Genomic DNA, 42,552 nt, shown 5'->3' with positions numbered 1-42,552 from the left:
CCAGCAAGCATAATCCTTTGTGTGCCGTCACTCATTCACCGCCACTTGCATAATAAGTCTTTCATAGACATCAGTATATCAGAGCAATTCCATGAAATCGGCGAAAAAAGCCGCAAGTGATTCGTAAAATTACACAAAAGACTTGCTCGCAACACAGCTGCCAGTATAATTCGGGGTCTGCACTGCAGGGGTGTAGTTCCAATTGGTAGAACAGCGGTCTCCAAAACCGACGGTTGGGGGTTCGAATCCCTCCACCCCTGCCACTTTCCAACATGCATCGAATTGGTTAAGCTTGGCTTATGAAACAAGCATCACCAGATAATTCAGCCGCCCTCTGGGATACTGAGCAAGAGCAGGCACTGCAGGCACTTGGCCTAACGGTGTGGCAAGCTGTGGGCACTGAAAACACAAGTCATAGTGTTGAAAAGGTGTACACCTATTACCAATTGGGACAGTGGTTGCTGCAAACTCAAGAACAGCTTCCAGTACAACCCAGTCGTTGGACTCAAGATGTTTTTCGCGCGCTCGAGCCCAATCAATTGCATCCCAAGCCGGTCGAGGTCGCTGCTGCAACGGCAAAAACGTGGGCGGCAGAATGCCGTTTAAATGGCACAGAAATTCTTGCACAACCCCTAGCCGCAGCGCAAAAACGTCAACTTTGGGCCAAGCTTTGTGGCGCCTCGAATCGTTGAGTTAGTTTCCTATCCGAGTGACATGCTCGAAATCGAGCAAGCATGCCATTTCAGCCCATGGTCAGAGACCACGCTGCGCGATTGTTTTCGCCAAAGTTATTTGATCTACGGTGCCCTCACCGAGCATAACGAATTGCTTGGCTATTGCATCGTTCAAGTGATAGCAGATGAATTCAATTTGATGAATATTGCAGTGCGACCCAGTCATCAAGGGCAGGGTATAGGTGCGCAATTGTTGGCGCGTTTGCAGGAATCAGCTGCTGCCGCGAAGGCGAAAATATGGTTAGAAGTGCGTGTTTCAAATGCGCAAGCCATTCGGCTTTATGAGAGCTTCGGATTTAAGGTAATAGGCAAACGCCCCCATTACTATAGATGCGCGACTGGCTATGAAGATGCGTTGGTGATGGGGTGGCATGGGGAGCATGCCACCGCTTAAAAATCAGGACAGAACTTTGCTTTTAGCAACTGCATAAACTGCAGAGTGTCTTGATCTTGAATTGAGTAATAGATGGTCTGCGCTTCTTTTCGAAATTTGACCAAGCCTTGTTGACGTAACACAGCAAGATGTTGCGAAAAGGCCGAAGGGCTTAATGGGAAATGCTTGTTTAACTCACCAACACTTTGTTCACCGTTTGCAAGGTGGCAAAGGATCTGAAGCCGGTGCTCATTTGCAATTGAACGCAGGAATATTGCCGCGTTTTGCGCTTCATCCTGCTGCATTTCTTCGATTGTCAGCGTAGACATAATCAGTACCTATGATTTTTGGGCCAATTCCCGCTCAGTTTTCAAACCGAAAACTTTTCGCATCGCGATACTTGCAGGACAGAACCCTGTAAACGATTGTTGGAATAGATTAGCCCCAACAAAGACCGTAAGCCAAATAAAATTAGGATGCACCCAGACTGTTAGTGCGACCGATAATAGTACCATGAAACCTGCAAAAGCAGATAGTGCTCTTTCAACACTCATATACCACCTCTTTTTGAATTTATCTAATTTAGATATTTCTAAATAATAATTCTAGCGCGAAGGAATGTCCAATTTTTTCTTTGACAGAGGTCACTCAATTGTTGACTTCAGTTGCTTGGCTTCATTTGTTGAAAAGAGTAAGCTGTTAGCCCATAAATTCAAAATGAAGAGCTATGACAGAACCAACACTTCCTATCGAGCTGTTGCAGCAAAAAGCGCAACAAGCAAGCCAAAAAGCCTATGCACCTTATAGCAATTTCCCAGTGGGAGCTGCGTTGTTAATGAAAAACGGCGAAGTGGTGACAGGCTGTAATGTCGAAAATGTCTCCTTTGGACTCTCTAATTGTGCCGAGCGCACCGCCATCTTCAGTGCACTCGCCCAAGGCTTTCAACCCGCAGACTTTCAGCAACTTGTGGTGTTTACGCCGGGCGACAAAGCCTATGCGCCGTGTGGCGCGTGTCGACAAGTTATTGCTGAATTCTTTGCTGCAACAGCAACCGTCGCATCGACCAGTGAGCGTCAGTTGCGGCAATGGACAGTTGCAGAACTGCTGCCCGACGCCTTTAGTTTCGATAGTGAAAAATATCGTAAGGAAAGCTGATGCGAGAGATTAAAGAAACTGCGCGTCTAGCGCTGCAGTTAATGGACCTTACGTCGCTCAATCATACCGATACGGCGGCGAGCACCACGCAACTGTGTCAGGCGGCAAAAACCTTATATGGTTCTCCTGCTGCATTGTGTGTTTACCCGGAGCACATTATTTGGGCAAAAAGTGAGCTTCAGCGCCTCGGTCTGACTGGTGTCAAAGTGGCGACGGTAACTAATTTCCCCGGTGGTTACACAGATATCGAGCGGGCCATGAGCGAAACAGCCCGTGCGGTTGCCGCTGGTGCCGACGAAGTTGATGTGGTGTTTCCGTATGCGGCATTTTTGCAAGGCGATGAGCAGTTGGCGGCCGAGCTCGTCGCGAGTTGCAAGCAAGCTTGCGGCGCTACCGCACGACTTAAAGTTATTTTAGAAACAGGCATTCTTGAAACACCACGCAGTATTCAGCGCGCGAGTGAAATTGCGATTGAGAATCAAGCGGATTTTATTAAAACCTCAACGGGTAAAGTAGCGGTAAACGCCACCGTAACTGCGGCAGAAGTAATGCTCGATGTGATTAAAGCGAATAACCCCCAATGCGGGTTTAAAGCAGCAGGAGGCGTGCGTACCGCCGCTGATGCTGAGCACTATCTGAGCCTCGCTGAACAAAAACTCGGCGCTGATTATTTAGCACCTGCAACATTTCGCTTTGGAGCTAGCGGACTGCTAACCAACCTAATTGCTGTATTAGCTGGCGATGAATCAGCGGATACTAAAGGAACTTCGTACTAATGTTTTTACCTCAAGAAATAATTCGCAAGAAACGTGACGGCGGCACCTTATCAAATGCTGAAATCGGCTTTTTCGTTAATGGCATCACTGATAACAGTATTGCCGAAAGTCAAATATCAGCGCTAGCAATGGCAGTGTTTTTTCAAGGCATGAGTATGGCTGAGCGGATTGCGCTTACCGAAGCGATGCGTGATTCGGGGCAAGTGCTGCATTGGCAAGACTTACACTTGGATGGGCCCGTTTTAGATAAACACTCAACCGGTGGGGTTGGTGACGTAGTCAGTCTGATGCTTGGCCCGATTATTGCTGCTTGCGGTGGTTATGTACCTATGATTTCTGGGCGTGGACTTGGGCACACCGGCGGCACCTTGGATAAAATGTTTGCCATTCCTAATTATCAAGCCCTGCCAGATGATGACCTGTTTCGCAAAGTTGTGAAACAGGTGGGTGTTGCTATCATCGGTCAGACGGGGAGTTTAGCTCCTGCTGATAAACGTTTTTACGCGACGCGTGATATTACCGCAACGGTCGAATCTATTCCGCTGATTACCGCTTCTATTTTATCGAAAAAGCTTGCTGCCGGTCTCGATGGTCTGGTGCTTGATGTGAAAACCGGCAACGGTGCAATCATGGACACCCTCGAGCGTTCAGAAGAATTAGCTGAAAGTTTGGTGCAAGTTGCTGTCGGCGCAGGTGTACCTACGACCGCACTGATCACTGATATGAACGAAGTGTTGGCACAATCAGCCGGTAACGCGGTTGAGGTGCGCGAAGCGATTCGGTATTTGCGTGGCGACCAGCGCACGCCAAAATTACATGAGGTTACCGTCGCTTTGTGTGCCGAAATGTTGGTCATTGGTAAGCTCGCGTCGGATTTAAACGCGGCCCGTGAGCAAGTCGAAAAGGTACTTGCGAATGGTGCAGCGGCCGAGCGTTTCGCACAGATGGTAGCGGCGCTTGGTGGACCGCACGATATTATTGACAACTATACACGACATCTTCCGCTCGCAGCGGTCGCTAAACCAGTGTTTGCAACCGCCGAGCAACTAGCCTCGGGTGCTCGCGTAAGTGCAATTGCGACTCGTCAGCTTGGCGTGGCAGTGGTAGCGCTTGGCGGTGGGCGACGTCGTAGTTCCGATAGCCTCGATTACAGTGTGGGCTTAGATGAACTAGCAATGATCGGCCAACGTATTGATCAGCAGACACCTTTAGCTATGGTCTACGCGGCTGATGAGCAAGCATGGCAAGAAGCGGCGGAACAGGTACGCTCAGCTTATCAATTTGCGGCATCAGCGGAGCGTCCACCGGCGGTTCATAAACGTATTGGAGGCTAAGTATGGCACGTGCAATCATCATGGTTCTGGATTCATTCGGCGTGGGTGCCGCGGATGACGCGGCCGCCTTCGGCGATGAAGGTGCCGACACTTTTGGCCACATCGCAGAATTGTGTGCGGCAGGCAAAGCCGATGAAGGGCGACAGGGCCCGTTGCACGTACCGAATCTGAACCGCCTGGGACTTGCGGAAGTTAGTCGCGGTGCCACTGGACGCTATCCCGCAGGAATGGGGCCAGTTGACGGTATTGTCGGACGCTACGGTTGGGCAAAAGAACTCTCGTCAGGCAAAGATACGCCTTCCGGCCATTGGGAAATAGCTGGTGTGCCGGTACTTTTCGATTGGGGCTATTTTGCCGATAAAACCGACTCGTTCCCAGCAGACTTATTGCAGCAAATGGTGCAACGTTTTGATTTGCCAGGCTACCTTGGTAATTGCCACGCTTCAGGTACTGAGATTATTGAGCGACTCGGCGCTGAGCATTGTCAGTCTGGCAAGCCCATCGTCTACACCTCAGCCGACTCGGTTTTTCAAATTGCCTGTCACGAAGAGACGTTCGGGCTTGAACGTCTCTATCAGCTGTGCGAACTGGTGCGAGAGCTCGTTGACCCGTACAACATTGGGCGCGTTATCGCACGACCTTTTATCGGTAATGCAGAAAACGGTTTTGCGCGTACGGGCAATCGTCGCGATTATGCGACGCCACCGCCGGCGCCGACGGTTCTAGATACGCTTAAAGATGCCGGACATGAAGTCATCAGCATTGGCAAAATAGCTGATATTTTTGCCCATCGAGGCATCACGCAAAAATACAAAGCTGATGGTCTCGAGGCACTGGTTGATAAGACGCTTGAGCAGTTAAAAACAGCGCCTGATGGTGCACTCATTTTTACCAACTTAGTCGACTTTGACATGCTTTATGGGCATCGTCGTGATGTGGCAGGTTACGCGCGAGCACTTGAGACCTTTGATACATTGTTGCCGGAGGTCATGGCGACGATGGCACCAGAAGACTTACTGATTTTAACAGCTGATCATGGTTGCGATCCAACGTGGCCCGGCACCGACCATACCCGCGAGTTTATTCCCGTGTTGCTCTATGGCGCACAGTTACCTACTTACAATCTCGGAAAACGAGAGACTTTTGCTGATATAGCGCAAACCCTTGCTGAATTTTATGGCTTACCCGCTATGCAATATGGGTCATCATTACTGCCGTCTGCTGACTCGAAGTAAGAAGAAGGAATATTGGTGTGAGTACTCCACATATCAACGCGAAGCTAGGTGATTTCACGGAAACTTGCTTGTTCCCCGGTGATCCATTACGGGCAAAATTTATTGCTGAGCAGTATTTAGAAGGCGCTGAATGTGTCACCAACGTACGCAATATGTTGGGATACACAGGTAACTATAAAGGTCAGCGGATATCGGTGATGGGCTCCGGAATGGGCATGCCCTCATGCGCGATATATGCCACCGAGTTACTGCAACATTACCAGGTGAAAAGATTAGTGCGGGTTGGTAGTTGTGGCGTGTTCGATGAACGCCTCGACTTAAACGATGTCATCATTGCACATGCGGCGGCCACCGATTCGAGCTTTAATCGCCAACAATTTGCCGGACTTGATTTTCCCGCAGTTGCTGATCCGCGTTTGTTACAGCAGTTTTTAAACTATGCCGATAAAAGCGGCAGTTCAGTTGCGCTCGGACTTATTTTCTCGACTGATAATTTTTACGGTGGTGACACTGCATTGTGGCCACTGTTCCGAAAATTTGGAGTGCTGGGCTTTGATATGGAAGCCGCAGCGCTTTATTCAGTCGCAGCCCAGTTCAACGCGCAGGCATTGACGGTGTTGTCAGTGTCCGACAATCTGTTATCGGGCACGAAGTTATCTGCAGCAGATCGACAAAGTGGCTTTGCAACCATGATTGAGTTTGCACTCAACGCGCTTACCCCAAGCGCTTAAGTCGACAATGAATTACCGCCGCGCCACCCATTTGGGTGGCGTTTTTGTACTGGATCAGCGAAAATGCGCGGGTTAGTTCAAAAGGAAAGTATGAATGTCGCAATCAGCACTCGCAAAAGAAGTCGCCAAACGCCGTACGTTTGCCATTATCTCGCACCCTGACGCCGGTAAAACAACAATTACCGAAAAAGTCTTGTTGCACGGACAACGGATCCAAAAGGCCGGTACCGTCAAAGGCAAAAAGTCTGGCCAGCACGCGAAATCGGACTGGATGGAAATGGAAAAGGAGCGGGGCATCTCGGTGACCACGTCGGTGATGCAGTTCCCCTATGCGAACGCATTGGTGAACCTTCTTGATACCCCAGGGCACGAAGACTTTTCGGAAGATACCTACCGTACCTTAACCGCCGTCGATTCATGTCTTATGGTTATCGATGGCGCTAAGGGGGTTGAGGATCGCACCATTAAGTTGATGGAAGTGACCCGCTTACGTGACACCCCAATCATCACCTTTATGAACAAGTTAGACCGTGATATTCGCGACCCATTGGAGCTACTCGATGAAGTCGAAAGTGTGTTGAATATCATGTGTGCGCCAATCACTTGGCCAATTGGCTCTGGAAAGAACTTCAAGGGCGTCTACAACCTCATCGATGATGAAGTGATTCTCTACAAAACCGGCCAAGGGCATCGCATTCAGGAGCGTGATGTCATTAAAGGGTTGAATAATCCTGAGCTTGATGCACGCATCGGTGATTACGCGCAAGATTTGCGCGATCAGATTGAGTTGGTGCAGGGCGCATCCAACGCCTTTGACCTAGAAATGTTTTTGGCTGGAGAATTAACGCCGGTTTACTTTGGTACCGCACTTGGCAACTTTGGCGTTGATCACATGTTGGACGGCCTAGTGCAATGGGCGCCGACGCCGTTACCACGGGAAACCGATGGAGCAACAGTCGTGGCCGCAACAGCGCCCAGCTTTTCAGGCTTTGTGTTTAAAATCCAAGCGAATATGGATCCTAAACACCGTGACCGAGTCGCCTTCATGCGTATTGTTTCCGGAAAATACGAAAAGGGCATGAAGATGCATCAAGTCCGCACGGGTAAAGATGTGCGTATTTCTGACGCGTTAACCTTTTTAGCCGGTGATCGAGAGCAAGTTGAAGAAGCTTACCCTGGCGATATTATTGGTTTGCATAACCACGGTACCATTCAGATCGGAGATACTTTTACCGCTGGTGAAAAATTCAAATTCAGCGGTATTCCGAACTTCGCGCCGGAAATGTTCCGTCGTATTCGCTTAAAAGATCCACTGAAACAAAAGCAGCTGTTGAAAGGCTTGGTTCAGCTTTCGGAAGAGGGCGCGGTGCAGGTGTTTCGGCCGCTCAGCAACAACGATTTGATCGTTGGTGCAGTAGGTGTGCTGCAGTTCGATGTGGTGGTGCATCGCTTAAAATCAGAATACAACGTTGACGCTATCTACGAATCAGTCAATGTTGCCACTGCCCGTTGGGTGACTTGCAAAGATGAGCGCAAACTTGATGAGTTTCGACGTAAAGCAGAGCAAAACCTAGCCCTTGATGGCGGCGATAGCCTAACCTATATCGCCCCCACTATGGTGAATCTGAGTTTGGCTACGGAACGTTATCCCGATATCGAGTTCCATCAAACGCGCGAGCATTAAGCATGACCGACTTGCTATTCGACACCCATTGCCATCTTGATTTTGAGGTGTTTGATGCGGATCGAGAGCAAGTCTTGCAACGCGCCTACAGCAAAGGTATTCGGCATGTCTGGGTACCTGGCACCAGCATCAACACACCCCGGTTGCAGCTTGAGCAGTGCGCGGGTGTACAGTTGCATTACGCGGTCGGCTTGCATCCTTATTTTATTGCCGAGCACCAGCCAAAGCACCTGACTTGGGTCGAGCAGCAATTGGCGGCCAACAGCAACTTGTGGGTGGGGGAGATAGGCTTAGATCGCACCTGTGAACATTGGCAAAAGCAATGCGAATTCTTTGTCGAGCAAGTACAACTCGCCGTTCGCTATCAACGTCCGTTGATTTTACATCATCGTAAAAGCCAAAGTGATTTGTTGGGTTACCTGAATCAGTATCTTGAGCGACGACCAGTCCAAGGCATTGTGCATGCTTTCAGCGGCAGTTACGAACAAGCCTGTAGCTGGATCGATAAAGGTTTCAAGTTGGGTGTCGGTGGCACTATAACCTACGAACGCGCCCGTAAAACTCGCGATGCTATTAGCCGTGTGCCTCTAACCGCTTTGGTGCTCGAAACGGATGCACCGGATATGCCGTTGGCAGGTCGCCAAGGTCAACGCAACGAACCGGCCTATTGCGCTGAAGTATTGCGGGCGCTGCAAGAGCTGCGCGCCGAGCCTGCCGCTACTGTTGCGAAGCAGCTTTGGCAGACGAGTTGTCAGTTGGCGCAGCTAACCGTAGGCGACGATAACGCCACTTGTTAAAGGTAATAGCGATCAGAATCCCAGCTAAAACGGCAAACACCAATAAAAATTGTCCGTAGTAAGACAAATAACTATGCGTCGCTAATGGCTCGGCCAGCAATAGGTCTTGATTGATGGTGATGTGTAAGTAACCATGAATGAGTTGGCCTTCACGAATTTCTTTCACAATGACGAAAGCTTGTTCTGGACTTTCTGTAATGGCATCGGCGCTCACCACCTCTTGCCCATAGTTGTTATAGATAGCTGCGTATTCAATCAACTTCTGTTGGGTCAGTTGTTGTACCAGTTGCTGTAAGTTATCTTGTTCATTCGCTATCAACCAATGGCGTGCCTCATGGGCAGCTTGCTCGGCGGTTAACTCAATCAACTGCTGACTGTGCGTCTGCAAGTCGGACAAACTAGTGTCCTGCATATTGCTCCAGAAGTTCTCAATGAGAATGATCAGTAGCAACGCAGCCAACAATCGTCGACCACGGCGATAGACAAGCTTGATGATATTGATAACATGTTGTGCAGTCGTCATAGCAAAACTATACGCTGAGGGCGGTCATTAGAGCAACCACAGAAGAGCAGTAAACATGGTAAATTTATCACAACCTGGACTGGTTGTTTTTGATATGGACTCAACCTTAATCACGATTGAGTGCATTGATGAGTTGGCCGCGTTGGTCGATCGTAAAGCTGAAGTCGCTGCCATCACCGCCGCTGCAATGCGCGGCGACCTCGATTTTGCGGGAAGTTTACGACAGCGCGTGGCGGTGTTAGCTGGATTGGAGCGCGACAAACTAGCGCAGTTATTTCAGCCGATTCCGCTGACCCCCGGAGCCGCAGAACTCATCTCTTGGTTTCGGCAAAACGGTTGGCGCACTGCGGTAGTATCTGGAGGTTTTTCTTGGTTTACCGAGCAATTAGCCAGTGCTATTGGCTTAGATCAACACTGCGCAAACACCTTGTTATGGGACGCCGATAAGCTTACAGGCAAGGTCGCGGAGCCTGTCGTAGATGCACAACGCAAAGCGTCGCAACTCAAAGTGTGGGCTGAGCATTATCAAATTCCCCTAACGCAAACTATTGCTGTGGGTGACGGCGCCAATGACCAAGCCATGTTAGAAGCTGCTGCGGTGGGTGTTGCCTTTTGTGCGAAACCGGCACTCCAAGCAGTCGCCGATATTGTCATCAATGAACCGAATTTAATGGCGCTAGCGCATCACTTACAGAACAACGAGAAGCAATAATATGGCGAAAGCAAAGACAGCTTATGTCTGCAATGACTGCGGGGCTGACTTTCCGCGTTGGTTGGGACAATGCACCGAGTGCAAAGCGTGGAACACGATTACCGAAGTTCGCTTAGCCAGCGCAAAAACCGTTGCGGTTGAACGTCGCGGCTTTGCGGGCGCAACTCAAGCCCAAGTGCAAACCCTCAGCGAGGTCAATCTTGAGGAGCTTCCGCGTTTCAGTAGCACCTTTCAAGAATTTGATCGGGTTTTAGGCGGTGGCGTTGTGCCTGGATCCGCAGTATTGATCGGCGGCTCACCGGGCGCTGGTAAAAGTACCTTGTTATTGCAAACCATGTGCAACCTCGCAACACATATGCCAGTACTTTACGTAACCGGTGAGGAGTCGTTACAGCAAGTCGCAATGCGGGCGAAACGTTTGCAATTACCGACCGATAAACTGCGCATGTTGGCGGAAACCTCAGTTGAAACTATTTGTGATCTTGCCGATAAAGAACAACCCAAAGTAATGGTGATTGACTCGATTCAAGTGATGCATCTGGCCGATATTCAATCGGCTCCCGGCAGTGTGTCGCAGGTACGGGAATCGGCCGCTTATCTAACTCGTTATGCGAAACGTAAAGGTGTGGCGATAATCATGGTCGGCCACGTTACCAAAGACGGCTCTCTAGCCGGACCTAAGGTGCTCGAGCACTGCATTGATGCATCGTTGTTGTTAGAGGGTGATGCTGATGTACGCTTTCGCACATTGCGCGGGCATAAAAATCGCTTTGGTCCAGCCAATGAACTTGGCGTATTCGCCATGACGGAGCAGGGACTGAAAGAGGTCACTAACCCTTCCGCAATCTTCTTACAACGCGGCGAGGACCATGGCAATGGTTCGGTGGTGATGGTGATTTGGGAGGGGACACGACCGTTGTTGGTCGAGTTACAAGCGTTAGTGGATGCTAGTCAATTAGCCAATCCCCGCCGCGTTGCGGTGGGAATGGAAGCAACTCGATTAGCGATGCTGCTCGCGGTATTGCATCGTCATGGCGGTTTGCACATGTCGGATCAAGACGTTTTCGTTAACGTGGTTGGCGGCGTGAGAGTCACCGAAACGGCTGCAGACCTTGCGCTGTTACTGGCGATTGTTTCGAGCTTCCGCGAGCAACCGTTGCCCCGTGATCTCATTGTGTTTGGCGAAGTTGGCTTAGCTGGTGAAATCCGTCCGGTGCAAAATGGTCAAACACGCCTGCAAGAAGCTGCCAAACATGGCTTCAAACGGGCTATAGTGCCGGCTGGTAACAAGCCCAAAGCGGCGATTGCAGGGATGGAAGTAATTGCCGTTAAAAACTTACAGCAAGCGTTAGAGGCAGTTTAATGAGAATGACCATAGTGGTGCTTGCCGCACTGTGGTCTACCGCGGTGAACGCCAAGACCATCGCCAGCATCAATCCGTGCTTAGACGATTGGCTTCCACAATGGTTGCCATCGACTTGGCAAGTGCTGCCGACTACGGAGCATCAACAGCGTCTTGAAGCCATCGTGTTGAGTGAGCCTGACGTGATTGTCGCTGGCAGCTTTGTCAATCAGCAGTTGTTATTAGCATTGCAAGATCACGCAGAAATATTGACCTTACCCTATGTCAGTTCCATGTCTGATTGGCGTAACGCCGTACGACGACTCGCCACTGAATTGCAAGCGGCGTCGGCGGCCGAACAATGGTTGTGGCAGCAACAACAGGAATTACAAAGCTATCGCCTCGATGACCTTGGTGAACTCCTCGTGTTGATGCCTAATTCATACACTTGGGGTGCTAACAGCTGGGTGGGACAACTTCTGCATACGCACGGTGCGCGACTGAGCCCAATTGCTGGCAATGGCGAGTTAGTGCGTCTGCAACTTGAACAATTGCTGGCAAGCGAACCTGACACCGTGATTTTGGAAGGGTTCTCGCAATCCTATGGGCGTTCACAAGATTGGTTGTGGCATGACGCCGTGCAGCATTGGTTAGCACAACGCCACGTGGTTGAGGTTGACGGTGACATTGCTGGCTGTGCCGACTATCGTGCTGTGGATTATTTGCACAGTATCACACGCGGCGGTGATTGATATGCAACTGCGCTATTTGCTATCAGCATTGGTCATTTTATTGCTACTAAGCTTTTTGCATCTGGCGCTTGGCCCGTCAAGTTTCGGTTTTGCGCATTTAGGTGACAACAGCAACGTTATTCTATTGGATCTAAGGTTACCACGCGCTTTATTAGCAATGTTAAACGGCGCCGCACTCGGCATGGCTGGCGCCGTGCTACAAGTTGTTTTTCGCAATCCACTGGCCGAACCCGGCATTACCGGTATTGCTGGCGGAAGTGCGTTGGCCGTGGTGTTGGTACTCTACACCGGAGTTCTATTGCCGGTGAATTGGCTACTGCCGTTAGTCGGCATGTTGGGCGGTTTCTTGAGTCTACTTTTATTGTGGGCGATTGTTGGGCGTTACACTGATAATTTACGTTTGATTCTCGCGGGTGTAGCAGTAGCCGCTTTTGCCGCAGCATTGCTCGCTTTAGTCTTGAATTTGGCGCCAAATCCATTTGCTTATCTAGAGTGGAGCCTATGGTTATTGGGCTCGGTCGCGAACCGCGGTTGGGAGCAGGTCTATCTATTATTTCCAGCAGTTGTCATCGGTGCTTTGTTGATTGCCTCGCAGCAGCGCTACTTAAGTGCGCATATTTTTGATGCAGCAACCCTGGCAACACTCGGGTTTCGCCAACGTTGGGCGCTATGGTGGTTGCTGCTCGCCATTACTTTACTGATTTCAGCGTCAGTGGTGACCGCTGGTGTGATTGGCTTCATTGGCCTCCTAGCGCCACACCTCGCGCGGCTACTTGGCGAACATCGTCCACCGCAACTGGTCGCTTATAGCGCACTTAGTGGGGCGGCATTGCTGTTGTTGATCGACAGCCTAGTTAAAGTCATCCCAACCCCAGTGGAGATGCAATTGGGCGTAATAGCAGCGTTTGTGGGTGCGCCCTGGTTGATTGTGCTGTTATGGCGGCAACAGGTGCGCGTATGATAACAATTGAAAACTTAGGCTTAGCCCCACGCTTGCACCCGATTTCTTGCCAACTTAACGGCTCGCAACTGGTAGGCATTATTGGCCCAAATGGTGCCGGTAAAAGCACTTTGCTGAGTCTATTGGCTGGGCAATTATCCGCCACACAGGGGCGAGTGGCGTTCGGCGGTGATAACTGGCTCGAAGCTTCCGCGTTACGGCGCCGGCAATCTTTAAGCTTCATGCCGCAACAGCCGCACGCCGACGGCGCGCTTACAGTTGCCGCAGTTTTACAGGTGGGACTCGTCAATTTAAGCTTAAGCACCGCGGTGACTGCAGAGATAGCACGAGTGACCGAGCTTCTAGCGCTACAACCGCTGTTGCAACGCACCATGGCAAGCTTGTCTGGAGGCGAGCAGCGGCGCGTGCATTTGGCGCGCGCATTGCTTGGCGATTTGCCTTGGTTAGTGTTGGACGAACCTATTGCCAGTCTCGATATCCATTATCAGTTACAGATGATGGAGTTGTTACGAGCGCAAGCGCGCACCGGTAAGCTAGTTATGGTGGCTTTACACGATTTAAGCTTAGCTGCGCGTTTTTGTGATACTTTGTTGCTGCTCGACCAAGGGGTGCTGCGTGCTGTTGGTGAGCCTGCTCAGGTACTTAGTGATGAGAACCTTGCTGCGGCATTTCGAATACAAGCGCGCTGGTTATGCACTGAGCAGGGGGTAGGTTGGCTACCCCAACTGCTCCAAGACACAGATTAAAACTCGTTTGCCCATTGCTCAAGCAGCGGATGCCGGCGGCCTTGTTCGGTGTTTTCCTTAACTACGGAAGACGCCGCGCTGACTGCACTGCAACTACTATTGAGCATATAAAAGCGCGCCTCATCAAGTAATGGATCGCCGTTTTGTCCCCAGTCAGCGACCAAGTTGTCATTCGCTTGGCAGGTGGGGGCGATACCATCAAAGTAACGACCTTCTCCCTCTGCATTCACGGTTTCAAAGTTGATAACAAAGCTGCGCTTATCACAGAAAGGTTGTGGCGATTGCCCCACTGGCTTGCCGCAAGTGGGTTGACCTATGACTACCACTTCGATGAAGGGTTTAAGACTGTTAATCAGTAATTCTGAAGAAGAACAACTTGCCCCTGTGGTCAGCACGAATACTCGATCAAGATCGAGCTGGCGCACACCGTCAATAAGCTCAAACTGTGAGGTGTAATTATTGGTTGTATTTTTGTCGTTAAATAATAGCGTGACAAAATCAAAACCAAGCACATTATTGCCTGCCGCCTGACTACTTGCTTGGTTCGCGTAACGGATCAGGCCTCCGCCGTTGTAACGTACATCAATGACCAACTCGTCAACGCCCATCAGAGCATCATAAGCATTGTTTAAATCGGCTCCTGTGCGGTCAATAAAGCTATTGAGGACATAGTAGCCAACATCGCGTTCGCCTACTGTGAAGCGCTCGATAGCCAGCACTGTGTTCGTTTCAACTTCGGTTTTACTGACCAGTTCAGTAAATTCAGTGCCGTCAGGACGTTGCCAAGTGAATTCCACGGTGACCCCAACATTTTTGGCACCCAAAGCTTGGTTTAAGCTACCGTTGGCGATAAGGGTGGCCACTGAGGTGCCATCGATTGCGGTGATCTCATCGGCACGTTGCATTCCTGCTTGCGCGGCCGGTGAGTCTGGGTACACGTAATTCAGCAACAAGCGATTACCTAAGGTGCGAGTGGCGAAGCCAAAACCGATGTATTCAGCATCCACAAAGCGTGATTGGTATTCGGCTTCAGTCAACACATAGCTAAAGCGATCGATCGGGCTGCGAATTGCATCTAGCAGTTCGAACACCGAGTTATAGTCACTTGGGTCGATATTATTTGGAATGTCGTTGTACCAAAAGTAGTCATCGCGCATGTAATCCAAAAAATATTCATTCTGCCCAACGACTGAGCAATTATCTGCATTCGCTGAGCCACCGCCTGTTGGGGAAGAGCTTCCATCGCCGCCTCCGCCACATGCCACGAGTAGTGTCAGCGCACTAGCGCTTAGAATGAATTTAGCTGCAGTTGTCGTAATGCCATTCATAACCATCAACCTCTTGCTGCACATCAATTATTTATACGATGCTCTTAGTTGTACGTCTAGAGTTAGAAAATTGCTTAGTGACGCTGGCAGGAATTTTTGGCACACTGCGGTCACATTTATGTAGTAAACGAGCATCTTCCATGACAGCAGTAATGATCGACCTGCAGGGCACTGAAGTTAGCGCAACGGAACGTGAACTGTTAGCTCACCCCGCCGTGGGGGGCGTTATTTATTTTTCGCGCAATTTTACCGACCCTGAACAGTTGCATGAGCTGGTTCGGCAAACGCGTGCTGCCGCCAGTAACCCTTTGCTGATTGCTGTCGATCACGAGGGCGGACGCGTGCAGCGTTTTCGCAATGGCTTTTCTGAGCTGCCGGCGATGGGCGACATTCTGACCGTCGCGAACGACTTAGCTGATGCCCAACAGATTGCCCAAGAACTTGGCTGGTTGATGGCGAGTGAGCTACTTGCGCGCGATCTTGATCTAAGCTTTGCACCAGTGCTTGATGTAAACGGTATCAGTGAAGTCATCGGTAAACGTGCCTTTGCGGATAATGCTGAACAGGTTATTCATTTGGGCCGTTGCTTTATCAAAGGTATGCACCAAGCAGGTATGAAAGCAACAGGGAAACACTTCCCTGGGCATGGTTCGGTGCAGGCTGATTCCCACATTGCTGAACCGATTGATAATCGTAGCTGGGAAGAGATCCTTAAAACCGATTTACCACCTTTTATTGAGTTGGCGCCGTGCTTGGACGCTATTATGCCAGCGCATGTTGTTTATCCCGCGGTTGATGACCGACCAGCTGGTTTTTCACCTTACTGGATTCAGCAAATTTTGCGAGGACAACTCGATTTTAAAGGGGTGATTTTTAGTGATGACCTTGCCATGGCAGCCGCCAAAATAGCTGGCGGCATGCCAGAACGTGCACATGCCGCGCTAGATGCGGGCTGCGACATGGTGCTTGCTTGTAACGACCGAAAAGGCGCTGAAGCGGTGCTTGATAGCGTTCTTAGTCGCGTCGAGCAACAGTCTAAACAGCAGCAATCTGCATGTTATGAGCGTTTAGGTAAAGGTGCTGCGCTGGCGTTACCGATCTTACATAATCATCCACGCTGGCACCAAGCACAGCAGTTGCTGAAACGTTTTAGCGATTAGTCCTTAGGTTGTTGACTCGTAAGCGAGCGGGTCAACACAATTATTGCTCGCAAAAGCCTCTAATCTCTCAACGCAGGCGCCGCACTTGCCACAAGCTCGCTCACGACCGTTATAACACGTCCACGTGTGACCGTAATCGAGCCCCATAGCGAGTCCATCTGCAAGAATCTCGCCTTTATTGCAGTGTAAGTAAGGCACGGCAATTTCAATCGGTTCATAGTTGGCAATACGACTAACATCATTCATTTTCTGCACAAATTCAGGTCGGCAATCGGGGTAGATTGCATGATCACCTGAATGCGCACCGTAATAGACTGCTTCTGCGCCGATGGAAACGGCATAACCTATCGCTAATGATAACAAAATCATGTTGCGGTTCGGTACCACGGTCGATTGCATCGAGGCTTCTTCGTAATGCCCTTCTGGAATAGCTGCGGCGTCTGACGTCAGTGAACTATTAGCGATTAACTCATTGATGGCGCTAATATCGACGATTTTGTGCGGCACTCCTAGTTGATTGGTCACTTGCCGCGCAACATCGAGTTCTTTGACATGCCGTTGACCGTAATTAAATGACAGCGCATAAACTTCGTGGCCGTCTTTGATTGCGCGATGCAAGACCGTGAACGAATCCATGCCGCCAGAATAAATTACGACTACCTTGGCCATCTGAAATCTCCTCGTGAACTACTCACATGTATGAACTTTGCGGTACAATAGCGGCATAGTTTACCGCAAATCAGGATGAATCCCATTACTACCAGCTATCCCGTAAACGAAATCTTCGAAACTATTCAAGGTGAAGGCTTTTATACTGGAACGCCAGCGATTTTCTTGCGCTTGCAAGGTTGTCCAGTAGGATGCCCATGGTGTGACACGCAACATACTTGGGAGCAACGCGCTGAGGACCAAGTGCCGGTTGCTCAGGTGGTGGGGAAACCCAGCGCCAGTCCACTGTGGGCGGCGCTTGATGCCGAGGCCATTCTGGCGACCTTTCAAGCGCAGGGATTTAACGCCAAGCATGTGGTCATCACTGGTGGTGAGCCAGCCATGTTCGATTTACGCGAGCTAGGTGAAACACTCGAGGCGGCGGGCTATCAATTACAAATCGAAACCAGTGGCACCTTTGCGCTGCAGGTTACCGCGCAAACATGGGTGACCGTATCGCCGAAGTTAGATATGCCTGGTGGCTATTTGGTGCGTCCAGACTGTCTGCAAAGAGCGGACGAAATCAAGCATCCCGTGGCAATGGAAAAACATATTGAGGCATTAGATAAACTCTTAAAAAGTTGTCCGCCGAACCCAGCGGCAATCATCTGTTTGCAACCGATATCACAGCGTCCACGCGCTACAGAACTAGCCATAAAAACCTGTATTGAACGCAACTGGCGACTCTCAGTACAACTCCACAAGTATCTTCATATCGAGTAAGCAGATACCGTATTTAACGCCTCGCAGTGCGCGCTTGCATTATAGTTGTTTTACGACAACTTAGCGCACGGAGGCATCATGCAACACGGACGTTCACTCTCTTCTCAACGCGGTCAAGGTATGACCGAATACATTATTATCGTGGCACTTATTGCCGTGGCGGCGATAGGGGTTTACTCATTACTTGGTAAAACTGTTCGTAACCAAGTGGCAGGCATCGCACATGAGGTCAGTGGGCAAAACGCCTCACAACAACTTAACCAAGCACGATCGGCTGCGCGGCGCTCAGGGACGGTCGCACGACAAAATGTGACGCTTGGGAACTACGACGAAGCTACTGAGTCTGGCGACAACTAATGTCACAACGCGGTGCTATTAGCGTCTGGATGTTACCAGTGATCGCGCTCCTACTAGCTGCAACCCTCGGTGTTGTAACGATGGGAGAACGGGTCCGCGATCATTGGTATCAGCAAAATGTCGCCGACAACATGGCAATATCTGCGGCGACATTGCTGGCGCGGGAGATGAACCTGCTCGCTTTACTCAATCGTGCATTGATTGCTAATCAACTTAGCCTCGCACAAGTCGCAGGTATTGCGAGTTGGTACGAAATGATGCAGGACGTTAGTGAACGCAGTGCATTAGCCGCAAGTTGGGTGCCCTATTTAAATGCCATCACACAAAATATTGCGCGCGTCATTCGCTCAATCGAGCAGCCTTTATTGCAATCACTCCGCGCCATTCTGCAATTTCAGCGTATGGTCACTACGGCGATTCATGCTACGCAATGGTTAGCTCGGGCAAGCTTTGCGCTGGAGATCCCGCGTACTTTGACAGACATCTATGCTTTGCATGACCAGGCGAACGACAGTGACTGGCAAGTCCTCCACGCCCCAGGTTTGGTACCGGTGCCTTGGTTGTGGTGGCAATCGATTGCGCCGCATACCAGTGGCGGTGATGCCGGACATGCGCGTGAAATTATGTTGAGTAGCTTCGATCCTTTTTCGGCGGAGCGTAGTTATCGCTGGGTTCACGTTCTGCACATAACGGTCGATAAAGCCGGGGGAGCGAAATTACATGAAGAGAAATCAGGGCAATGGCATTGGCAGAGTATGGACACTGTTTCCATTCATTTGCATGGACTCCTCGATAGCGAGGAGCTTCCTTGGGGCGATGGTGCTGCCTATCTAGGTCAATCGATCCAACGTCCAGTCGCTGCCAACGACTTTGGAGCGAGTGCTCACATCAATAGTCGCGCTACTTCTTTAGCGCTCGCCAAACAAGCTCGGTTAGCCAATTCCGGTGCTATGTTTCGCTATTTCAATACAGCTGCTCTCGAACCGCAAGAATGGCCACAGGTCATTGTAAAGACGGCTGCAGCAACGGCCAAGGCAGGAGTTTACTTTTCGCGTCCCCAGAGCCTCATACCACGCCAAGATGGCGCAGTAGAAAGCGCAAATTTATGGAATGGCTTGTGGCAACCCCAACTGCAGAGCTTGAACACGCGCGACAAAACAGTGCTCGGCTTGTTGCTAGAGCAGGAGCAACAGTAATGAACCTAATGCGGCAGCACGGACAGGTGCTGATTGAAAGTCTCGTCATTATGGCATTGCTGGCTCTGATATTGGTCGTCATCGCGCGTGTCGTTGTGCCATTGCAGTGGCAACAGCAACAGCGTATCGATAAAGCGCGCAGCATTTTGTGGCGCTTTTCACAGGCAAGTGAGGTGCAAGCTAGTGACGCGTATGCATTTGCCAATACCAGCAAGCGCGTATTGGCACCGTTGCAATTAATGACACCATTGAGTTTTGCAACCAACAACCTGAACTTTTTGAGCGGCTCAGAAGAGTTTCGAGCGATGGCGCGCCTGACCGATGCGTGGTTACCGAGCGAATCGACAGATCTAACCGTGCGGCCAGCACAGTTGACACCGTTTTCTTATGCAAACGACTTTGGTCTGCAGCATTTTCAACAAGTCATTAGCTGGTTGTACTTCACCGATGAATTTGCGCCAGAGCAACTTCGACTCGGTTACGTGAATAGCGATGCAGCACCACTTGTGACAATTGATGCCGCTGGAACAGGTGACTAGCATGGAGATCCCGGTGGATTGGCAAGTAAGCGAATTAATTAGCAGCCATCAGCAGCAGGTTTGGCAGGTCCATCAACCGTCACAACCAAGCTTGCGCGATATGCGATGTGAGCCAGAAGTTTTACCTAATGTCGGGGAGTGGTGCGATCGTGCCGAAAATCGCTGGCTCTTACAAAACTTTGCTGGCAGTTACTGGTTGACGCGCTTGCAACCCGATGCGGCAAAAGGAATGACAAGCACGCAAAGCTGGCTTGGGACGTTGTTACAGGAGGTCACAAATGAACCGTATCAATTGCAAGTTTATGAAACGCGGCATCACCCGAAACAGTTACTTAATCATCTCCGTCTGCGGCACAGCAACCGCAATGCACAGTTGGTGCGCTTGTCCGCGGGTCGATACTATCTCATGCTGCACCAACCGCTGGAATGGCTGTTTCTTCATCAAACATCGGGTGGCTTCTTATCGCTACGCTTGCAAGCAACAGGGGCAGGCAACGATTGAGATACTCCTACTAGCGCTGGCATTGCTACTGATGATCACCGTTCCAGTCGTTGACGGAGCTACGTTATTGGCTTTTCTAGAGCTGCTGACACAGCAGTGGATGGCGGTCTATCTGCACGTGTGGCACCACTTTACGCTGATGCTTTGGGTGTCATGAAGATGTTTAGCCTGCGCGCAAAAACTTGGTGGTTAGTGCTCAATGCTGTACTGGCTTTAAGTCTGGCAGTGGCATTCTACTGGACATTGCAAAACTATGTGGCTGAACAATCAGCCTCAGCTGAACAGCGGCGTGATGCCCAGATGATTTGGTTGTTGGTATACAGCCGTGACATAGAAGCTGGCCAGCAGGTCGCGATTGAAGATTTTCAGCAGCGTAAATTTCCGCCGGATTATGTGACTGATGACTGGTTATTGCCGCAGGACGTGAGCGTAGTTGTTGGCAGTCACACGCAACAATTTGTTGCCGCTGGTGAACCGGTATCGCTGGCACACCTCGGTACCTTGCAGCCAACCAGTTTTAGCGATGTGCTGGCGCCGGGCGAGTTTGCCGTGACCGCTACCGTTTCAATTGAGCAACTTCATCATGGTCTCGTTGAAGTTGGCAACTTTGTGACGCTAGTCGGGCAGGATTTCCGCTCTGAGCAATCGAGATTGACTGCAATACCTAATGTCGAGGTATTGGCGCTCGATAGCTTTACCGACGTCGGTTGGCAAGAAGGGCTTGCAAGTACACTCACATTTCGTTTTTCAGCTGAACAGGCCTATCAGTTTGAACAGTTGCGGCAGAGTCAATTTTCGATTTGGTTGCAGCGGTCCGAGCACTTCGCGGATTTATGGCTAGATTCACCGAACCCGATTATTTATTTAATGGAACGCGAGGGAGGCTAGGATGCTAACAATGCTTTGGTTGCTTACACTGGGGCTTACGAGCCCCGCACCAATCAGCGATCACCAGCTATTTGTCGACGAGACGCTGGTGATACCGATGAAAGATGCCGATGAGGTGGTGTTAACCAAACCTGAAGTGTTAAGTCATCAAGCACTGCCAAGTGGGCAACTGGTGCTGACTGGTAAGGTCGCCGGCAGCAGTCAAATCTTACTGTTTCAACAAGGCGTTGAAAGCCGACGTATTACGGTAACGGTAATAGAGCCGCCCAATGAACAATTGCGGCATCTACTGTTGGCGTTGCAACGGCGATTTCCAAACCTGCAAATAGTCGAGGTGGGTGAGCTTATTCAGTTATCTGGGGCGATAAGTGACGCTCACAAAGCCGAATTTGCCGCGTTATTTGCTGCCCAGCCAAAGCTGGTTAACCACTTGGTCTGGCAGCCGGCATTGCAACCACCAATGCTGGAGCTAGAGGTATTGATCGCCGAAGTGAAGCGTTCTTATTCCGAGCATCTTGGGGTGCGCTGGCCGGCACACTTGAATGGACCTCTAGTCGAAGATCTAGGCAGTTGGATCCACTTGCCAGTGAGTGCGCAAGCAACCCTAGATTTGTTGGAGCGGGAGGGGCATGCAGAGCTATTAGCAAATCCAGTTTTGTCAGTTTTAAGCGGTAGTTCAGCGAACTTTCTTGTCGGCGGTGAGTTTCCGATACCGCAGGTGTTAGCTCAAGGGATGCAGGACGTTAGCTTTCGTGACTATGGAATTAAACTACAGATGCGGGCTGAACGGCTCACGGATGGACAAATCCATACCGACCTCACGGCCGAATTGAGTTCGATTGATCCCGCTACTGCAGTGAATGGCATTCCCGGTCTATTGAGTCGTAAAGTTGCTTCTTCATTTGTCATACCCGATGGTGAAACCCTGGTGTTGTCAGGGCTGTTGCAAAGTGAACAGTCGGCACAGGCCGATCGTTTCCCGTGGTTACATCAGTTGCCAATTCTGGGGCAGTTGTTCGCGTCGCAGCAATTTCGTAATGCCGAAACAGAGTTGATGATTCTGGTGACACCACGCACGGCGAAGCTACCCGCAGAAGAGCAGGAGCTTATGCATCGACAGCGCTTGAGCCGACAAAGCTTTCACCAGCAAGTCGGGTGCTCTGGTTTGGTTAACCCTTTTACGGAGCATTTTTGAGCATGGATAAAGCGATTCTGACGGCGCATTTAAAGAATGAACTACAAAGAGAAGCTTTAAAACGAAGCTTTGCGGATGAAGCCTGCTTGCAAGACTTTGCGCAGCAAGTGTTAGTTAGGTTTGTTCAAGCGCAGATGGAGCGAGAGCCAAACACAATTGAGCTGGCACTCATTGGCGATGTGATTGATGTCTGTGTCGGTTTTGGGCCTTTAGCAGGTTTGCTAGCTGATGAAAGTATTACTGAAATTATGGTGAATCGATTCGATTCAATTTTCATCGAGCGTGCTGGCAAACTCTCGCGGTCCGACTTGAGATTTACCGATGAAGCGGCGTTGCATCAGGTTATAGAGCGCATCGTCACGCCGCTTGGTCGGCGTATAGACAGCGCACAACCTATGGTCGATGCGCGTTTACCTGATGGCTCTCGAGTCAATGCGGTATTGGCGCCCTTGGCTCTGCAGGGAAGTTGTTTGACCATTCGAAAGTTTGCGCGGCGTGGCTTTCGTTTTGCCGACTTGGTCGATAGTGGTTTAATCACTACCGCAGCCAGTGATTATCTAATCCAAATGGTGCAACTGCGGCGCAATATCCTGGTGATCGGCGGTACTGGCACCGGTAAAACTACCTTTCTCAATATCCTAGCGGATCATATTCCGGCATCGCAGCGCGTGATCACAATTGAGGATGCAGCCGAGCTTCGCATTGAGCATGACAATCTGATTGGATTGGAGGCGCGAACCGCAAATGCTGAGGGCAGAGGGCAGATCACCATTCGCGAGTTACTTATTAACGCGCTACGGATGCGTCCAGATCGTATCATTATTGGCGAATGTCGTGGCGCCGAAGCACTCGACATGTTGCAAGCCATGAACACCGGTCATGAGGGATCATTTACCACCTTGCATGCCAATAGCCCGCGCGAGGCATTGCAACGTTTGGAAGTGATGGTTATGTTGACCGGTCTCGAGCTGCCGTTACTGGCGGTTAGACAGCAAATAAGTAGTGCGGTCAATGTGATTGTTCAGGTCATTCGCGATGTCAGTGGGCATCGCCGAGTTGCTGCAATCAGTGAGCTTGTCGGACTTGAAGCAATGGCCTATCAAATGAGCCCAATGTTTGAGTTACGCGATAATGAATTGCGCGCAACGGGTATCCAGTCGGAGTGGCGCTAAGATATGCAGCTCGATCTTTTCCTACTTTCATTGGTTGGCGTAGCAACCGTAATCGCGAATGGCCTATTATTGCGTTGGGGGCTAGGCCGACTGTATTCCCATACCAAGCATTTAGTGGTTGATGAAACCGAACGCTCATTCAAAAGCCTACTTATTTTTATGCCAGCTAAACATTTTTATATTGCGGCTGCGGTCGCGGCTGCAGCAATTGCGTTACTGGTACTCATCCTGACTCAACAGCTTGCTTGGGCGTTCGTCAGTGGGGCTATTTTCCTGGCTTGCTTGCCACTGGTTCGCACCATGCTAGTGAATCGTCGGCTGGCACTCATTCACCAACAATTGCCCGATGGTATGCGTCTTCTTGTCGGCGGCTTGCAAGCGGGACTGAGTTTGTTGCCAGCGCTTACCATTAGTGCTGAGCAGTTACCGCGTCCGCTAGCTAGTGAGTTTCATGTGCTGATTCAACGGCAACGCGCCGGTGACTCTCTTGCTCAAGCGCTAGCTTTGTTTTACCAACGAGCCCCGTCGCAATTTGTTGAATTCTTTGTTTTCGCGCTCATCACCAGCCATCGTCATGGCGGCCAACAAGGCGCAATGCTTGCTCGCATGGCCGATGCCCTGCAACAACAACATTACGCCCGCGAACGGATGTTGAGTTTATCTGCGCAAGCTAGATTGCAAGGCAAAATCATGATGTTGTTACCGGTGCTGTTGTTTATGGCGATAAACGTGGTACAGCCCAGTAGTACTGAGCTGCTGTTGTACACACAAGCAGGCCAATTACTGCTGCTGGTAGCGTTTACCATGCTGGTGCTTGGTTTTCTTATCACGCGTCGTATTCTTGGAAGTTTCAATCATGACTTTCGATAACTATCTCGCGGTACTTACAGCTGCTGCCTTGCTCTTCGGCGCTTGGTGCTTGCGACCTTTGTTACCGTGGTTCGTAGCACAGGCGAATAATGTGGCACTGTGGATGTGTCAGCATCTTCCCCTTCGAATGCAACGGGTGCTTTATGAATGGGGACGCAGCCCCTGGTTACAGCAAACTCCAAGTCAGCTTTTAGTCGGTGGTTTCGGCTATTTTTGCTTTTATTTAATTGTTTTAGCGTTGCCGTTGCCTCCGCTCTGGGGGGTGGGCTTGGCGACCTTACCAGTGCTGCGCTATGCACGTTTACGGCAATTGCATAAGCGCGACATTCGGCGAGTTGTGAGTAACTGGCCAGCGGTTCTCGACCTGTTGGCAATGCTGTTACAGGCCGGATTATCTTGGCGCGCAGCGTTGCATGCTATCAGCGAACTCAAGACACATTCGCTGGCGCTACGGCAACTGCAAATCATGCAACAACAGTTGAACATCGGTATCACTACCTTGGTGAGTTTGGAGGAACTGGCGCAGCGCATTCCTGCACCTGAAATAAAGGTATTTGTAGCGGCGGTTGCGCAATCACAATTAACTGGCGCCTCGCTGGCAGAGACGTTGCAGTTGCAAGCACAACGCATCAGAACGGAACAGCAACTGCAAGCTGAAAAGCGAGCGCAAGAGATGAGCATTAAATTGCTGCTACCGTTGGTGACCTGCTTTTTCCCCGTAACTTTCTTATTAATATTGGGCCCCATTTTCTTGGGATTTATCGTAGCAACTTAGGACTTTCTTTATGCAACAGGGACGTATGTTGTTAATTCCAGAGCAGCAATGCATCTGGCCAGAAGTAAAGGTATTAACGAGCTTTCCCCAGCGCCTCGTGGGGCTACTGACGAGCGCTGGGTTGCCGCGTGGGCAGGCACTTTGGTTTCCGCACTGTAACGCTATTCATAGTTGGGGCATGCGGTTTGCACTTGATGTGGTGGGGCTAGATGCCCAATTACGGCTCGTTGCTGTGCATCGTAACATTCAGCCAGGCCGCATTTTGACGCTACGGGCAGCCAGTTCACTGATCGAATGTGAGGCAGGGCTACCGTTTCCGATTGAGCATTGGCTCGGGCGTCAGCTGTGTTTTGAAGAAAAGGAAGAGGCTTATGAGTTTGCTAATTAAATTACTTCCTGTGTTCTTTTGTACACTGCTGTTTGGCTGTAAAACAACGACCATGCAATCGCCAGCACCGCGCTTAGCTGATGCCGAACAGCAAAGAATGTTGGCCATGCAAGCCTATGAAAAAGGTGATTTCCATCTAGCCATGGGGCTTTTGCAAGCGATTGACAACAATCAAGCAGATCGACAGGCAAGCTGCTACATAGGAGCCATTCATTTTCGCCTGCACGAATATCAGGCTGCTGAGCAGAAGTTTAACAAGTGTCGCTTGCTCAATCCCGACGATGCAGCAGCATGGCTCAATAGCGCTGCTACCCACATTCGTTTGGCTACTGAAATTCTACTTAGCGGTCGCAGTCACCTGAGCGAACGGCAACCGACAGAGCTTCACGGTCGATATGACGAGTTGCTACAAGCATTGATGCGTCTACAAAATATTCATCGCGAGGTGATTCTCAATGAATAAGTCAAAACAACATTGTCGGGGCTTTATGTTGCCAATAATCGTAGTGTTGATGCTGAGTTCAATACTGGTGTGGACTGAGTTACAGCGACCGCCGACAGATCAGCAAAGTAGCTTGCTCGAAAAACAAGCCAAGCTGATCTATTTTTGGCAACAAGCGGCACTTAATTACATTGCTGAAACTGGCCAACAACCCTTAAACTTCACTTATTTGCTTAACATTTACGATTTATCACTTAGTGTTGCAGACGATAATTTAAGAACAAGTAGCAGTATACGTTCTATGGCGAATTACACCTTGTTCTTTGAGTTTCCAGAGACGAATCAGTTAGATGCACAGCTAGCGATGCTAGAACCCTATGCGACTCGTAGATATGACAAGCTAGCGATTGAAAATTTGCACGTTGATCAATGGGATTTCAGTAAGGCCTTGCAGCCTCGAATGTACTCGCACCAAGCGAAAACATTTTTTACCGAGCTCGATATGACTGGCAACCAAATTCTTAATGCGCAACGAGTTGTAGCTGAGGTTTTAAATGGCGACTTGCAATTGGATCTTATAAATAGCCAAGCTACTCAATTAGAAAACTTATTCGCAGGCACTTTGAAAAGTGATCGGGCATTGCTTGGCGAACTCAATTTAGTGGCAAAACTAAGTGAGTTAGCGGCGTTCAACCAAGCATTGAAAGCTTGCTTGAGTGCCGCTGGAATTTGCCGGAATTAATCGTCACGATCGCTATATTGTTCGGGCTTCTTACGCAGATCTCGAGTTGATTCGATACGCTTTAGTTCAAGGTGGAGACCTGCCTTGGCCAATAAGTGAGCACTAATCGGCGCAGTCAAAAATAGAAAGATTGCAATGAGTAGCTCATGCAGACTTAGCGCATCGGTTACCGAGAAAAATAGAATTGATCCAAGAATCACCCCCCCAACACCTAAGGTCGTGTTTTTGGTAGGAGCGTGCAGCCGCGTCATAAAATCAGGTAAGCGTAATAAACCGAGTGATCCTATGAAAGCAAAACAGGCACCCAGTATGATGAAAAATGAAATCAGCCATTCAGCCCATTGTGGAAGTTCGTTCATAGCTGCTCCTTACTCGATGATGTCGCCGCGTAATAGAAACTTCGCCGCTGCTACGGTGCCAATAAAGCCAAGCATTGCAATGAGCAGAGCCGCTTCAAAATAAAAAGCCGTGCTATGCCAAATGCCAAGCAGAATCAGCAATGCCAACGAGTTAATGTAAATAGTGTCCAGCGTCAGTATGCGGTCAGCAAGACTAGGCCCGCGAATGAGTCGAACCATATTCATGAGCAAGGACAAGCCAAATAGCGCAAAAGCGAACTGCAATGCAAAAACTAACATTGAAAAATCTCCTGCAGACGGCGTTCATAGCGCTGCTTGATTTCTTGTATCGCAGCTTCTGGATCCGCCACATTGAGTGCGTGTATCAACAGACTTCGTCCATCTTTACCGAGCTCAGCAGTAATGGTTCCCGGCGTCAGACTGATGGTACTGGCGAGAATAGTAACGGGCACTGCACCACTAATATCGAGCGGATACTCTATCAGCGCCGGCTGTATTTGCTTGCGTGGGCGCAGAATGATGGCAGCGATATTGAAATTAGAAAGGATAATATCAACAAGTAAAATGCCACCGTATTGTAGTGCTACGAGTGGTTTGTGAACCTTAATCGGATAATCGCGCGCGCGATGCGTGTAAAGCGGTATCAGTACGGCAAGAATACTGCCCATTAGCACCGCCCCAAACGATACGCTATTTTGCAGCAACAGCCAAAAGGTTAGTAGAAACAAGCTCCACCATGGAGCGGGTAAAAATCTACTCATCGGTGCCTCCGTTGCCAAGAACCGCTGAAATATACTCAGTAGGCGTGGTGAGTTGTGTTGCCGTGGCTTCCATATAAGCGGAAACGTCATTTGCAAAAACCGTCAATGCCACAGCTCCTACCAAAAGTGCTACGGTTGAGCCGTGTTGCCAGCGCGGGTGGGAGACATCGTTTGCCTTGCCATCTAAGGTATGCCAGAACATACGGCTACCCGCACGAGATAAAGCGATCATCATCAAGAAAGTTGCACCGAGGATAAGCGGCCACAAAAACGCGACTTGTGCGCCGGTTCGTGCGGCCTCAAGGATAAACAACTTACTCACAAAACCAGACAATGGCGGTATGCCGATGACGGTTAGTGCGGCAACAAAAAACATCGCTGCTAATAAGTTGTGCTGCGCCATACGACGACCTTTGACGATACGTGAAGCGGTTTTGCCCCGCTGCTCTGCAATCAGGTCAGCTAACAAGAAAAGCGCTGCGGTAACCAACGTACTGTGTACCAAGTAGAATAGCAGAGCGCTGATGGCATCACTGTGACCCATACTCAAGGTGGTTAACATGGTCCCTACAGAAACTAGCACTAGGTAAGCAATCACTAAGCGCAAATCACGACTGCCGAGAATGCCTAACGCACCCATCAAAATGGTTGCCAGGCCGAGCCACCATAACCAATCTTGCCCCAGCTGTGCGGCAACCCCGGCATCAGGCCCGAAGATCATTGTGTAAACGCGAATAATTGCGTAGATACCGACCTTAGTCATAATTGCAAACAACGCAGCAACTGTGCCGGTGGTACTCGCATAGGCTTGCGGTAGCCAAAAGTAGAGTGGTAACAAGGCTGCTTTGAGAGCAAAAACGATAAATAATAACAGGCCACCAGCGCGCGCGATCACCGCCTCATCACCAGTTAACGCTGCGACTTTGCCCGCCATATCGGCCATGTTGAGCGTACCCGTAATACCGTAGAGAACGCCAAGGCTAATCAGAAATATTGCAGAGCCGGTAAGGTTGAGCACAACGTAGTGTAAGGTTGCGCGCAACTTAGTTTTACCACCACCATGCATCAACAAGGCATAACTAGAAATCAGCAACACTTCGAAGAATACAAACAGGTTAAACAGGTCGCCGGTCAAGAATGCGCCCATGATGCCGAGAATCTGAAATTGATAGAGCGCTTGAAAATGAGACCCCAAGCTGTCTTCGCCATGACAGGCAAAAACCAGCACAGGTAACGCCAACACTGCAGTTAACAGGACCATAAGCGTGGCAAGTTTGTCTGCGACCAAGACAATACCAAAGGGCGCTTGCCAACTGCCAAGCGCGTAAACAATGATTTCGTCTTGGGCCACCGCAAATAACCATAATGCCAGACCAAGATTGAGTGTTGCGGCGACGATGCCAATGGTGCGGCGATGTTGCTGGGCTCGTTCACCCCATGGCAGCAACTGCAGCAGGGCTGCCAGCATTGGTACGAGTAACGGTAAAATGATGAGGTGTTTTGCAAACATTAACGCTGTCCTTCCTGTTCAGCGAAGTTGTAGTCATTGACTTCATCCGAGCCAATTTCACCCCTCACACGTACTGCAAGAATGATGGAATAGGCGGTCATCGCAAAACCGATGACAATGGCCGTAAGCACCAGTGCTTGAGGCAGTGGGTCAGTGCTGGTCTCACTGACACCTACTATTGGCAACTGGTCAATGACGAGGCGCCCAGTCGAAAATAGAAACAAATTCACTGCGTATGACAACATGGTTAAGCCGATAACGATAGGAAACGACCGACCCCGGAGAATCAGAAAGACACTACAAGCTGTCAGTGTACCGACCGTGATTGAGTAAAGCGTTTCCATGTTAGTACCCCTCTTGGCGTGGACGATGACGGGTCGTCATTTGTCCAAAGTTTGCAAGAATCATTAATGTCGCACCGATGACGGTCAGGTAAACACCTAAGTCGAACAGAATTGCAGTGGCGAGCTCGAATTTGCCTACCAGCGGCCAAGTGACATAGGTAAAGCTTGAAGTCAGGAAGTTATGGTCAAAGAACCAACTGCCGACCCCGGTAAACAGCGCAATCATCACACCCACCGACGTCAGTGTTTGATAGTTATAGTTGAAACGCCCCTTCACCCAATCAACACCGTTAGCGATGTACTGCAGAATCATCGCTGCAGCGGTTACTAAGCCAGCAATAAAGCCGCCGCCCGGTAGGTTGTGTCCGCGTAGGAAGATGTAAACCGAAACCATTAAAGCCAATGGCAACATAGCCTGCGCTACGGTTTGTACAAGTAGTGGGTGTTTGACCCTATGCCATGGTCGGCCGTCGACATCACTTGAAGGCATAAAGGGTCGTAAATTGTTCAATAGTTTGTGAATGCCCGCAGCGGCAATAGCCAAAACGGTTATTTCACCGAGCGTATCAAAGCCACGGAAATCGACGAGGATCACGTTGACAACATTGGTTCCACCACCGCCGGGCACCGAGTTGGCTAAGAAGAAGTCTGAAATACTCTCGAGCGGACGGGTCAGCAACGCGTAATTAAGCGTGCCGACGATGCCGCCAATGGTTCCGGCTAACAATACGTCGCGGGCGATGCGCCGGCCACTTGAAGCCCTTGGAATGCGCTGCGGCATAAAGAACAGTGCGAGAATCATCAGAATAATACTTACCACTTCTACCACTAACTGGGTCATCGCTAGATCGGGTGCGGAGAAATGCACAAAGCTAAGTGAAACGACGAGGCCGACCACCGATAGCATCATCAACGAGGTTAGTCGTTGACGATGCAGCATTGCCGTAGCGAAGGCGGCGAGCATCAACACAATCGCACCAATTAGACTCACGGCGTCGATGGGAAGCTGTTCTCTACTGCCCGTTAATTGCTCCATTTGTGCAAGTTCAGGGATCACCAGAATCAGCACGAACACAAGTAAAAAAGCCATGTAGCGTTGCAATGAACCGTTTTCAATACGTTGCATCGATTCATCGCAAAAGCGCGTGGTGCGGCTGACAATACTGGCGAAGACATCTTTCGCGTCGCGGGCGTCAAATTGGCGACTGAAAGTCAGTAGTTCTGAGCGTGCGATATAGATAGCGATACCGCCTAATACAGCCAGCGCGCTCATTAATAATGGCAGATTGAAGCCGTGCCAAAGAGAAATTTTATAGTCAGGAACGGCCTGGGTCACCGCAGCTACGGCCGGCGTCAATATCGTCTCGACGGAGAGCATCGGGGCAACCCCAATAATGACACATAAAGCGGCAAAAATAATGACCGGAGCGCGCATCATTAGTGGCGGCTCATGCGGCTTTTTCGGTAGGTCCTGCGCCGGCTCTTGGAAGAATACGTCGTGCACGAAACGCACCGAATAGGCGACAGACAACATCGCACCCAAGGTCGCAAGGACCGGAATAAACCATGATAAACCACCGAAGAAGTGCTGCTCGACAGCTTCGGCAAAAAACATCTCTTTCGATAGGAAGCCGTTAAAGAGTGGAATGCCAGCCATCGCAGCTGATGTGATGATGGCAAGTATGGTTGTAAACGGCATCCATTTGCGTAAGCCACTCAACTTACGCATATCACGGCTACCCGTTTCATGATCGACAATGCCTGCGATCATAAAAAGCCCAGCTTTAAAGGTCGCGTGATTGATAATGTGGAATAACGCTGCAACAACTGCTCCAGCGGTACCGAGACCCAGCAACATGGTGATTAAACCAAGGTGGCTAATGGTTGAAAAGGCAAGTAAGCCTTTTAGATCAGTTTTTAACAGGGCGAAATAGGCACCGAAGAGCAAGGTGGCAAGACCGGTTAAAGTCACGATAATGTGCCATTCAGGCGTACCTCCTAATACCGGTAACAGACGCGCCATGAGAAAAATGCCCGCTTTCACCATGGTTGCCGAGTGCAAATACGCGCTGACTGGAGTGGGTGCCGCCATGGCATGGGGTAACCAGAACTGGAATGGGAATTGCGCCGATTTAGTGAATGCGCCGAGCAAAATCAAGATGAGCGTTGGCAAATAAAGATCATGCTGACGAATTACATCAGCAGCGGCAAAAACCGCCTCTAGCTGATAACTACCGGCCATTTGTCCGAGTAAAAGGATACCAGCCAATAGCGCTAAACCGCCTGCTCCCGTAATCGCAAGTGCCATGCGCGCACCGCGCCGAGCATTACTCTGATGGAACCAATAGCCAATCAAGAGGAATGACGAAATACTCGTCAACTCCCAGAAGAACCACATCAAAATCAGGTTGTCAGCGGTAACGATACCGAGCATCGACCCCATGAACAGCAGCAGGAATGCAAAGAATCTACCCGCACTGTCTTTGCTGCTCAGATAATAATGTGCGTAGAGAATGACAAGGACACCAATGCCCAGAATCAAACCTGCGAATAACAGTGCTAAGCCATCAAGCCTAAAGCTAATAGCTAAACCAAGCGCGGGGAGCCATTCGTGAGTGTAACTCGGGATATTTCCAGCTAGCGTGCCGGACCCGCTGACCAGCAACAATACCAAACTCAATACCGCAACAGCAGCGGTAGCCAAGGTGATCTGTAAGCGTGAGCGCTGTGCCAAAAGTAGTGGCAATAGGGCGCCTATAAAGGGTACAAATACGATCGCTGCTAGCTGCATTGAATCTCGTTATCCTCTTCAGAAAGGCTGATCAATCTTCATTAATAGCATTGAATTTACCACTTCGATCAGTTGCTTGCCAACTTAATCGGTCGCAGCAAAACCGTTGTTGAACTGACGATGGAGGGTTTCTGAACTCATAAATAAGTAGGGCTATTTTAAAAAAAACGATAGTGAATCAGGACTCATTTTGTTAGTATGTTCACCTGTTCGCTTGGCCATACTTCACATTCCTCGCTGAGCTAGAAAAATCCTCTAATTAATTCAGCCATAGCACTATCATCTGCAAATTTTATCTGTTACAATTCGCCGCCCTTTTTATAAGGGGAAGTCTTTTATTCTCTAAATTTCATGTTGAAAGGCAGACGAATAAAAGTGCGGTTAAGCGACCCGAGAGGGTCTGTAATTTACTTAAGCGGAGCACTGCAATGATCCAAATGCAAACTACACTGGACGTGGCCGATAACTCGGGCGCTCGCAGCGTACAATGTATTAAGGTTCTGGGTGGCTCGCACCGCCGTTACGCAAACATTGGCGATATCATCAAAGTTTCTGTTAAAGAAGCGATTCCTCGCGGAAAAGTGAAGAAAGGTGATGTTGTGAATGCGGTGGTCGTTCGCACCAGAAAAGGCGTCCGTCGTCAAGACGGGTCAGTCATCCGTTTTGACCGCAACGCGGCTGTACTGTTAAACAACAACAAACAGCCAATTGGCACTCGTATCTTTGGTCCAGTGACTCGTGAATTGCGCTCAGAACAGTTCATGAAGATTGTATCTCTGGCACCAGAAGTACTGTAAGGAGTCAGTTATGGCGGCAAAAATTAAACGTGATGACGAAGTAGTAGTCCTGGCAGGTAAAGACAAAGGCAAGCGCGGTAAAGTGCTGAAAGTCGACACCGCTAAGAATCGAGTTTACGTTGAAGGCGTAAACATCGTTAAGAAACACCAGAAGCCGAACCCGGCTCTTGGCGTTGCTGGCGGTGTGATTGAGCAAGAAGCTTCAATCGACGTTTCTAACGTTGCGATTTATAACCCAGAGACTGGTAAAGCAGATCGTGTTGGTTTCAAATTTGAAGATGGCAAAAAAGTTCGCTTCTTCAAATCGAACGACGCAATCATTTAATTATTTATTTGGAGTTTTACGATGGCGAAACTGCATGATTTTTACAAAGAATCAGTAGTTCCTGAACTGCACAAACAGTTCGGCTACAAGAGCGTCATGCAAGTCCCTCGGATTGAAAAAATCACCCTTAACATGGGTGTTGGTGAAGCTCTGGCTGACAAAAAGATTCTCGAGAACGCATTGGCTGACATGGAAGCAATTTCAGGTCAACAACCAGTGAAAACCGTTGCTCGTAAATCTGTCGCTGGCTTCAAAATCCGTGAAGGCTACCCAATTGGCTGTAAAGTGACTCTGCGTGGCGAGCGCATGTGGGACTTCTTGCAACGTTTAATTACGATTGCAATCCCGCGTGTTCGTGACTTCCGTGGTTTGAACCCTAAATCATTCGACGGACGTGGAAACTATAGTATGGGCGTGCGTGAGCAAATCATTTTCCCAGAAATCGACTTCGATAAAGTAGATCGGGTACGTGGTTTGGATATCACAATCACCACAACTGCAGGCACCGACGAGGAAGCTCGCGCTTTACTCGCTGCCTTTAACTTCCCGTTCAAGAAGTAAGGTGTAGAGTTATGGCAAAAGAGTCAATGAAAATGCGTGAGCTCAAGCGTCAAAAGCTTGCTGCTAAATACGCAGAGAAACGCATCGCTTTAAAAGCTGTGATCAGCGATCCGAATACTTCGGATGAAGAGCGTTGGGAAGCCGTGCTGAAATTGCAAAGTCTCCCACGTGATTCAAGCCCAACTCGTCAGCGTAACCGCTGCCGCGTTACAGGCCGCCCTCACGGTTTCTTACGTAAATTCGGTATGAGCCGAATCAAAGTGCGTGAGAAAGCTATGCGCGGTGAAATTCCTGGCTTGAAAAAAGCTAGCTGGTAAGCCACGAGTCACGGGAGAAAGCAAATATGAGCATGCAAGATCCAATTGCGGATATGTTCACTCGCATCCGCAACGCTCAGGGTGCTAACAAAGTTGCCGTGCGCATGCCTGCTTCTAAACAGAAAGTGGCTATTGCCCAAGTTCTGAAAGAAGAAGGTTACATCGCGGATTTTAGCGTTTCTGGTGAAGTAAAAGCAGAACTAGAAGTAACGTTGAAATACTTTGAAGGTAAGCCTGTAATCGAATCAATTGAACGCGTAAGTCGTCCTGGTCTGCGTATCTATAAGAAACGCAATGAACTACCTAAAGTTATGGGTGGTTTAGGGGTCGCAGTAGTTTCAACTTCTAAAGGCCTGATGACCGACCGTGCCGCTCGCAAAGCGGGTCTTGGCGGTGAAGTCATTGGTTATGTAGCGTAACGAGGAGTTAGGATATGTCACGTGTTGCTAAAGCACCGATTGCCATTCCTGCTGGCGTTGAAGTTACGCTGAATGGCCAGGAAGTAACAATCAAAGGTGCCAAAGGCTCATTGAGCCGTGTAGTTAACGATGCAGTAGAAGTTGTCAAAGAAGACAATGAACTACGCACTATACCGCGTGAAGGCGTTGCTAATGCAACAGCTCAAGCAGGTACAGCGCGCGCGTTGCTACAGAACATGGTGGTTGGTGTTGCGCAAGGTTATGAGCGCAAGCTGCAGTTAGTTGGTGTTGGTTATCGTGCAAATACTGCCGGTAGCAAGCTCAACCTAACTCTCGGCTTCTCTCATCCTGTCGAGTTCGATATTCCGCAAGGAATCACTATCGAAGTCCCAGCACAAACTGAAGTAGTCGTTAAAGGTGTCGACAAGCAATTAGTGGGTCAAGTTGCCGCTAATATTCGCGCATACCGCAAACCAGAACCTTATAAAGGTAAAGGTGTACGTTATGCCGATGAGCAAGTGCGCCGTAAAGAAGCCAAGAAGAAGTAAGGTAAGACTATGGACAAGAAATCAGCTCGCTTACGTCGCGCAACGCGCCCTCGTAAGAAAATGCAAGAGTTGGGTGCAAACCGCCTGGTCGTTCACCGTACACCACGGCATATTTACGCCCAGCTAATTGCATCGAACGGTTCTGAAGTACTGGCTTCAGCATCAACTGTTGAAAAAGCTGTCAAAGAAGCGGTTAAAGCAACCGGTAACATTGACGCAGCTAAAACAGTTGGAAAGCTGATCGCTGAACGAGCAATCGAAAAAGGCGTTAAAGAAGTCGCTTTCGATCGCAGTGGTTTCCGCTATCACGGACGCGTTGCAGCTTTGGCTGAAGCAGCTCGTGAAGCTGGACTTCAGTTCTAGGAGACGAACATGGCAAATGCAAATGTAGAAGCTCAACAAAGTGACCTGCAAGAAAAGTTGATCACAGTAAATCGAGTTGCAAAAGTAGTTAAAGGTGGTCGTATCTTTAGCTTCACTGCACTTACTGTGGTTGGTGATGGTCAAGGCCGCGTTGGTTTCGGTTATGGTAAAGCACGTGAAGTTCCAGCTGCTATTCAAAAAGCAATGGAAAAAGCGCGTCGCAATATGGTAACCGTGCAACTCAAAGGCGACACCTTGCAACACCCTGTAAAGGGTCGTCACTCAGGTTCACAGGTATTCATGCAACCAGCTTCTGAAGGTACTGGTATCATCGCCGGTGGTGCGATGCGTGCAGTATTGGAAGTTGCCGGCGTGCACAACGTGCTGTCAAAAGCATATGGTTCAACCAACCCAATCAACGTCGTTCGTGCCACTATCAAGGCACTTCACGGTATGAAGTCACCTGAACAGGTAGCTGCAAAACGTGGATTGAACGTTGATGAGATCATGGGGTAGTGAACAATGGCGAATAAGACAATTAAAGTAACACAGACGCGTAGCTCGATCGGTCGTTTACCGAAACACAAAGCTACACTGCGTGGTCTTGGTCTACGCCGCATTGGTCACACGGTCGAGCTGGAAAATACTCCAGCCGTCCGCGGCATGGTGAACCAAGTCTATTACATGGTAAAGGTGGAGGACTAATACGATGTTCTTGAACTCAATCTCCCCTGCACCTGGTGCTAAAACCAGCAAGAAGCGTCTCGGACGTGGTATTGGCTCAGGCTTAGGAAAAACTGGTGGACGTGGTCACAAAGGCCAGAAGTCGCGTTCAGGCGGCAGCGTCAAGCCAGGTTTCGAAGGCGGCCAAATGCCAATTCAACGTCGCTTGCCGAAGTTTGGTTTTACTTCACGTAAGTCATTCGTGACTGCTGAAGTAAACTTAGCGGAAGTAGCGAAAGTTGCTGGTGATACTGTTACCCTAGCAAGCTTGAAAGAAGCTGGCTTGATTCGTAACGACATTTTGTTCGTTAAAGTAATTAAGTCTGGCGAAATCAATCGTGCCGTGACAGTTCAAGGCATTAAGGTCACCAAAGGCGCCCGCGAAGCTATCGAAGCTGCTGGCGGCAAAATCGAAGGATAGAGCAAATGGCTAAACCAGGATTGGAATCTAACAGAGCTCAAGGCGGCACCTCGGAACTAAAACGACGTCTGCTGTTTGTACTCGGCGCGTTGATCGTGTTCCGTGCGGGCTCCTTTGTGCCTATTCCTGGTATTGATGCCGCTGTTTTGGCTCAATTGTTCGATCAGCAAAGAGACACCATCGTTGCCATGTTTAACATGTTCAGCGGTGGTGCACTTGAACGTGCATCGGTATTCGCATTGGGTATCATGCCGTACATCACTGCTTCGATTATTATGCAGTTAGCCTCTGTGGTACACCCACGTTTGGCTGAGCTTAAGAAAGAAGGTGAGGCGGGTCGACGCAAGATTAGTCAATACACGCGTTGGGGTACATTAGTACTCGCAACATTCCAATCAATTGGTATAGCTACTGGCTTGCCAAGTCTGATGCCAGGATTGGTCATTGACCCAAGTTTTGGTTTCTACTTCACCGCTGTGGTGAGTTTGGTTACTGGTACCATGTTCTTGATGTGGTTAGGTGAGCAAATTACTGAGCGTGGGATTGGTAACGGTATCTCTATTCTTATTTTCACCGGTATTGTTGCGGGCCTACCGTCTGCCATTGGGCAAACGGCTGAGCAAGCACGTCAAGGTGATTTACATTTATTGTTATTGTTGCTGATCGGTGTAATTGTTTTTGCCGTGACTTATTTCGTTGTGTTTGTCGAGCGCGGACAGCGCCGGATTGTGGTAAACTACGCGAAACGTCAGCAAGGCCGTAAGGTTTTTGCCGCGCAAAGCACACACTTGCCATTGAAGGTTAATATGGCAGGCGTTATTCCGCCGATTTTTGCATCGAGCATTATTTTGTTCCCAAGCACTATCGCTACTTGGTTCGGCCAGGGCGAAGGCGTGGTAGCAAACTTCTTACAAGAGCTGTCGTTGACTCTGTCACCAGGTCAGCCTTTGTACGTGATGCTGTATGCGGCGGCAATTATCTTCTTCTGTTTCTTCTATACCGCGTTGGTTTTCAACCCGCGTGAGACGGCAGATAACTTGAAGAAGTCGGGAGCGTTTATTCCTGGCATTCGTCCAGGTGAACAGACCTCTCGTTATATCGATAAAGTAATGACCCGGTTGACGCTTGCAGGCGCGCTGTACATTACCTTTGTCTGTTTGGTTCCTGAGTTCATGATGATTGCGTGGAACGTTCAGTTCTACTTTGGCGGCACATCGCTGCTGATTATCGTCGTGGTTATCATGGATTTTATGGCGCAGGTCCAGACTCATCTGATGTCACATCAATATGACTCGGTCCTGAAAAAAGCTAACCTAAAAGGCTTCGGCCGTTAAGGTTGGATAATTACGGAGTGTAGCAATGAAAGTTCGTGCTTCCGTGAAGAAAATCTGCCGTAACTGTAAAGTTATCAAGCGCAACGGCGTTGTGCGCGTAATTTGCAGTGACCCTAAGCACAAGCAACGGCAAGGTTAATTCGAAGAAGAAGTCCGCAGCCACGAAAATATTCTTGGCTGCGGCTTTGATATGTTTGCAATCTGGCGACCGGTTGAGTATCCTAACGGGCTTTTCAAATCCGGTCACCCATAAACTAAAGGAGACGTGTTAGTGGCCCGTATCGCTGGCATTAACGTTCCTGACAATAAGCATGCAGTCATTGCCTTGACTGCGATTTACGGTATCGGCCGTACCCGTTCACAGCAGATCCTTGCTGCAACTGGTATTGCGGAAGATACAAAAATCGGCGACTTGTCAGAAGAAAAACTGGATGTACTTCGTGAAGCTGTAGGTAAATTCGTCGTTGAAGGCGATTTACGTCGTGAAGTATCTATGAATATCAAACGCTTGATGGACCTCGGTTGTTTCCGTGGCCTTCGTCATCGTCGTGGCTTGCCTCTACGTGGACAGCGCACTAAAACTAATGCGCGCACCCGTAAAGGTCCGCGTAAACCAATTAAGAAGTAAGGAGTTGAGCAATGGCTAAACAACCAACTCGTACTCGTAAGCGCGTTAAAAAGCAAGTCGCTGACGGCATGGCTCACATCCATGCGTCTTTCAATAACACCATTGTGACCATCACTGACCGTCAAGGTAACGCGTTAGCATGGGCAACTGCAGGTGGTTCGGGTTTCCGTGGTTCACGTAAATCTACACCATTCGCTGCACAGGTTGCTGCTGAGCGCGCGGGTGAAATGGCGAAGGAATACGGTTTGAAAAACCTAGAAGTGTTCGTAAAGGGCCCAGGTCCTGGTCGCGAATCATCGATTCGTGCGTTGAACGCTGTAGGTTATCGCATCACTAATATTACTGATGTGACGCCTATTCCTCACAACGGATGTCGTCCGCCTAAGAAACGTCGCGTTTAATAGGCGCCAAACGATAGTTGGAGAAAGAACATGGCTAGATATTTGGGTCCAAAACTCAAACTGAGTCGTCGTGAAGGAACAGATTTGTTCCTGAAAAGCGGCGTACGCGCTATCGATACGAAATGTAAACTCGAAAGCGCTCCGGGTCAGCACGGTGCACGTCGTGGCCGTTTGTCTGATTACGGTTTGCAGTTACGTGAAAAGCAAAAAGTTCGTCGTATCTACGGCGTACTAGAAAAGCAATTCCGTAACTACTACAAAGAAGCTGCCCGTATTAAGGGCAACACTGGTGAGAACCTGCTGCAATTGCTTGAGCAACGTTTAGATAACGTGGTCTACCGCATGGGCTTCGCTTCAACTCGTGCAGAAGCACGCCAGTTGGTGAGCCACAAAGCTGTGGTGGTGAATGGCCAAGTAGTCAACATTCCGTCGTTCAAAGTTCGTCCGGAAGATGTTGTGTCCGTTCGCGAAAAAGCGAAAAAGCAGGCGCGCATCGCCGCTGCATTGGAACTCGCGGAGCAACGCGAAAAACCAGTGTGGTTAGAAGTAGACGCGAACAAATTGGAAGGACAGTTCAAGCGTCTTCCAGAGCGTTCAGATTTGTCTGCTGAAATTAACGAACAGTTGATCGTAGAGCTTTACTCTAAGTAAAGCTTAAGCATAAAGAGAGGACACAATGCAGGGTTCTGTTACCGAATTCCTTAAACCAAGGCTAGTGGACATTGAACAAATCAGCCCGACTCACGCAAAGGTGACGTTGGAGCCTCTTGAGCGTGGCTTCGGTCACACGCTGGGCAATGCATTACGTCGTATTTTACTTTCATCAATGCCTGGAGTGGCAGTGACTGAAGTTAAAATTGAGGGCGTACAGCATGAATACAGTGCGAAAGAGGGTGTTCAGGAAGATGTCATCGAAATCTTGCTAAACCTCAAAGGTCTAGCGGTTACCCTCGAGGGTAAAGATGCAGCGATGCTGACCTTGAAAAAATCTGGAGCGGGCCCTGTCAAGGCTGGCGACATCACTCATGACGGTGATGTCAACATTCTTAACCCTGATCACCTCATCTGTACGCTTACAGGTGACACCGAAATCGAAATGTCGATTAAGGTTGAGCGTGGTCGTGGTTACGTTCCAGCTTCGGCACGTCAGTCTGCTGACGATGAAGAGCGTCCAATCGGTCTTCTACTTGTTGACGCTTCTTTCAGTCCAGTTGAGCGTATTGCTTACAACGTCGATTCGGCGCGTGTTGAGCAGCGTACTGACTTGGACAAATTGGTTATCGACATGGAAACGAACGGCACTTTAGATCCTGAAGAAGCCATTCGCCGTGCTGCTACTATTTTGGCTGAACAACTTGAAGCCTTCGTAGAGCTGCGTGACATGAGCGAGCCAGAAGAGAAAGAAGAAAAACCAGAATTCGATCCGATTCTGCTCCGTCCGGTAGATGATTTGGAATTAACTGTGCGTTCTGCGAACTGTTTGAAAGCAGAAGCTATTCAGTACATTGGTGACTTAGTACAGCGCACCGAGGTTGAGTTGTTGAAGACTCCTAACCTAGGTAAGAAATCGCTGACCGAGATCAAAGACGTACTTGCATCACGTGGTTTGTCACTAGGCATGCGCCTAGAGAACTGGCCGCCTGCAAGTCTTGTTGATCGCGACTAAGCCATCTTTTACAGAGAATTACTGAGAAGGGTATAGGTATGCGCCATCGTAAGAGTGGTCGTCAACTCAACCGCAACAGCAGCCATCGCAAAGCGATGTTCAGCAACATGGCAAGCTCACTTGTGCGTCACGAAGTGATCAAAACGACACTTCCTAAAGCCAAAGAACTTCGTCGTGTTATCGAACCGCTTATCACTTTGGCGAAGCAAGATAGCGTAGCAAACCGCCGTTTGGCATTTGCTCGCACTCGTGACAACGAAGTGGTTGGTAAATTGTTCAACGAACTTGGCCCACGTTATCAAGAGCGTCCAGGTGGTTACACTCGCATCATGAAGTGTGGCTTCCGCGCCGGTGACAACGCGCCAATGGCATATGTTGAGCTAGTTGACCGTCCAGAAGTTGAAGCTACTGAAGCTGAAGAAGTTGCAGTAGAAGAGTAAGTCTCAAATACGAGACACAAAAAAGCCGCTCAATCGAGCGGCTTTTTTATGGGAGATAGATTATTGGTTTAATGCAGCCGTGAGTTGTGCATCAGATATCCCGTGGTTCTTTGCGACTCGTTGGAGATCCGCATAAGACATGCCAGCGCGGTGTGCACCGCGGAGTACTGAAAGTGTTTCTCGCTGGTCGTCACTCATCTCATTTGCGCTATTACCTCGGATTAAATCAATCAAGTCGTTAAGCGAAGACATTAAATAGTCACCCATAGAAGGTAATACACTTAATGTTGCGTGAACGATGCCTTCAACTTTATCAGGCTGTGAACTCCCAGCTGACTGCATGATGCTAGGGGCCATTTCAGGTTCGATACTCACGGCAATGCGTACAATTGCTTCAACATCGTTAGGATTTGACTTACTTGCATCAACAACAATCTGGTCAGCGTAGGCTGGCTCAGCTTCGACTGCGATTTTGACGAGTTCGGTTGCCGGAGCCACTTCTAAATGCATGGCGACAGCCATAATGTCACGCGTGAATGCTGGTTCAACGTCTATGGCAGCTTTGATGATATATGGATAATTTTCCGGATAGCGTTCAAGTGCGGCGATCATAATAGCTTCGACGTGCTCGGGATAATTACTCATAAGCACTCGAACGGTTCGCGTTACGGAAAAATTTCGTTTGGTGTAATAACGAAACATCCGCAAATAGGTATTTACCAAACGTTTGTTTTGTTCGGTTAATACGTATGGATTATTAATCTCTGTAGTAGTGGTACTCGTAACTTCAGTGTCAGCTTGCGCACTAATTGGCAACATGAAAGAAGCCAAAAGAACGAGCGCTGGAGTAAATTTAACCATTTTGGCGCACCCTGATAGTTATTTATTATTGTTGTTCTCGATGTGTCTTACGGAACATTAGCAATGTTAATAGACAATAGATAGTTAAAGATCGTTCAATTTGGACAAAAAAAAAGCGATCAAACGAAAAACGCAAAAAAGA

Annotated in this window: 57 protein-coding genes and 1 tRNA gene; 46 read left to right on the top strand and 12 right to left on the bottom strand. The window is 49.4% G+C overall.

Features of this window, described 5'->3' with window-relative positions; translation table 11 throughout:
• The first annotated feature begins 186 nt into the window (after nt 1-186).
• The 3 genes from IDAT_RS12320 to rimI all read left to right on the top strand — a co-directional run bounded on the left by IDAT_RS12320 (nt 187) and on the right by rimI (nt 1,128).
• Nucleotides 187-263 (top strand) — tRNA-Trp (locus IDAT_RS12320).
• 36 nt (nt 264-299) lie between these two features.
• Nucleotides 300-692: a hypothetical protein gene (locus IDAT_RS12315; protein WP_034734160.1), complete on the top strand. Its 393-nt coding sequence runs from the start codon at nt 300-302 to the stop codon at nt 690-692.
• A complete protein-coding gene (gene rimI, locus IDAT_RS12310) occupies nt 673-1,128 on the top strand; it encodes a ribosomal protein S18-alanine N-acetyltransferase (RefSeq protein ID WP_156099529.1) in 456 nt (151 codons plus the stop codon). Before IDAT_RS12315 ends, rimI begins: the two co-directional genes overlap by 20 nt.
• On the opposite strand, the gene IDAT_RS12305 is transcribed toward rimI, so the two are convergent.
• Both IDAT_RS12305 and IDAT_RS12300 read right to left on the bottom strand, forming a co-directional pair.
• Nucleotides 1,125-1,436: an ArsR/SmtB family transcription factor gene (locus IDAT_RS12305; RefSeq protein ID WP_034734158.1), complete on the bottom strand. Its 312-nt coding sequence runs from the start codon at nt 1,434-1,436 to the stop codon at nt 1,125-1,127. The genes rimI and IDAT_RS12305 overlap by 4 nt on opposite strands.
• A 9-nt stretch (nt 1,437-1,445) precedes the next feature.
• Nucleotides 1,446-1,661, bottom strand: coding sequence for a YgaP family membrane protein (locus IDAT_RS12300; protein ID WP_034734155.1), 216 nt, complete (start codon nt 1,659-1,661; stop codon nt 1,446-1,448).
• Between the two features lie 173 nt (nt 1,662-1,834).
• Between IDAT_RS12300 and IDAT_RS12295 the strand changes: the two genes are divergently transcribed.
• From IDAT_RS12295 to IDAT_RS12265, 7 genes are all read left to right on the top strand, one after another.
• The gene (locus IDAT_RS12295) at nt 1,835-2,263 is read left to right on the top strand and encodes a cytidine deaminase (RefSeq protein WP_034734153.1); all 429 of its coding nucleotides are present in this window, start codon (nt 1,835-1,837) and stop codon (nt 2,261-2,263) included.
• Entirely contained in the window at nt 2,263-3,039 is a 777-nt protein-coding gene (gene deoC, locus IDAT_RS12290) for a deoxyribose-phosphate aldolase (RefSeq protein WP_034734151.1), read from the top strand. Before IDAT_RS12295 ends, deoC begins: the two co-directional genes overlap by 1 nt.
• On the top strand, nt 3,039-4,373 hold the full coding sequence (deoA, locus tag IDAT_RS12285) for a thymidine phosphorylase (RefSeq protein ID WP_034734150.1): 1,335 nt from the start codon (nt 3,039-3,041) through the stop codon (nt 4,371-4,373). The genes deoC and deoA overlap by 1 nt, the downstream gene beginning before the upstream one ends.
• A 2-nt stretch (nt 4,374-4,375) precedes the next feature.
• Nucleotides 4,376-5,608: a phosphopentomutase gene (locus IDAT_RS12280; protein ID WP_034734148.1), complete on the top strand. Its 1,233-nt coding sequence runs from the start codon at nt 4,376-4,378 to the stop codon at nt 5,606-5,608.
• Nucleotides 5,609-5,625: 17 nt separating this feature from the next.
• Complete coding sequence (deoD, locus tag IDAT_RS12275) at nt 5,626-6,339, top strand: purine-nucleoside phosphorylase (RefSeq protein ID WP_034734146.1); 714 nt, start codon at nt 5,626-5,628, stop codon at nt 6,337-6,339.
• A 94-nt stretch (nt 6,340-6,433) separates the two neighbouring features.
• Nucleotides 6,434-8,023 (top strand): peptide chain release factor 3, encoded by a 1,590-nt coding sequence (gene prfC / locus IDAT_RS12270; protein WP_034734143.1) that lies wholly within the window; start codon nt 6,434-6,436, stop codon nt 8,021-8,023.
• Nucleotides 8,024-8,025: 2 nt separating this feature from the next.
• Nucleotides 8,026-8,820 (top strand): TatD family hydrolase, encoded by a 795-nt coding sequence (locus IDAT_RS12265; protein WP_034734141.1) that lies wholly within the window; start codon nt 8,026-8,028, stop codon nt 8,818-8,820.
• On the opposite strand, the gene IDAT_RS12260 is transcribed toward IDAT_RS12265, so the two are convergent.
• Nucleotides 8,741-9,343: a hypothetical protein gene (locus IDAT_RS12260; protein ID WP_034734139.1), complete on the bottom strand. Its 603-nt coding sequence runs from the start codon at nt 9,341-9,343 to the stop codon at nt 8,741-8,743. The two genes, IDAT_RS12265 and IDAT_RS12260, sit on opposite strands and share 80 nt — an antisense overlap.
• Nucleotides 9,344-9,398: 55 nt before the next feature.
• On the opposite strand from IDAT_RS12260, the gene serB reads away from it, so the two are divergent.
• The 5 genes from serB to IDAT_RS12235 are packed head-to-tail and all read left to right on the top strand — an operon-like array spanning nt 9,399 to nt 13,856.
• The gene (gene serB / locus IDAT_RS12255) at nt 9,399-10,055 is read left to right on the top strand and encodes a phosphoserine phosphatase SerB (RefSeq protein WP_034734137.1); all 657 of its coding nucleotides are present in this window, start codon (nt 9,399-9,401) and stop codon (nt 10,053-10,055) included.
• 1 nt (nt 10,056) lies between these two features.
• Nucleotides 10,057-11,418, top strand: coding sequence for a DNA repair protein RadA (radA, locus tag IDAT_RS12250; protein WP_034734134.1), 1,362 nt, complete (start codon nt 10,057-10,059; stop codon nt 11,416-11,418).
• The gene (locus tag IDAT_RS12245) at nt 11,418-12,149 is read left to right on the top strand and encodes an ABC transporter substrate-binding protein (protein WP_081909843.1); all 732 of its coding nucleotides are present in this window, start codon (nt 11,418-11,420) and stop codon (nt 12,147-12,149) included. Before radA ends, IDAT_RS12245 begins: the two co-directional genes overlap by 1 nt.
• Nucleotides 12,079-13,110 carry a FecCD family ABC transporter permease gene (locus tag IDAT_RS12240; RefSeq protein ID WP_162178404.1) on the top strand — a complete coding sequence of 344 codons (1,032 nt, stop codon included), beginning with the start codon at nt 12,079-12,081 and terminating at the stop codon, nt 13,108-13,110. The genes IDAT_RS12245 and IDAT_RS12240 overlap by 71 nt, the downstream gene beginning before the upstream one ends.
• The gene (locus IDAT_RS12235) at nt 13,107-13,856 is read left to right on the top strand and encodes an ABC transporter ATP-binding protein (protein ID WP_034734128.1); all 750 of its coding nucleotides are present in this window, start codon (nt 13,107-13,109) and stop codon (nt 13,854-13,856) included. Before IDAT_RS12240 ends, IDAT_RS12235 begins: the two co-directional genes overlap by 4 nt.
• On the opposite strand, the gene IDAT_RS12230 is transcribed toward IDAT_RS12235, so the two are convergent.
• Entirely contained in the window at nt 13,853-15,184 is a 1,332-nt protein-coding gene (locus IDAT_RS12230; RefSeq protein ID WP_051986815.1) for a S41 family peptidase, read from the bottom strand. The two genes, IDAT_RS12235 and IDAT_RS12230, sit on opposite strands and share 4 nt — an antisense overlap.
• Nucleotides 15,185-15,324: 140 nt before the next feature.
• Here IDAT_RS12230 and nagZ point away from each other — a divergent pair, with 140 nt between their 5' ends.
• A complete protein-coding gene (gene nagZ / locus IDAT_RS12225) occupies nt 15,325-16,344 on the top strand; it encodes a beta-N-acetylhexosaminidase (RefSeq protein WP_034734127.1) in 1,020 nt (339 codons plus the stop codon).
• 3 nt (nt 16,345-16,347) lie between these two features.
• Here nagZ and queC read toward each other — a convergent pair whose 3' ends face one another.
• Nucleotides 16,348-17,013, bottom strand: coding sequence for a 7-cyano-7-deazaguanine synthase QueC (queC, locus tag IDAT_RS12220; RefSeq protein ID WP_034734125.1), 666 nt, complete (start codon nt 17,011-17,013; stop codon nt 16,348-16,350).
• Between the two features lie 75 nt (nt 17,014-17,088).
• Between queC and queE the strand changes: the two genes are divergently transcribed.
• From queE to IDAT_RS12155, 13 genes are all read left to right on the top strand, one after another.
• Entirely contained in the window at nt 17,089-17,775 is a 687-nt protein-coding gene (gene queE / locus IDAT_RS12215; protein ID WP_034734123.1) for a 7-carboxy-7-deazaguanine synthase QueE, read from the top strand.
• Nucleotides 17,776-17,853: 78 nt separating this feature from the next.
• Nucleotides 17,854-18,132, top strand: coding sequence for a Flp family type IVb pilin (locus IDAT_RS12210; protein WP_034734121.1), 279 nt, complete (start codon nt 17,854-17,856; stop codon nt 18,130-18,132).
• Nucleotides 18,132-19,328: a hypothetical protein gene (locus IDAT_RS12205; protein WP_034734119.1), complete on the top strand. Its 1,197-nt coding sequence runs from the start codon at nt 18,132-18,134 to the stop codon at nt 19,326-19,328. The genes IDAT_RS12210 and IDAT_RS12205 overlap by 1 nt, the downstream gene beginning before the upstream one ends.
• Complete coding sequence (locus IDAT_RS12200; RefSeq protein ID WP_034734118.1) at nt 19,328-19,867, top strand: type II secretion system protein; 540 nt, start codon at nt 19,328-19,330, stop codon at nt 19,865-19,867. The genes IDAT_RS12205 and IDAT_RS12200 overlap by 1 nt, the downstream gene beginning before the upstream one ends.
• Nucleotide 19,868: 1 nt before the next feature.
• A complete protein-coding gene (locus tag IDAT_RS12195; RefSeq protein ID WP_034734116.1) occupies nt 19,869-20,369 on the top strand; it encodes a hypothetical protein in 501 nt (166 codons plus the stop codon).
• 120 nt (nt 20,370-20,489) lie between these two features.
• Nucleotides 20,490-21,257, top strand: coding sequence for a Flp pilus assembly protein CpaB (gene cpaB, locus IDAT_RS12190; RefSeq protein WP_156099527.1), 768 nt, complete (start codon nt 20,490-20,492; stop codon nt 21,255-21,257).
• A 1-nt stretch (nt 21,258) separates the two neighbouring features.
• Nucleotides 21,259-22,452, top strand: a complete 1,194-nt coding sequence (locus tag IDAT_RS12185; protein WP_034734112.1) for a type II and III secretion system protein family protein — start codon at nt 21,259-21,261, stop codon at nt 22,450-22,452.
• 2 nt (nt 22,453-22,454) lie between these two features.
• Nucleotides 22,455-23,624 (top strand): TadA family conjugal transfer-associated ATPase, encoded by a 1,170-nt coding sequence (locus IDAT_RS12180; protein WP_051986812.1) that lies wholly within the window; start codon nt 22,455-22,457, stop codon nt 23,622-23,624.
• A gap of 3 nt (nt 23,625-23,627) precedes the next feature.
• Nucleotides 23,628-24,494, top strand: coding sequence for a type II secretion system F family protein (locus tag IDAT_RS12175; RefSeq protein ID WP_034734110.1), 867 nt, complete (start codon nt 23,628-23,630; stop codon nt 24,492-24,494).
• On the top strand, nt 24,481-25,269 hold the full coding sequence (locus IDAT_RS12170) for a type II secretion system F family protein (RefSeq protein WP_034734108.1): 789 nt from the start codon (nt 24,481-24,483) through the stop codon (nt 25,267-25,269). The genes IDAT_RS12175 and IDAT_RS12170 overlap by 14 nt, the downstream gene beginning before the upstream one ends.
• A gap of 10 nt (nt 25,270-25,279) precedes the next feature.
• Nucleotides 25,280-25,657, top strand: coding sequence for a DUF192 domain-containing protein (locus IDAT_RS13065; protein ID WP_051986811.1), 378 nt, complete (start codon nt 25,280-25,282; stop codon nt 25,655-25,657).
• Nucleotides 25,641-26,120: a tetratricopeptide repeat protein gene (locus IDAT_RS12160; protein ID WP_034734107.1), complete on the top strand. Its 480-nt coding sequence runs from the start codon at nt 25,641-25,643 to the stop codon at nt 26,118-26,120. Before IDAT_RS13065 ends, IDAT_RS12160 begins: the two co-directional genes overlap by 17 nt.
• Nucleotides 26,113-26,841, top strand: coding sequence for a hypothetical protein (locus IDAT_RS12155; RefSeq protein ID WP_034734105.1), 729 nt, complete (start codon nt 26,113-26,115; stop codon nt 26,839-26,841). The genes IDAT_RS12160 and IDAT_RS12155 overlap by 8 nt, the downstream gene beginning before the upstream one ends.
• Here IDAT_RS12155 and IDAT_RS12150 read toward each other — a convergent pair.
• Genes IDAT_RS12150 through IDAT_RS12125 form a run of 6 tightly spaced genes read right to left on the bottom strand, consistent with a single transcriptional unit; the run spans nt 26,838 to nt 32,606 of the window.
• Nucleotides 26,838-27,200, bottom strand: a complete 363-nt coding sequence (locus IDAT_RS12150; protein WP_034734103.1) for a Na+/H+ antiporter subunit G — start codon at nt 27,198-27,200, stop codon at nt 26,838-26,840. The genes IDAT_RS12155 and IDAT_RS12150 overlap by 4 nt on opposite strands.
• A gap of 9 nt (nt 27,201-27,209) precedes the next feature.
• Nucleotides 27,210-27,479 (bottom strand): K+/H+ antiporter subunit F, encoded by a 270-nt coding sequence (locus tag IDAT_RS12145; RefSeq protein ID WP_034734101.1) that lies wholly within the window; start codon nt 27,477-27,479, stop codon nt 27,210-27,212.
• On the bottom strand, nt 27,473-27,961 hold the full coding sequence (locus IDAT_RS12140; RefSeq protein WP_034734100.1) for a Na+/H+ antiporter subunit E: 489 nt from the start codon (nt 27,959-27,961) through the stop codon (nt 27,473-27,475). Before IDAT_RS12140 ends, IDAT_RS12145 begins: the two co-directional genes overlap by 7 nt.
• Nucleotides 27,954-29,471 (bottom strand): monovalent cation/H+ antiporter subunit D, encoded by a 1,518-nt coding sequence (locus IDAT_RS12135; RefSeq protein WP_034734098.1) that lies wholly within the window; start codon nt 29,469-29,471, stop codon nt 27,954-27,956. The genes IDAT_RS12140 and IDAT_RS12135 overlap by 8 nt, the downstream gene beginning before the upstream one ends.
• A complete protein-coding gene (locus tag IDAT_RS12130) occupies nt 29,471-29,815 on the bottom strand; it encodes a Na+/H+ antiporter subunit C (RefSeq protein ID WP_034734097.1) in 345 nt (114 codons plus the stop codon). The genes IDAT_RS12135 and IDAT_RS12130 overlap by 1 nt, the downstream gene beginning before the upstream one ends.
• Before the next feature lies 1 nt (nt 29,816).
• Nucleotides 29,817-32,606 carry a monovalent cation/H+ antiporter subunit A gene (locus IDAT_RS12125; protein ID WP_034734095.1) on the bottom strand — a complete coding sequence of 930 codons (2,790 nt, stop codon included), beginning with the start codon at nt 32,604-32,606 and terminating at the stop codon, nt 29,817-29,819.
• A 428-nt stretch (nt 32,607-33,034) separates the two neighbouring features.
• Here IDAT_RS12125 and rplN point away from each other — a divergent pair, with 428 nt between their 5' ends.
• The 17 genes from rplN (at nt 33,035) to rplQ (ending at nt 41,549) form a co-directional block, all read left to right on the top strand.
• Nucleotides 33,035-33,403, top strand: a complete 369-nt coding sequence (rplN, locus tag IDAT_RS12120; RefSeq protein WP_034734094.1) for a 50S ribosomal protein L14 — start codon at nt 33,035-33,037, stop codon at nt 33,401-33,403.
• Between the two features lie 10 nt (nt 33,404-33,413).
• Nucleotides 33,414-33,728 (top strand): 50S ribosomal protein L24, encoded by a 315-nt coding sequence (rplX, locus tag IDAT_RS12115; RefSeq protein WP_034734091.1) that lies wholly within the window; start codon nt 33,414-33,416, stop codon nt 33,726-33,728.
• Between the two features lie 21 nt (nt 33,729-33,749).
• Nucleotides 33,750-34,289 (top strand): 50S ribosomal protein L5, encoded by a 540-nt coding sequence (gene rplE, locus IDAT_RS12110; protein WP_034734089.1) that lies wholly within the window; start codon nt 33,750-33,752, stop codon nt 34,287-34,289.
• 11 nt (nt 34,290-34,300) lie between these two features.
• Nucleotides 34,301-34,606 (top strand): 30S ribosomal protein S14, encoded by a 306-nt coding sequence (gene rpsN / locus IDAT_RS12105; RefSeq protein ID WP_034734087.1) that lies wholly within the window; start codon nt 34,301-34,303, stop codon nt 34,604-34,606.
• Between the two features lie 26 nt (nt 34,607-34,632).
• A complete protein-coding gene (gene rpsH / locus IDAT_RS12100) occupies nt 34,633-35,025 on the top strand; it encodes a 30S ribosomal protein S8 (protein WP_034734085.1) in 393 nt (130 codons plus the stop codon).
• Nucleotides 35,026-35,039: 14 nt separating this feature from the next.
• Nucleotides 35,040-35,573, top strand: a complete 534-nt coding sequence (gene rplF / locus IDAT_RS12095) for a 50S ribosomal protein L6 (RefSeq protein WP_034734084.1) — start codon at nt 35,040-35,042, stop codon at nt 35,571-35,573.
• A 9-nt stretch (nt 35,574-35,582) separates the two neighbouring features.
• Complete coding sequence (rplR, locus tag IDAT_RS12090; protein ID WP_034734082.1) at nt 35,583-35,936, top strand: 50S ribosomal protein L18; 354 nt, start codon at nt 35,583-35,585, stop codon at nt 35,934-35,936.
• A 9-nt stretch (nt 35,937-35,945) separates the two neighbouring features.
• Nucleotides 35,946-36,452, top strand: coding sequence for a 30S ribosomal protein S5 (gene rpsE / locus IDAT_RS12085; protein ID WP_034734080.1), 507 nt, complete (start codon nt 35,946-35,948; stop codon nt 36,450-36,452).
• A gap of 6 nt (nt 36,453-36,458) precedes the next feature.
• A complete protein-coding gene (gene rpmD, locus IDAT_RS12080; protein WP_034734078.1) occupies nt 36,459-36,641 on the top strand; it encodes a 50S ribosomal protein L30 in 183 nt (60 codons plus the stop codon).
• 4 nt (nt 36,642-36,645) lie between these two features.
• A complete protein-coding gene (gene rplO, locus IDAT_RS12075) occupies nt 36,646-37,080 on the top strand; it encodes a 50S ribosomal protein L15 (protein ID WP_034734077.1) in 435 nt (144 codons plus the stop codon).
• A 5-nt stretch (nt 37,081-37,085) separates the two neighbouring features.
• Nucleotides 37,086-38,414, top strand: a complete 1,329-nt coding sequence (secY, locus tag IDAT_RS12070; protein ID WP_034734075.1) for a preprotein translocase subunit SecY — start codon at nt 37,086-37,088, stop codon at nt 38,412-38,414.
• Between the two features lie 25 nt (nt 38,415-38,439).
• Nucleotides 38,440-38,553: a 50S ribosomal protein L36 gene (gene rpmJ / locus IDAT_RS13220; protein WP_055439830.1), complete on the top strand. Its 114-nt coding sequence runs from the start codon at nt 38,440-38,442 to the stop codon at nt 38,551-38,553.
• A gap of 132 nt (nt 38,554-38,685) precedes the next feature.
• Nucleotides 38,686-39,042 carry a 30S ribosomal protein S13 gene (gene rpsM / locus IDAT_RS12065; RefSeq protein ID WP_034734073.1) on the top strand — a complete coding sequence of 119 codons (357 nt, stop codon included), beginning with the start codon at nt 38,686-38,688 and terminating at the stop codon, nt 39,040-39,042.
• Nucleotides 39,043-39,053: 11 nt separating this feature from the next.
• Nucleotides 39,054-39,443 (top strand): 30S ribosomal protein S11, encoded by a 390-nt coding sequence (rpsK, locus tag IDAT_RS12060; RefSeq protein ID WP_034734070.1) that lies wholly within the window; start codon nt 39,054-39,056, stop codon nt 39,441-39,443.
• Between the two features lie 30 nt (nt 39,444-39,473).
• Nucleotides 39,474-40,094, top strand: coding sequence for a 30S ribosomal protein S4 (gene rpsD, locus IDAT_RS12055; RefSeq protein WP_034734068.1), 621 nt, complete (start codon nt 39,474-39,476; stop codon nt 40,092-40,094).
• 25 nt (nt 40,095-40,119) lie between these two features.
• The gene (locus IDAT_RS12050; RefSeq protein ID WP_034734066.1) at nt 40,120-41,109 is read left to right on the top strand and encodes a DNA-directed RNA polymerase subunit alpha; all 990 of its coding nucleotides are present in this window, start codon (nt 40,120-40,122) and stop codon (nt 41,107-41,109) included.
• A gap of 38 nt (nt 41,110-41,147) precedes the next feature.
• Nucleotides 41,148-41,549 (top strand): 50S ribosomal protein L17, encoded by a 402-nt coding sequence (rplQ, locus tag IDAT_RS12045; protein ID WP_034734064.1) that lies wholly within the window; start codon nt 41,148-41,150, stop codon nt 41,547-41,549.
• Between the two features lie 60 nt (nt 41,550-41,609).
• Here the strand turns inward: rplQ and IDAT_RS12040 are convergent, their stop codons facing one another.
• Complete coding sequence (locus IDAT_RS12040; protein WP_034734062.1) at nt 41,610-42,410, bottom strand: hypothetical protein; 801 nt, start codon at nt 42,408-42,410, stop codon at nt 41,610-41,612.
• Nucleotides 42,411-42,552 lie beyond the last annotated feature (142 nt).

It is taken from the genome of Pseudidiomarina atlantica (genome assembly GCF_000753735.1).
Lineage (GTDB): Bacteria > Pseudomonadota > Gammaproteobacteria > Enterobacterales > Alteromonadaceae > Pseudidiomarina > Pseudidiomarina atlantica.
The sequence above is the reverse complement of the archived record's forward strand: the minus strand, read 5'-3'. Positions and strand labels throughout refer to the sequence as shown.

What these genes read in the sequence shown, in the direction of transcription:
- IDAT_RS12315 (WP_034734160.1), top strand. Translation starts at nt 300, where the DNA reads ATGAAACAAGCATCACCAGATAATTCAGCCGCCCTCTGGGATACTGAG.
- IDAT_RS12305 (WP_034734158.1), bottom strand. Translation starts at nt 1,436, where the DNA reads ATGTCTACGCTGACAATCGAAGAAATGCAGCAGGATGAAGCGCAAAAC.
- IDAT_RS12300 (WP_034734155.1), bottom strand. Translation starts at nt 1,661, where the DNA reads ATGAGTGTTGAAAGAGCACTATCTGCTTTTGCAGGTTTCATGGTACTA.
- IDAT_RS12295 (WP_034734153.1), top strand. Translation starts at nt 1,835, where the DNA reads ATGACAGAACCAACACTTCCTATCGAGCTGTTGCAGCAAAAAGCGCAA.
- deoC (WP_034734151.1), top strand. Translation starts at nt 2,263, where the DNA reads ATGCGAGAGATTAAAGAAACTGCGCGTCTAGCGCTGCAGTTAATGGAC.
- deoA (WP_034734150.1), top strand. Translation starts at nt 3,039, where the DNA reads ATGTTTTTACCTCAAGAAATAATTCGCAAGAAACGTGACGGCGGCACC.
- IDAT_RS12280 (WP_034734148.1), top strand. Translation starts at nt 4,376, where the DNA reads ATGGCACGTGCAATCATCATGGTTCTGGATTCATTCGGCGTGGGTGCC.
- prfC (WP_034734143.1), top strand. Translation starts at nt 6,434, where the DNA reads ATGTCGCAATCAGCACTCGCAAAAGAAGTCGCCAAACGCCGTACGTTT.
- IDAT_RS12265 (WP_034734141.1), top strand. Translation starts at nt 8,026, where the DNA reads ATGACCGACTTGCTATTCGACACCCATTGCCATCTTGATTTTGAGGTG.
- IDAT_RS12260 (WP_034734139.1), bottom strand. Translation starts at nt 9,343, where the DNA reads ATGACGACTGCACAACATGTTATCAATATCATCAAGCTTGTCTATCGC.
- serB (WP_034734137.1), top strand. Translation starts at nt 9,399, where the DNA reads ATGGTAAATTTATCACAACCTGGACTGGTTGTTTTTGATATGGACTCA.
- radA (WP_034734134.1), top strand. Translation starts at nt 10,057, where the DNA reads ATGGCGAAAGCAAAGACAGCTTATGTCTGCAATGACTGCGGGGCTGAC.
- IDAT_RS12245 (WP_081909843.1), top strand. Translation starts at nt 11,418, where the DNA reads ATGAGAATGACCATAGTGGTGCTTGCCGCACTGTGGTCTACCGCGGTG.
- IDAT_RS12235 (WP_034734128.1), top strand. Translation starts at nt 13,107, where the DNA reads ATGATAACAATTGAAAACTTAGGCTTAGCCCCACGCTTGCACCCGATT.
- IDAT_RS12230 (WP_051986815.1), bottom strand. Translation starts at nt 15,184, where the DNA reads ATGAATGGCATTACGACAACTGCAGCTAAATTCATTCTAAGCGCTAGT.
- nagZ (WP_034734127.1), top strand. Translation starts at nt 15,325, where the DNA reads ATGACAGCAGTAATGATCGACCTGCAGGGCACTGAAGTTAGCGCAACG.
- queC (WP_034734125.1), bottom strand. Translation starts at nt 17,013, where the DNA reads ATGGCCAAGGTAGTCGTAATTTATTCTGGCGGCATGGATTCGTTCACG.
- queE (WP_034734123.1), top strand. Translation starts at nt 17,089, where the DNA reads ATGAATCCCATTACTACCAGCTATCCCGTAAACGAAATCTTCGAAACT.
- IDAT_RS12210 (WP_034734121.1), top strand. Translation starts at nt 17,854, where the DNA reads ATGCAACACGGACGTTCACTCTCTTCTCAACGCGGTCAAGGTATGACC.
- IDAT_RS12205 (WP_034734119.1), top strand. Translation starts at nt 18,132, where the DNA reads ATGTCACAACGCGGTGCTATTAGCGTCTGGATGTTACCAGTGATCGCG.
- IDAT_RS12200 (WP_034734118.1), top strand. Translation starts at nt 19,328, where the DNA reads ATGAACCTAATGCGGCAGCACGGACAGGTGCTGATTGAAAGTCTCGTC.
- IDAT_RS12195 (WP_034734116.1), top strand. Translation starts at nt 19,869, where the DNA reads ATGGAGATCCCGGTGGATTGGCAAGTAAGCGAATTAATTAGCAGCCAT.
- IDAT_RS12185 (WP_034734112.1), top strand. Translation starts at nt 21,259, where the DNA reads ATGCTAACAATGCTTTGGTTGCTTACACTGGGGCTTACGAGCCCCGCA.
- IDAT_RS12180 (WP_051986812.1), top strand. Translation starts at nt 22,455, where the DNA reads ATGGATAAAGCGATTCTGACGGCGCATTTAAAGAATGAACTACAAAGA.
- IDAT_RS12175 (WP_034734110.1), top strand. Translation starts at nt 23,628, where the DNA reads ATGCAGCTCGATCTTTTCCTACTTTCATTGGTTGGCGTAGCAACCGTA.
- IDAT_RS12170 (WP_034734108.1), top strand. Translation starts at nt 24,481, where the DNA reads ATGACTTTCGATAACTATCTCGCGGTACTTACAGCTGCTGCCTTGCTC.
- IDAT_RS13065 (WP_051986811.1), top strand. Translation starts at nt 25,280, where the DNA reads ATGCAACAGGGACGTATGTTGTTAATTCCAGAGCAGCAATGCATCTGG.
- IDAT_RS12160 (WP_034734107.1), top strand. Translation starts at nt 25,641, where the DNA reads ATGAGTTTGCTAATTAAATTACTTCCTGTGTTCTTTTGTACACTGCTG.
- IDAT_RS12155 (WP_034734105.1), top strand. Translation starts at nt 26,113, where the DNA reads ATGAATAAGTCAAAACAACATTGTCGGGGCTTTATGTTGCCAATAATC.
- IDAT_RS12150 (WP_034734103.1), bottom strand. Translation starts at nt 27,200, where the DNA reads ATGAACGAACTTCCACAATGGGCTGAATGGCTGATTTCATTTTTCATC.
- IDAT_RS12145 (WP_034734101.1), bottom strand. Translation starts at nt 27,479, where the DNA reads ATGTTAGTTTTTGCATTGCAGTTCGCTTTTGCGCTATTTGGCTTGTCC.
- IDAT_RS12140 (WP_034734100.1), bottom strand. Translation starts at nt 27,961, where the DNA reads ATGAGTAGATTTTTACCCGCTCCATGGTGGAGCTTGTTTCTACTAACC.
- IDAT_RS12135 (WP_034734098.1), bottom strand. Translation starts at nt 29,471, where the DNA reads ATGTTTGCAAAACACCTCATCATTTTACCGTTACTCGTACCAATGCTG.
- IDAT_RS12130 (WP_034734097.1), bottom strand. Translation starts at nt 29,815, where the DNA reads ATGGAAACGCTTTACTCAATCACGGTCGGTACACTGACAGCTTGTAGT.
- IDAT_RS12125 (WP_034734095.1), bottom strand. Translation starts at nt 32,606, where the DNA reads ATGCAGCTAGCAGCGATCGTATTTGTACCCTTTATAGGCGCCCTATTG.
- rplN (WP_034734094.1), top strand. Translation starts at nt 33,035, where the DNA reads ATGATCCAAATGCAAACTACACTGGACGTGGCCGATAACTCGGGCGCT.
- rplX (WP_034734091.1), top strand. Translation starts at nt 33,414, where the DNA reads ATGGCGGCAAAAATTAAACGTGATGACGAAGTAGTAGTCCTGGCAGGT.
- rplE (WP_034734089.1), top strand. Translation starts at nt 33,750, where the DNA reads ATGGCGAAACTGCATGATTTTTACAAAGAATCAGTAGTTCCTGAACTG.
- rpsN (WP_034734087.1), top strand. Translation starts at nt 34,301, where the DNA reads ATGGCAAAAGAGTCAATGAAAATGCGTGAGCTCAAGCGTCAAAAGCTT.
- rpsH (WP_034734085.1), top strand. Translation starts at nt 34,633, where the DNA reads ATGAGCATGCAAGATCCAATTGCGGATATGTTCACTCGCATCCGCAAC.
- rplF (WP_034734084.1), top strand. Translation starts at nt 35,040, where the DNA reads ATGTCACGTGTTGCTAAAGCACCGATTGCCATTCCTGCTGGCGTTGAA.
- rplR (WP_034734082.1), top strand. Translation starts at nt 35,583, where the DNA reads ATGGACAAGAAATCAGCTCGCTTACGTCGCGCAACGCGCCCTCGTAAG.
- rpsE (WP_034734080.1), top strand. Translation starts at nt 35,946, where the DNA reads ATGGCAAATGCAAATGTAGAAGCTCAACAAAGTGACCTGCAAGAAAAG.
- rpmD (WP_034734078.1), top strand. Translation starts at nt 36,459, where the DNA reads ATGGCGAATAAGACAATTAAAGTAACACAGACGCGTAGCTCGATCGGT.
- rplO (WP_034734077.1), top strand. Translation starts at nt 36,646, where the DNA reads ATGTTCTTGAACTCAATCTCCCCTGCACCTGGTGCTAAAACCAGCAAG.
- secY (WP_034734075.1), top strand. Translation starts at nt 37,086, where the DNA reads ATGGCTAAACCAGGATTGGAATCTAACAGAGCTCAAGGCGGCACCTCG.
- rpmJ (WP_055439830.1), top strand. Translation starts at nt 38,440, where the DNA reads ATGAAAGTTCGTGCTTCCGTGAAGAAAATCTGCCGTAACTGTAAAGTT.
- rpsK (WP_034734070.1), top strand. Translation starts at nt 39,054, where the DNA reads ATGGCTAAACAACCAACTCGTACTCGTAAGCGCGTTAAAAAGCAAGTC.
- rpsD (WP_034734068.1), top strand. Translation starts at nt 39,474, where the DNA reads ATGGCTAGATATTTGGGTCCAAAACTCAAACTGAGTCGTCGTGAAGGA.
- IDAT_RS12050 (WP_034734066.1), top strand. Translation starts at nt 40,120, where the DNA reads ATGCAGGGTTCTGTTACCGAATTCCTTAAACCAAGGCTAGTGGACATT.
- rplQ (WP_034734064.1), top strand. Translation starts at nt 41,148, where the DNA reads ATGCGCCATCGTAAGAGTGGTCGTCAACTCAACCGCAACAGCAGCCAT.
- IDAT_RS12040 (WP_034734062.1), bottom strand. Translation starts at nt 42,410, where the DNA reads ATGGTTAAATTTACTCCAGCGCTCGTTCTTTTGGCTTCTTTCATGTTG.